Source organism: Armatimonadota bacterium (genome assembly GCA_018268395.1).
GTDB lineage: Bacteria > Armatimonadota > Fimbriimonadia > Fimbriimonadales > Fimbriimonadaceae > JAEURO01.
In genome coordinates, this window is record JAFDWQ010000005.1 from 230141 (window position 1) to 283882 (window position 53742).

The 53742-nt window shown below is 63.8% G+C and carries 51 protein-coding genes, 2 tRNA genes and 1 pseudogene (1 of these 54 running past the window's edge); 30 read left to right on the forward strand and 24 right to left on the reverse strand.

What is annotated here, in order from left to right; translation table 11 throughout:
* Positions 1–801, forward strand: the 3' portion of a protein-coding gene (locus JST30_10750) for a bifunctional (p)ppGpp synthetase/guanosine-3',5'-bis(diphosphate) 3'-pyrophosphohydrolase (GenBank protein MBS1714802.1). Its footprint begins 1407 nt before the window's first position; only the last 801 of its 2208 coding nucleotides appear in the window; its start codon lies beyond the left edge, outside the window; its stop codon occupies positions 799–801.
* Complete coding sequence (locus tag JST30_10755; GenBank protein ID MBS1714803.1) at positions 801–1262, forward strand: D-tyrosyl-tRNA(Tyr) deacylase; 462 nt, start codon at positions 801–803, stop codon at positions 1260–1262. The genes JST30_10750 and JST30_10755 overlap by 1 nt, the downstream gene beginning before the upstream one ends.
* Here the strand turns inward: JST30_10755 and JST30_10760 are convergent.
* A complete protein-coding gene (locus JST30_10760; protein MBS1714804.1) occupies positions 1259–2155 on the reverse strand; it encodes a dihydrodipicolinate synthase family protein in 897 nt (298 codons plus the stop codon). The genes JST30_10755 and JST30_10760 overlap by 4 nt on opposite strands.
* 65 nt (positions 2156–2220) lie before the next feature.
* Between JST30_10760 and JST30_10765 the strand changes: the two genes are divergently transcribed.
* Positions 2221–3570 (forward strand): hypothetical protein, encoded by a 1350-nt coding sequence (locus tag JST30_10765; GenBank protein MBS1714805.1) that lies wholly within the window; start codon positions 2221–2223, stop codon positions 3568–3570.
* An 8-nt stretch (positions 3571–3578) separates the two neighbouring features.
* Here JST30_10765 and JST30_10770 read toward each other — a convergent pair whose 3' ends face one another.
* Positions 3579–4139 (reverse strand): hypothetical protein, encoded by a 561-nt coding sequence (locus tag JST30_10770; protein MBS1714806.1) that lies wholly within the window; start codon positions 4137–4139, stop codon positions 3579–3581.
* Between the two features lie 80 nt (positions 4140–4219).
* Here JST30_10770 and JST30_10775 point away from each other — a divergent pair, with 80 nt between their 5' ends.
* Entirely contained in the window at positions 4220–5293 is a 1074-nt protein-coding gene (locus JST30_10775) for a BMP family ABC transporter substrate-binding protein (protein ID MBS1714807.1), read from the forward strand.
* Between the two features lie 5 nt (positions 5294–5298).
* On the opposite strand, the gene JST30_10780 is transcribed toward JST30_10775, so the two are convergent.
* Positions 5299–5589 carry a zinc ribbon domain-containing protein gene (locus JST30_10780; protein MBS1714808.1) on the reverse strand — a complete coding sequence of 97 codons (291 nt, stop codon included), beginning with the start codon at positions 5587–5589 and terminating at the stop codon, positions 5299–5301.
* 76 nt (positions 5590–5665) lie between these two features.
* Here JST30_10780 and JST30_10785 point away from each other — a divergent pair, with 76 nt between their 5' ends.
* Genes JST30_10785 through JST30_10805 form a run of 5 tightly spaced genes read left to right on the forward strand, consistent with a single transcriptional unit; the run spans position 5666 to position 9635 of the window.
* Positions 5666–6433, forward strand: coding sequence for a tellurium resistance protein TerC (locus tag JST30_10785; GenBank protein MBS1714809.1), 768 nt, complete (start codon positions 5666–5668; stop codon positions 6431–6433).
* A 19-nt stretch (positions 6434–6452) separates the two neighbouring features.
* Positions 6453–7523, forward strand: coding sequence for a Gfo/Idh/MocA family oxidoreductase (locus JST30_10790; protein MBS1714810.1), 1071 nt, complete (start codon positions 6453–6455; stop codon positions 7521–7523).
* A 40-nt stretch (positions 7524–7563) separates the two neighbouring features.
* Positions 7564–8652, forward strand: coding sequence for an alpha/beta fold hydrolase (locus JST30_10795; protein ID MBS1714811.1), 1089 nt, complete (start codon positions 7564–7566; stop codon positions 8650–8652).
* Between the two features lie 60 nt (positions 8653–8712).
* Complete coding sequence (locus JST30_10800) at positions 8713–8991, forward strand: winged helix-turn-helix transcriptional regulator (GenBank protein MBS1714812.1); 279 nt, start codon at positions 8713–8715, stop codon at positions 8989–8991.
* A complete protein-coding gene (locus JST30_10805; GenBank protein MBS1714813.1) occupies positions 8988–9635 on the forward strand; it encodes an SdpI family protein in 648 nt (215 codons plus the stop codon). The genes JST30_10800 and JST30_10805 overlap by 4 nt, the downstream gene beginning before the upstream one ends.
* Here the strand turns inward: JST30_10805 and JST30_10810 are convergent, their stop codons facing one another.
* From JST30_10810 to JST30_10825, 4 genes are all read right to left on the reverse strand, one after another.
* Entirely contained in the window at positions 9636–9938 is a 303-nt protein-coding gene (locus JST30_10810) for a hypothetical protein (GenBank protein MBS1714814.1), read from the reverse strand. It abuts the gene before it with no gap.
* The gene (locus JST30_10815) at positions 9935–10237 is read right to left on the reverse strand and encodes a hypothetical protein (GenBank protein ID MBS1714815.1); all 303 of its coding nucleotides are present in this window, start codon (positions 10235–10237) and stop codon (positions 9935–9937) included. The genes JST30_10810 and JST30_10815 overlap by 4 nt, the downstream gene beginning before the upstream one ends.
* Before the next feature lie 189 nt (positions 10238–10426).
* Positions 10427–11122: a prolipoprotein diacylglyceryl transferase gene (locus JST30_10820; GenBank protein MBS1714816.1), complete on the reverse strand. Its 696-nt coding sequence runs from the start codon at positions 11120–11122 to the stop codon at positions 10427–10429.
* The gene (locus tag JST30_10825) at positions 11119–12666 is read right to left on the reverse strand and encodes a radical SAM protein (protein ID MBS1714817.1); all 1548 of its coding nucleotides are present in this window, start codon (positions 12664–12666) and stop codon (positions 11119–11121) included. Before JST30_10825 ends, JST30_10820 begins: the two co-directional genes overlap by 4 nt.
* A gap of 159 nt (positions 12667–12825) precedes the next feature.
* Between JST30_10825 and JST30_10830 the strand changes: the two genes are divergently transcribed.
* Positions 12826–13563: a L,D-transpeptidase family protein gene (locus JST30_10830; protein ID MBS1714818.1), complete on the forward strand. Its 738-nt coding sequence runs from the start codon at positions 12826–12828 to the stop codon at positions 13561–13563.
* Between the two features lie 47 nt (positions 13564–13610).
* Entirely contained in the window at positions 13611–14066 is a 456-nt protein-coding gene (locus tag JST30_10835) for a hypothetical protein (protein ID MBS1714819.1), read from the forward strand.
* On the opposite strand, the gene JST30_10840 is transcribed toward JST30_10835, so the two are convergent.
* Positions 14038–14904: a hypothetical protein gene (locus JST30_10840; protein MBS1714820.1), complete on the reverse strand. Its 867-nt coding sequence runs from the start codon at positions 14902–14904 to the stop codon at positions 14038–14040. The genes JST30_10835 and JST30_10840 overlap by 29 nt on opposite strands.
* Positions 14901–15515 carry a GNAT family N-acetyltransferase gene (locus JST30_10845; protein MBS1714821.1) on the reverse strand — a complete coding sequence of 205 codons (615 nt, stop codon included), beginning with the start codon at positions 15513–15515 and terminating at the stop codon, positions 14901–14903. Before JST30_10845 ends, JST30_10840 begins: the two co-directional genes overlap by 4 nt.
* Positions 15516–15570: 55 nt before the next feature.
* On the opposite strand from JST30_10845, the gene JST30_10850 reads away from it, so the two are divergent.
* The 4 genes from JST30_10850 to JST30_10865 all read left to right on the forward strand — a co-directional run bounded on the left by JST30_10850 (position 15571) and on the right by JST30_10865 (position 19829).
* A complete protein-coding gene (locus tag JST30_10850) occupies positions 15571–16452 on the forward strand; it encodes a hypothetical protein (protein ID MBS1714822.1) in 882 nt (293 codons plus the stop codon).
* A gap of 48 nt (positions 16453–16500) precedes the next feature.
* On the forward strand, positions 16501–17964 hold the full coding sequence (locus tag JST30_10855; protein ID MBS1714823.1) for a DUF1800 domain-containing protein: 1464 nt from the start codon (positions 16501–16503) through the stop codon (positions 17962–17964).
* Between the two features lie 246 nt (positions 17965–18210).
* Positions 18211–19029 (forward strand): hypothetical protein, encoded by an 819-nt coding sequence (locus JST30_10860; GenBank protein ID MBS1714824.1) that lies wholly within the window; start codon positions 18211–18213, stop codon positions 19027–19029.
* A 47-nt stretch (positions 19030–19076) separates the two neighbouring features.
* Positions 19077–19829, forward strand: coding sequence for a hypothetical protein (locus tag JST30_10865; protein MBS1714825.1), 753 nt, complete (start codon positions 19077–19079; stop codon positions 19827–19829).
* Between the two features lie 80 nt (positions 19830–19909).
* Here JST30_10865 and greA read toward each other — a convergent pair whose 3' ends face one another.
* Entirely contained in the window at positions 19910–20449 is a 540-nt protein-coding gene (gene greA / locus JST30_10870) for a transcription elongation factor GreA (protein MBS1714826.1), read from the reverse strand.
* Between the two features lie 141 nt (positions 20450–20590).
* On the opposite strand from greA, the gene JST30_10875 reads away from it, so the two are divergent.
* The 4 genes from JST30_10875 to JST30_10890 all read left to right on the forward strand — a co-directional run bounded on the left by JST30_10875 (position 20591) and on the right by JST30_10890 (position 24371).
* Complete coding sequence (locus JST30_10875; protein ID MBS1714827.1) at positions 20591–21337, forward strand: hypothetical protein; 747 nt, start codon at positions 20591–20593, stop codon at positions 21335–21337.
* Between the two features lie 5 nt (positions 21338–21342).
* Positions 21343–22422, forward strand: coding sequence for a PilT/PilU family type 4a pilus ATPase (locus JST30_10880; protein MBS1714828.1), 1080 nt, complete (start codon positions 21343–21345; stop codon positions 22420–22422).
* 61 nt (positions 22423–22483) lie between these two features.
* A complete protein-coding gene (locus JST30_10885) occupies positions 22484–23413 on the forward strand; it encodes a sulfite exporter TauE/SafE family protein (protein ID MBS1714829.1) in 930 nt (309 codons plus the stop codon).
* 16 nt (positions 23414–23429) lie between these two features.
* Positions 23430–24371, forward strand: coding sequence for a ribose-phosphate pyrophosphokinase (locus JST30_10890; GenBank protein MBS1714830.1), 942 nt, complete (start codon positions 23430–23432; stop codon positions 24369–24371).
* 647 nt (positions 24372–25018) lie between these two features.
* On the opposite strand, the pseudogene JST30_10895 reads toward JST30_10890, so the two are convergent.
* Together JST30_10895 and JST30_10900 are read right to left on the reverse strand one after the other, a co-directional pair.
* Positions 25019–25186 (reverse strand): annotated as a pseudogene (locus JST30_10895) (prepilin-type N-terminal cleavage/methylation domain-containing protein).
* A 51-nt stretch (positions 25187–25237) separates the two neighbouring features.
* Entirely contained in the window at positions 25238–26212 is a 975-nt protein-coding gene (locus JST30_10900) for a Gfo/Idh/MocA family oxidoreductase (GenBank protein MBS1714831.1), read from the reverse strand.
* 226 nt (positions 26213–26438) lie between these two features.
* Between JST30_10900 and JST30_10905 the strand changes: the two genes are divergently transcribed.
* The 3 genes from JST30_10905 (at position 26439) to JST30_10915 (ending at position 29232) form a co-directional block, all read left to right on the forward strand.
* Positions 26439–26789 carry a hypothetical protein gene (locus JST30_10905; GenBank protein ID MBS1714832.1) on the forward strand — a complete coding sequence of 117 codons (351 nt, stop codon included), beginning with the start codon at positions 26439–26441 and terminating at the stop codon, positions 26787–26789.
* An 87-nt stretch (positions 26790–26876) separates the two neighbouring features.
* Positions 26877–27977, forward strand: a complete 1101-nt coding sequence (locus tag JST30_10910) for a type IV pilus twitching motility protein PilT (GenBank protein MBS1714833.1) — start codon at positions 26877–26879, stop codon at positions 27975–27977.
* A 91-nt stretch (positions 27978–28068) separates the two neighbouring features.
* Positions 28069–29232, forward strand: coding sequence for a type IV pilus twitching motility protein PilT (locus JST30_10915; protein ID MBS1714834.1), 1164 nt, complete (start codon positions 28069–28071; stop codon positions 29230–29232).
* 6 nt (positions 29233–29238) lie between these two features.
* On the opposite strand, the gene JST30_10920 is transcribed toward JST30_10915, so the two are convergent.
* The gene (locus tag JST30_10920; protein ID MBS1714835.1) at positions 29239–29982 is read right to left on the reverse strand and encodes a phosphatidylinositol-specific phospholipase C/glycerophosphodiester phosphodiesterase family protein; all 744 of its coding nucleotides are present in this window, start codon (positions 29980–29982) and stop codon (positions 29239–29241) included.
* Positions 29983–30069: 87 nt separating this feature from the next.
* Between JST30_10920 and JST30_10925 the strand changes: the two genes are divergently transcribed.
* From JST30_10925 to JST30_10940, 4 genes are all read left to right on the forward strand, one after another.
* Positions 30070–30145 (forward strand) — tRNA-Asp (locus tag JST30_10925).
* 6 nt (positions 30146–30151) lie between these two features.
* Positions 30152–30227, forward strand: a tRNA-Phe gene (locus tag JST30_10930).
* 122 nt (positions 30228–30349) lie between these two features.
* Positions 30350–30787 (forward strand): protein-disulfide reductase DsbD N-terminal domain-containing protein, encoded by a 438-nt coding sequence (locus JST30_10935; GenBank protein MBS1714836.1) that lies wholly within the window; start codon positions 30350–30352, stop codon positions 30785–30787.
* Positions 30788–30796: 9 nt separating this feature from the next.
* Positions 30797–32188: a thioredoxin family protein gene (locus JST30_10940; protein ID MBS1714837.1), complete on the forward strand. Its 1392-nt coding sequence runs from the start codon at positions 30797–30799 to the stop codon at positions 32186–32188.
* A gap of 9 nt (positions 32189–32197) precedes the next feature.
* Here the strand turns inward: JST30_10940 and JST30_10945 are convergent, their stop codons facing one another.
* From JST30_10945 to JST30_10985, 9 genes are all read right to left on the reverse strand, one after another.
* Entirely contained in the window at positions 32198–32722 is a 525-nt protein-coding gene (locus tag JST30_10945) for a hypothetical protein (GenBank protein MBS1714838.1), read from the reverse strand.
* Positions 32723–32775: 53 nt separating this feature from the next.
* Positions 32776–33204, reverse strand: a complete 429-nt coding sequence (locus JST30_10950; GenBank protein ID MBS1714839.1) for a MarR family transcriptional regulator — start codon at positions 33202–33204, stop codon at positions 32776–32778.
* Positions 33201–36425 carry an efflux RND transporter permease subunit gene (locus JST30_10955; protein MBS1714840.1) on the reverse strand — a complete coding sequence of 1075 codons (3225 nt, stop codon included), beginning with the start codon at positions 36423–36425 and terminating at the stop codon, positions 33201–33203. The genes JST30_10950 and JST30_10955 overlap by 4 nt, the downstream gene beginning before the upstream one ends.
* Complete coding sequence (locus tag JST30_10960; GenBank protein MBS1714841.1) at positions 36422–37999, reverse strand: efflux RND transporter periplasmic adaptor subunit; 1578 nt, start codon at positions 37997–37999, stop codon at positions 36422–36424. The genes JST30_10955 and JST30_10960 overlap by 4 nt, the downstream gene beginning before the upstream one ends.
* Positions 38000–38312: 313 nt before the next feature.
* Positions 38313–40385 (reverse strand): non-homologous end-joining DNA ligase, encoded by a 2073-nt coding sequence (ligD, locus tag JST30_10965; protein MBS1714842.1) that lies wholly within the window; start codon positions 40383–40385, stop codon positions 38313–38315.
* Positions 40354–40998, reverse strand: a complete 645-nt coding sequence (locus JST30_10970) for a hypothetical protein (GenBank protein MBS1714843.1) — start codon at positions 40996–40998, stop codon at positions 40354–40356. The genes ligD and JST30_10970 overlap by 32 nt, the downstream gene beginning before the upstream one ends.
* Positions 40995–41807, reverse strand: a complete 813-nt coding sequence (locus tag JST30_10975) for a Ku protein (protein MBS1714844.1) — start codon at positions 41805–41807, stop codon at positions 40995–40997. The genes JST30_10970 and JST30_10975 overlap by 4 nt, the downstream gene beginning before the upstream one ends.
* 74 nt (positions 41808–41881) lie before the next feature.
* On the reverse strand, positions 41882–42997 hold the full coding sequence (locus JST30_10980) for a Gfo/Idh/MocA family oxidoreductase (protein MBS1714845.1): 1116 nt from the start codon (positions 42995–42997) through the stop codon (positions 41882–41884).
* On the reverse strand, positions 42994–43824 hold the full coding sequence (locus JST30_10985; GenBank protein MBS1714846.1) for an aldolase: 831 nt from the start codon (positions 43822–43824) through the stop codon (positions 42994–42996). Before JST30_10985 ends, JST30_10980 begins: the two co-directional genes overlap by 4 nt.
* A 75-nt stretch (positions 43825–43899) precedes the next feature.
* Between JST30_10985 and JST30_10990 the strand changes: the two genes are divergently transcribed.
* Positions 43900–45126: a polysaccharide biosynthesis/export family protein gene (locus JST30_10990; protein MBS1714847.1), complete on the forward strand. Its 1227-nt coding sequence runs from the start codon at positions 43900–43902 to the stop codon at positions 45124–45126.
* Entirely contained in the window at positions 45123–45851 is a 729-nt protein-coding gene (locus tag JST30_10995) for a dipeptidase (GenBank protein ID MBS1714848.1), read from the forward strand. The genes JST30_10990 and JST30_10995 overlap by 4 nt, the downstream gene beginning before the upstream one ends.
* On the opposite strand, the gene JST30_11000 is transcribed toward JST30_10995, so the two are convergent.
* Positions 45823–48153: a hypothetical protein gene (locus JST30_11000; GenBank protein MBS1714849.1), complete on the reverse strand. Its 2331-nt coding sequence runs from the start codon at positions 48151–48153 to the stop codon at positions 45823–45825. The two genes, JST30_10995 and JST30_11000, sit on opposite strands and share 29 nt — an antisense overlap.
* A 38-nt stretch (positions 48154–48191) precedes the next feature.
* Between JST30_11000 and tkt the strand changes: the two genes are divergently transcribed.
* A complete protein-coding gene (gene tkt, locus JST30_11005) occupies positions 48192–50174 on the forward strand; it encodes a transketolase (GenBank protein MBS1714850.1) in 1983 nt (660 codons plus the stop codon).
* Here tkt and JST30_11010 read toward each other — a convergent pair.
* Positions 50171–52435 (reverse strand): hypothetical protein, encoded by a 2265-nt coding sequence (locus JST30_11010; GenBank protein ID MBS1714851.1) that lies wholly within the window; start codon positions 52433–52435, stop codon positions 50171–50173. The two genes, tkt and JST30_11010, sit on opposite strands and share 4 nt — an antisense overlap.
* 163 nt (positions 52436–52598) lie before the next feature.
* Between JST30_11010 and pdhA the strand changes: the two genes are divergently transcribed.
* A complete protein-coding gene (gene pdhA / locus JST30_11015; protein MBS1714852.1) occupies positions 52599–53615 on the forward strand; it encodes a pyruvate dehydrogenase (acetyl-transferring) E1 component subunit alpha in 1017 nt (338 codons plus the stop codon).
* The last annotated feature ends 127 nt before the right edge of the window (positions 53616–53742 follow it).

Genomic DNA, 53742 nt, shown 5'->3' on the forward strand with positions numbered 1-53742 from the left:
AGGTCCAACGCCCAACCGAGCCTGGACTGGCTCGAGTTCTTGAAGAGCGCCGACGCCCGGTCCAAGTTGCGGACCTACTTCCGCAAGCGGAACAAGGCCGACAGCACGGCTCGTGGAAAGGAAGCGATGGAGCGGGGCCTCCGGCAGGCGGGGATCGAGCCGAAGCAGATCTTGGGCGACGAGCGGATGAACGAACTGGCGAAAGAGTTCAAGAACTGTGAGAGCGGTCAGGACGTCTTCGCAAGGATCGGCGAGGGCCTTTTGAGCCTTCAAGGCGTCATCGAGAAAGTCAAGACCGTCCTCAAGATCCAGCAGCCCGAAGCGTTGTTCAAAGCGCGGACGCCGGCGAAGGAGGCGACGGTCGTCGAGGGCGGGATCGACAACGTCATGTTCCGCAGGGCGAAGTGCTGCGGCGCGATCCCGGGCGAGGACGTGATCGGTTTCGTCACAAGGGGCAGGGGCATCATCATCCACGGTCGAAGCTGCTCGAACGCGCTCAGGCTCATGGAGACGGAGTCCGAACGGCTCGTCCCCCTCCAATGGCCGTCGGACGGGAAGACGTACGCGGTCGACCTGAAGATCTTGACGTTGAACCGCACGGGGCTCCTCATGGAGGTGTCGACGATCTTGGGCGAGTCCAAGGTCGACATCCTCGGAATGAACGTCCGGACGTTGCCCAACCAGACGGCGGAGATCGACGCCACGGTCGCCGTACGGGACGTCGCCCAACTCCAGTCGGTCATGAACAAGATCGGCAACGTCCACGACGTCATTTCCATCCTGAGGAAGTACGGCGGCTGATGCGGGCGGTCGTGCAAAGAGTGACGTCGGGCCGGGTGACCGTCGACGGCCGGGTCGTCGGTTCGTGCGGACCGGGGTTCGTCCTGCTGGTCGCGGCGGGCCGCGACGACACGGTCGCCGAAGCCAAGAAGCTGGCCGACAGAGTGTGGGGAATGAGGGTCTTCGCCGATGCTGAGGGCAAGATCAACCTGAACCTTCGCGACCGTGAGGCGCTCGTCGGAGCAGACCTGGAACGAGCCAACGTCTTGGCCGTCCCGAACTTCACCGTCTATGGAGACGCGACCCAAAGGCGGCCGAGCTTCGGGGCGTCGGCACCGTTCGAACAAGGCAAGGGCCTGTTCGATGCTTTCGTCACCGGACTGGTGGAGCTTGGCGCGCGCGTGCAGACGGGAGAGTTCGGGGCCGACATGCTCGTGGACATCGTTAACGACGGTCCGGTCACCGTCATCGCCGAGTCTTAGGCAGGTGACAGCCCGAGTTCGCCGGGCCTGACGCCGAGCCGTCGCTCGAGGACCGCCAGGCACTCCGCGGGATCGACCGTCGTCAACGGAAGCCGGGGGGCAGCGTCGTCGATCACACCGAGGGCGGCCAGAACGGCCTTGTTCAAGGCCGGCTGGGGACCAGCCCGCACCACCTGGACGACGGGCGCGACAAGATCGATCAGAGACCCGCGTTGCGTCGCGTCTTCGTCGACGAGCCGGGCGAGCCAACGGGGAACGACGTTCGCCGCGCCGCTGATCGTGCCTGTCCAGCCTGAATCGAGCGCGTCGGGCAGAAGGGTCTCGTCCCCGACGAAGAGGACATGCCGGTCACTGAGGACCGATCGGTACGCGGCCAGGTTGGCGGACTCGCCGCTACTGTCCTTGACGCCGGCCAGGTTCGGGTGCCCGGCGAGACGGGACAACAACCCCGGTGTGAGCGTGATTCCCGTCATCTTGGGATAGTTGTAGGCGATGACCGGGATCGGCGAGGCGTCAAGCAGTCGTTCGAACCAGGCCGCGACGCCGTCCTCGGTCGCTTGTCGGAAATAGCCCGGCGGCATGACGAGCACGGCGTCGGCCCCGTCTTTGTGCGCTTGGACCGACAGCCATTCCGCTTCCGGAAGGCTCGGGGTCGCGATGCCAAGGATCAACCGGAGCCGTCCCTTGGACGTCGCCGCCGTCCGGATCAGATCGCGCTTCTCGTAGTTGGAAAGGGACGGGCCTTCTCCGTTGGTGCCGGCCAGGACGACTCCGCGACAGCCTGCGGCGTCGAAGTATGCCAAGAGCTTGGTCAGAGAAGCGGTATCGACACGGCCTTGCCCGTCGAAGGGCGTGACCGCCGCGGGATAGCAGCCTGCAGGGAGGACCGGCACCCGTCAAGTAAACCCGGAGCACCGTAAGAGTTGCGGCTCCAGAGCCCGCCGCTATACTCAATAGTATGGGGACCGCTTACATTCCCGTCGTCTTGACGGCATTGTCGTGCGTCGCAGGTCCGGTATTCGCGCAATCCGGAACCGGATTCGAGACCTTCACGAAGAAGGAACCGATCGCGGTGTCGCGCGCCAGACTGTCCGGTTCGAACAACGGCCGCTTGCAGTTGAGCTGTGGGCCCAGAAAGCCTTATATCCAAGACATGGTCCATGTCGCGAGGTCGACCGAGATCGCGTTCGACGCTTACGAGTTCCTTTTCGACCCGGTCACGGGAAACATGAAGCCTACGGACGGCCTTTACGGCACAGATTGCGGGAAGGGATCGTCAAGGGCCCTGCACAACGGCGGGCTTCCGGCCGGTTTCACGTACAACGACATGAGGACGGTGCCTGGCCTCGACGGCGGACGGGCCGACAGGGTCGGAGTCTGCTGGTACGAGGGACAGGACTCCGTCAACCTGGCCCTTCTCTTGGTGACGACTGAGAACTGGGTGCAGTTGACCCGGGGAAACCCGAACATCGATCGACAGGACATCGACGGCATCGTGGCGGAATTCGGCCCGATACCTGCGAAGACCGGCTATTACCTTGGGGACATCGATCTGGCTTCAGTCGGTCTTGGGATCGATCTGCCGAGCTCGAGGAACGGCGGCTACATGATCGCGTTCGGCGACTACGATCCGGTGACTCAGACGTTCGCGCTCGGATACGGAAAGCCCTTGAACTGGGGGCGAAAGGCCGGAAACCCTTGCGCACCAGAGCTGAGGCCCTATTGGAGCGACGAAAACCCCGTCGACGGGCAGTTCACGTCCGATGAGTACATTTCGTACAGTACGAACTGTCCGGATCCTCAGGGGCCGATGCTCGCCCTCCTGTACGACCCTGAAAGTCCCCGCGACGAAATCGTGCGACCGACGTCACAGCGCGTCGAATTCGGAAAAGTGACGTCGGGCAGCTTTTCGAGCCTGTTGGAGGTCGACGGTACCATCGAGCGCGTCTGCCGGTTCGTCGTCCCGGCCCGCTCGGGCGTTTTTGCCCGTATCGAGCTCGACTTCCGTCCCGTTTCGACCGACGTCGGACCCATGAAGCTCGTCGCGTATGCCGCGGGAAGCCAAGCGGGGAACTGCTACCTGGCTCTGGAACTGTGGAAACCAGGTGTGGGCTACGTGACCGTCCGCGAGCCGCGCTTCCTTTACACGGACCTACAGGCGGTCTCAGGCGAAGTCGCGGACGGACGTTCCTTCATCGACGGCTCGGGGAACGTGCGGGCAAGGCTCATCGCCTCCCGGTTAGGCAACACGGTCCAGACGCCTTGCGTCAGTTTGGACGGCGTCCTTCTCAGGATCGAAAGGGAGTGACCCTGAGGTCACTTCTTGCTGACTTTCCGCTTGCCGCCCGGGCCGAGTTCGACCGCGACCGCGCCCTCGTCGAACACGGGGCGGAACTTGACGCGCCTCTTGAGCTCGCCGCCAGAAATCGTGCTCCAGTTGACGCGTTCGAGCGTCCAGTGCCAACCGATGTCGGTCGGGGAGAACAGGAATTCGACGCCTTCCTCCAAGATGTCGGCCAGGAGGGTCTTCAAGTCTTCTCGGTCGCCTACGAACTTCGCGCCCGCCAACTGGGACGGTTTAAGGTGGACCTGGAGCGTCACGGCTTCCTCGACTTCGGCCGCCGTCGCCTTTTTGGGCTTTTCGACCGGGCCGCCTTCTTGAAGCTGGGCGACTTCGGCGAACAGCGACTTGGTCAGACCGGCATGGTCCTCGGTCGTCCATTCGTACTCGATCCCGTCGTGACAGGCCTTCGCGAACTTGCCGGACTCGATCAGGGCGGTCGCCACAAGGGCGACGTCCGTCGGCTTTAAGTTCTTGTAGGCCTTTCTAATGGCGTCGAACGTCAGTTCAGGCTTGGTAAGGTTACAGGTGATCAACGTCTGGGATGACCTCAAGGCCGCAGGCCGGGTGCCCGGGCCATAATGCGTTGCATTTTACCGTATCCGGGTTCAGAGTCATGAGACGCACAGCACAATGGGTATTCGCCGCGGCGTTGGCCGCCTTCGTCATCGGTTGCAGCCCCCAACCGGCCGACAGTTCGGGAAGCACGTCCGGGCCCTCCTCTGACGGTCGACCGTCCGACGGATCGAAGCCCGTCAAGGTCGGGATCGTCTTCGACACGGGCGGCCTGGGCGACAAGTCGTTCAACGACAGCGCCTGGAGGGGCATGCAGCAGGCCGAGAAGGAACTCGGGGTCACCGTCATGAAGGTCGAGAGTTCCAAGGTCAGCGACTACACGCAGAACTTGCAGAAGATGGCCGACGAAGGCGCCGGCATCGTCATCGGGGTCGGGATCACGATGCGGACGGCGCTCGAACAGGCCGCGGCCAACAGTCCGCAGACGAAATTCGTCAGCATCGACGGGGAGCCGTTGCCCGGTCTCGAGAACGTCCGGACGATCCAGTTCAAGGAGGAAGAGGGCAGTTTCCTCGTGGGCTACGTCGCCGGCCTTGTCAGCAAGACCGGGAAGTGCGGGTTCGTCGGCGGCATGGAGCTACCTCTCATCAAGAAGTTCCAGTACGGGTACTTGGCGGGCTTCATGACGGCCCGGAAAGACGGCACGGCGCTTCCGGCGAAATACGTCGGCGACTGGGTCAACCAAGACAAGGCCAAAGTCGCGGCGGAACTTCTGTACGGTCAAGGCGCGGACGTCGTCTACCATGCGGCCGGAAAAGCCGGGCTGGGCGTCATCGCCGCCGCCAAGGACAAAAACCTGTGGGCCATCGGTGTCGACAGCGACCAGGACGACGTCGAGCCGGGTCGGGTCCTGACCTCGATGATCAAGCACGTCGACCTTGGCGTTTTCGAGGCTGTCCGTGATTTCAAAGAGGGAAAATTCACGGGCGGCGCCAAAGTCTATGACCTGAAGTCGGGGGGCGTGAGCACGTCCGACTTCAAGAACACCAAGGACGCGGTCGGGGCCGAAAACCTCAAGAAGCTGGACGACATCAAAGCCAAGGTCGCGTCGGGCGAGATTTCGGTCCCTTCCGACGAAGCGTCCTACACCTCGTTCTTGGCGACGCTGAAGTAATCCGGTCAGGGGCCGGACTCAGGGGCGCACGGGCATGACGGGCCGCAAGGTCCGGACGCCGGTGCGTCCTTTTTCGTGTCGTCCGCCTTTTTGGCCTCGGCTTTCGGAGCGGAAGAGCCGGAATAGTCGTTGATATGGAAGCCCGAGCCCCTGAACATGACGGCCGTCGGCTGGATCAGCCTTTTGACGGTGCCTTTGGCGCCGCAGCCGCAGTCTTTCAACGGGTCTTCGGTAATGCGTTGGTCGACCTCGAAGGTCTTGTCACAAGCGGAGCATTCGTACACGTAGGTCGGCATGGTCGCTGTTCTCTAAGGGAATGCTAATAGGACGACCGTCCGCATCGGACGGCCACTGAGCGGCCATTGTGACAGAATGAGCCCAGCCCGGCTCGGACCGCCGGGCGTTTCTGCTTCCATGTACGGCCAGACTTTCGCTTGGGGCGACCTCCCCGTCATCGGTCTCCTTTTCATCTTGGAAGGTTTGCTCTCGGCCGACAACGCGCTCGTGTTGGCGATCATGGTCCGGCACCTGGACGGGTCGAAACAGAAGAAGGCCCTCAATCTCGGTCTGGGGATGTCGTTCGCGTTCCGGGTGATCGCGATCTTGTTGGCGACGTGGGTCATCCGGTTGTGGTGGCTCCAATTGATCGGCGCGGCTTACCTCCTGTTCTTGCCCGTCAAGCACTTTTTGCACAGGGGGCCGGAGGGGAAGGAGCGTCCGCGTTCGAAGGCGGGATTTGCGGCGACGGTCGTGGCTCTAGGCGTGACCGACGTCGCCTTTGCCGTCGACAGCGTCCTCGCCGCGGTCGCGACCGTGCCCCAGCACGACAAGCTCTGGATCGTCATCGTCGGGGCTTTGCTCGGCGTCGTCTCCCTCCGGTTCGCGTCGAAGGCGTTCCTCGTCCTCTTGGCCAAGTATCCTGCCCTCGACCATGTCGCCTATCTGCTCGTCGGATGGGCGGGCGTCAAGCTCTTGTTCCTTTCAGGGCACACCTTCGAGGAAGCGGTCCCTGGCGTGATCCCCTTCGTGATCCCGGAACTGCCCGCGCTCGTCTTTTGGGGCGGCCTTGGTCTGATCGCTGCGGTCGGTGCCCTGGTCGCGTTCAAGAACCCCGAGAAACCCATGGAGTCCCGCGACTAGGGACGGTATCCTCGGCCCGATGTCCAAGCTTAAAGTCGGTGTGATCGGCACCGGCATGATCGGCCGCCTCTGCCACATTCCGGGATACAACTCCCTTCCCGACGACTGCGAGATCGCCTGGCTGTGCGATATCAAGCCCGAGGCCTTGGCGAAGGGCAAAGAACTTGCACCCGGCGCGAAGACGACGGCCGACTACAAGGACCTTCTGAACGATCCGGAGGTCGTCGCGGTGTCGGTCGCGACGCCGAACATCCACCACCGGCGGCACACGATCGACGCCCTGGAAGCCGGAAAGCACGTCATCTGCGAGAAACCGCTGGCGATGAACGCGTCCGAAGCGAAGGACATGTGCCGCGCGGCAAAGGCGAGCGGCAAGATCCTTCAGGTCGCGCTCCAAATGCGTTTCGGTGGCGGCGCGGCGTTCATGAAGCGCTATATCGACAAGGGACACATGGGCGAGGTCTATTACGCCCGCGCCCAGGCCCTTCGACGGCGCGGCGTTCCGCACTGGGGCGTGTTCATCGATAAGGCACAACAGGGCGGAGGCCCCTTGATCGACATCGGCGTCCATATCCTCGACTTGACGCTGTTCCTCATGGGCTATCCCAGGCCGGTAGCTGCGAGCGGAAAGACGTGGAACATGCTCGGTACAGACCCGAAGATCGTCAATCCTTGGGGCGATTACGACCGTTCGAAGTTCACGGTCGAGGACATGGCCGTCGGCCTGATCCGCTTCGAAAACGGGGCCATGGTCACCTTGGAGAGCTCCTTTATGGCGAACATCAAGGACGAGCTGTTCCGGACCGAGCTGTTCGGGACGAAGTCAGGAGCCCTCGTCAAGGGTCTGGGCGACGATCCGATCGAGATCTACACGGAGGTCGACCAGATGCTTTTCGACATGACGCCCAAGAACGTCGCCGACGTGCCCTCGTCGCACGTCGCCGAGGTTCAGGAGTTCGTCCGTACGATCGCGGCAGGCAAACCCTCTGTCGTCCCGGGCGAGCAAGGATTGATCTTGAACGCGGTGTTCGACGCGCTGTACAAATCGAGCGAGACCGGTAAAGAGGAACCTGTCGACCTGTCCTATTAAGGACACAGGCGTCCGGTGGCGCGTACCGACAATGACAAGGATGGCCGTCCGCCCGATCAGCCTGTTCCTCGTCGCCCTCGGACTGACCGTTGGGTGCAAGTCGAAGCTGGCGAACGGAGCCGAGGCCTTGGAACTTCCTGTGACGCCTGACGCGACCGAGCGCGAGATCGAGTTCGAAGGCGCGGGCGGGGTCAAGCTGGTCGGGACCCTGATGGTCCCGGCCGGCGCCCTTGACCGCAGCTACCCGTGCGTCCTGCTGCTCTCCGGCAGCGGGCCGACGGACCGGGACGGCAACCAGCCGATGCTCAAGACGGACACGTTGAGGCAAACGGCCGTCTGCATGGCGGCGGCCGAAATCGCGACCTTCCGGTTCGATAAACGGGCGGTCGCGACCTATGCGTCTCAATGGCCTCACGATGCCTCCAAGTACGGACCGTTCTTCTCGTGGTCCAACCATGTCGCCGACGCCGTTGCGGCCTGGAACGCGATGCGGAAGAACGGCCTTGTCGACAGGGCCCATTGCGGCCTTCTCGGCCATAGCGAAGGAGGCGTGGTCGCTCTCGCGATGGCGGAAAGGGTGAGGCCGCTGGCCATCGTCCTCGCGGCGACTCCTGGACGGCGTCTGGACGAGGTCGTACGCGACCAACTTTTGGAGCGGTTACCCGGCCAGGTCGGGCCAGACCGTGCCAAGGCCCTGCTTGCCGAAAGCGACCGGATCAATGCCCGCATCCAAGCGACGGGAAGAGTGCCTTCCGATGTCCCGCCCGAACTGCGGGGCCTGTACAACGCGAGCGTCGGGACGTATTGGAAGCAACTTTCACGGCTGGACCCCAAGGGGCTCCTCCGGCTCTATCGCGGCCCCGTCTTGATCGTGAACGGCGAGACGGACGTACAGGTCGATCCGGTACGGGACGCCAAAGCCCTCTACACGGCCGCCCAAGACCGGCCCTCCGGAACGAGCGACATCAAAGTCCTTCCTCTCAGCAGCCACAACTTTAAACCCGTCAAGTCGGACAAGGATCCCGGGTTCGAAGGCGAGATCGTGCCCGACTTCGTGGAGTCCGTACAAGAGTTCTTCGTGCAGCGGTTGGGAGGCAAAGTCCCCGACACCCAGACCGAAGTGGACTGACCGTCCGGAAGTCCCGTCCCGCGCGTCGCGTGCCTTATAATTTGATGAACGTCTAATTAGATGGCTGACAAAGTATTCAAGGCCTTGGCCGATCCGACGCGGAGGAAGATCCTCCGGATCTTGAACGAGGGCGACAAGTCGGCGGGCGAGATCTCGGACAGGTTCGAGGTGACCGCCGCGACGATGTCGCACCACTTCAACGTCCTCAAAGACGCGGGTCTCGTCCAGGCCAAGAAGAACGGGACGTCGGTCATCTACAGTCTGGACACGACCGTCATCCAGGACGTGATGTCGGTGTTGTTCGAAGTGTTCGGACAGAAGACGGAGGTTCAAGAATGAGACTGCGGACCCTGTTCCTCGGCGGTACCGGCATCGTCCTGCTGACGGTGCTCTATACGGCCCTAATGTACGCCCGTTTGCCCGAAAGCATCGCCACCCATTGGGACATCCACGGGCGAGCGGACCAGTTTTCGCCACGGTTCTGGGGGGTCGTCTTCGGCCCGATCGTCCAAACGGGGATGCTCCTCCTGTTCCTCGTGCTGCCCTCATTGTCCCCGGAAAGGGCCAGATTGGAGGCGTCCGGTGACGTGTACGGAAAGGTCTGTCTGACAGTCGTCGCGTTCATGGGCTTCGTCCAGGTCCTTATCGTCCAATCGGCGCTCGGCATGACGGACACGGCGAAGTGGATCGTTTGTAGCGTCTTAGTGTTGTTCGGTTACATCGGCAACATCATCACGAAGGCGAGGCGGAACTACTTTATGGGGATCAGGACGCCCTGGACCCTGGAGAGCGAGGACGTTTGGAACAGGACGCACCGCCTTGGGGGAAGGCTCATGGTCGCCGGCTCGATCGTCGGGCTCGTCCTGGTCTTCACCAACGCCCCGCTGTGGTCGGTCTTCGCCGTCATTCTCGTCGCGAGCCTGTGGCCTGTCGTCTATTCGTACCTGATCTATCGTCGGTCGAGCCGTCCTTACGGACTCTGATCACCGTCCCGCAGGCCCGAACCGAGACAGGAGCCGGGCGGGGAGCCCGGGATCGAGGACGAGCCAGAGGGACAGCGTTCCGACGACGGCCCAGAACGCGGCGACCACCAGCGGCGGTCCGAGGACGCAACGAGTCCCTCTTTCGCCTTTGATGGTGGCAAGGACGTAGAAGACGGTCGCGGCAAAGGCCGCCACCGGCAGCGCGAACCTGCCGCAAACGAGAGCGACCGTCGCGCACTTGCAGAAGGTGAACGCGATCCCTTCGTAGACTTGGCCGGGAGTCTTGGTCGGGCCAGTCGTCACTTCTTTCCGGACCTCACGATCATCACGATAAAGAATACGGGAAGGAGGATGCCGAGCAGGCTGAGGACGGTCCAGACCGCATCGGTCCGCGTTGGCGACGTTCCGGCACTGAGGCCGGCCAACAAGAGGAAGCAACCTCCCATCAAACCTGCGGGCAGTCCGACAAGGACGAGCAGGACGACCCACAAGGCGACCAAACCGCCTGTCGTCCGCCCCCAGCCGCAAACGGAGCACGAGGCATTGCCGATCGGGATGGAGTTGCCGCATTTCGGGCAGACGCGGTCGGGCGGGGGGATCATGGCTTCACCTGTCGTCTTTCAACCTGTCGCGAACGAACCGCCATTTTGAACCTTACGACTTTCTGGCCCTGTTCCAGGACCGTCGCCGTACCGAGCGACATGGTCCGAAAAGTACGCCTGGGGTTTCGGCTACAGAAGGGGCATCCGTCCTCCTGAGGGACAAGGGTGCTTCCGCACCGGTGGCAGCGTTCATTCGACCGGCTCAAGGGAACGCCTCCTTCGGACGGTATGGACGATCAAGAACGCAGCGCCGGCCAGCGCCGTCTGAAGGGAGGCGAGCTGCATGGCACCGAACGGTCCGAGGAGGTGGTCGCGATCGCGGAAAAACTCCTGGCCGAAGCGTCCGAGTCCCCAAACGGCCAAGTACACATGAAACGACGCTCCCGGATAGGGCGTCCGGTTACGGACAGCGAGGAGCCCGATCGTCAGGGCCGCCGCGAACGCCGCCGAATACAGCTGGGCGGGATGACGGTCACATCCGCCTTGGTGAACGCTCCAAGGGCCGTCGAACGGGCCTCCCAGGCAACACGGGTTCAGGAAGCATCCGATCCGACCGACCGCCTCGCCAGCCGCCAACGCGGGCGCGACGGCGTCGCCTAACGACGACTTTAAACCAAGCTTCGCCTTGACCGCTTCGAAGCCGATCCAGCCTGCCAAGATCCCTCCGAGAAGGGCACGCCCACCGGCGGAGGGGTCGAGCGCCGTCGGGGCCGCGCCCTGGACGAAAGCCTGGGTGACCTTGGCTCCGACGATGCCGCAGACGAACGTGACCACGGCGAGCAAGACCGTGTGGTCGGCCCGAAGGCCCCGGCGACGGGCAAGGAGCCAGAAGACGATGGCCCCGGTCGCATAGCCCAGTCCCGTGAACACCGCGCCGGCCGTCATGTCACGGTCCTGAGCGGCGTGAGCCCGTCCCGGTCCGGAAAGTCGGTCGATTCCGGGAAGAGCCACCTCCAGCAGAAGGGTGTCCGACGGGGGTCTTCTTCGAACGAACCCGTGTGGACGCAGCACTGCCGGATGCGGGCTTCATGGAACGTGTGCGCGTCCATGAACATCTTGACCGTCATGCGGAACGTTCGCCGAGCGAGATCGGCGATCATCGCTTCGGCTTTTTTGGCCTGTGCCAAGCCGAGGAGTTCGACGACTCCCGGGACACACCCGCACAGGCGGAACAGGTCTCCCGCTAAGGCCAGCGACCCCGTCTTTTGCGATTCGGAGAACACCCGGGCCAAGGCTCCGTCCCGAACGAGCGCTTTGACGGCGTCGGACGCGTCTTCGAAACTGATCGTATTGGCGGCAAGATGGATCCAGCTCTTCAGCTCGTCGCGTCCGATCGTGTCCGGTAAAGACTTCCAAGCCCCCTGTTTGTCCTTCAAGTAGTAGGCGATATCGCAACAGTCGCGATGCGAACAGGGAAGCGGGACGAAATCGACCGCCTTGACGGCCCCTTCGGTCTGGCGTTCCAGTCGTTTGAGGACGCCCGTCGGCGTCGCTCGGTCCATGGGGTCGATCTCGTCACTGCGACCAGACCCGAAAACCGGCTGGAAGGCAAGGCCGACACAGGACGGCGTCGACATCGCCAGACGGGCGACTTCGCCCACCTCGTCTTCGTTCACGCCCCGTTTGACCGTCATGACCAAGGTCGTCGGGACGCCGGTTTCGCTCAGCCGCGCCAGGGCCGCGAGCTTTTCGGAAGCCAAGTCCTGACCTCGGAGCGCCAGATAGGTGGAGGGCCGCAGGCCGTCGAACTGCAGATAGGCTTCGACCCGGTCTTTGAACCGGGCGAGCTGGACGGCGAAGCCATCGTCTCGGGCGATCCTGCGGCCGTTGGTGTTGAGAAGGATCCGGGTCACGGGCTTTGAGGCGGTCGATTCGAGGATTTCTCCTAGGTCGCGCCGGACGGTGGGCTCTCCACCGCTCAACATGAGGACGCCCAGCCGTCCGGCCTCTCGGTCGGTCACGGTATCGATCGTCCGGCAGATCTCGTCGATCGACGGCGTCTCGATCGGTGGCGCCGCCGATCCAGGGGGCAGGGCCGAGGCGTAGCACGTCGGGCAATTCAGGTTGCAGTGTTCCGTGACGTTGAGCAAGAGGATGCACGTGTGCTGGCCGTGTCCGGAGGGAAGTCCGTCCTGGTAGCCCTCGGGAAAGGCTCGGTCGTTTCCCGGTCGGTCGGGAACGACCGTCGACGTCGGGGCCGACCAACCGTGACGGGCCTTCCAGAGTGCCGAGTCCTCCTCGTACAGGCTTTCGGTCTCTCCGTGCTCGCTGCAAAAGCGACGCATCCACACGGAGCCGTCTCGGCTGACCAACATCCCGTCCTTCCATGTCCTCGGGTCGTCGGGACGCAGGATCCTGGCGGCTGCGCACGCCGGGCACACGGTCTTCGTGTACTCTTCGATCACGTACGGGCGGAGGGGAAGGGGCATGTCGGTTCGGTCGCCGTGCGTCTTAACGGATCAACGCCGTCCGGTCGTCCAGACCGGGACCGGTCCGATGCTTCGGGTCGGTCCCCTCCGGAGCGCCACGCATTATGGACAGGCCTTCCCCCTGAAAAACGACAGAAATCCGCCTATAATTGCCCCATCATGCAACGTTTCAGGTCGCTTCTGGTGTTCGTCGGCGCTTTCGCCGCGACGGCCGCGTGGTCCCAGAACATCGAGGGCGTCACGTTCGCCAACAAGCCCGGCCAGGTCTTCGCCCCGTTACGACAGACGTGCCAGAGCCTCGGCCTCGTCGTCGAGTGGGACGATACGACGAGCGAAGTCGTCGTCGGGGAAAAGCGCTTCAAAGAGCGCGATTTCCGGACGTTGTTCGATGGGACGAAGCTGGTGCCGTTACGCGACCTCGAGAAGTTCGGCGTCACCGTCCACTATGACGACGGCTCCGATTCGGCCGTCTTGTCCTACCAGGACAAAGAAACGACCGTCAGTTTGGGCCAGAAGCGGGTCGAGATCAGCATCGACGATCAGACCCTGCGGGCGTGGCAAGGCCAGATCTTGGTCATGGAGACGAACGTCAGCACCGGCCGACGAGGGCACACGACGCCGAAGGGCAGCTTTAAAGCCGGTCCTGTCAAGACGCGCATGCACTATTCGCGCCTCTACGACAACGCTCCGATGCCGTACAGCGTCCAGGTCAACGGCGACGTCTTCATCCATGGCTATCACAGCGTGCCGAAATATCCGGCTTCGCACGGATGCATCCGGATGCCGCTGTACGGTCGGAACGCCGCCCGGTACTTCTTCGACTGGGTCGACAAAGGAACCCCGGTCGATATCCTGGGGGACTTTGCCGAGGTCTCGGCCAAGTCCGGTAACCACTGATAGGCCCGAGGCCCGTACGGCACCAAGTTGGCCCATAATGGGGGGTCATGCTGTGGAGCAGGCTCCGATGGCCTTTGTTGCCCGTCGCGGTATGGGCGTGCGGGTGTGACACCGGCCCAGAAGCGGTCAAGCCCGAACAGGCCCGCGCCTATATCCAAAGCAAAGACCGTCCTGCGTTTCCGGTGCCCAAGACCACCGCTGACGCCGAGAAGATCGGCATCCCAGTCTATCCGGGCTCCGTATTGGGCGAAGGCGAGAACTCGAGGGTCGACGACCGCTCGTTCCACCGCACGTACTTCGTCAAGATGTACGCCCCGGCCGTTCCTTCCGAAGTCGCCTCGTTCTACTTCAAGGGCCTCAAGCAGTCTAAGAAACTCGGGGGGTCCGAAGAGCAGCAGATCGTCGGGCGGAGCGCGGGCGGGGACGAGATCGACGTCCGGATCGGGCCGGCTGCCGACAAGACCAAGTCCCTCGTCATGGTCTGGATGTCTCAGAGCAAGTAGCCGGACGCACGCTCCAGTCCCCACGGTCCCTGTCGTGCCAGTTCCGGACGTCGCCGGACTCCCGTGAGGCTAGAAGCACTTCGAAATCTAAATCGGCGACCGTCACCGCCTCGACGCCGTGAGGCGTCTCGGCCAAGACGGCGTCGTCCGGGAAGGGCCCGACGGGAGGCGTCAGGACGGCGGAAGATCCGACCGCGCTCACGACCGGTTCACGGCCGAGCGATCCGACCAACGACGCATGGACGACGAACACCTGGTTTTCGACGGCTCGTGCCCGGCAGGACGTCCGGACGCGTCGGAACCCGTGAGCCGTTTCCGTGTAGGCCGGAACGGCTTGGACGAGGACGCCGGATTCGGCCAAAGCCCTTCCCGAGGCAGGGAACTCAGAGTCATAACAGACCGTGACGCCGAGCCTGGGGTCCGGCAACGTGCGGAGGCCGCGACCAGGCACCAGGCCCCAATCGTCGTCTTCGAACCGGGTCAGGACGACCTTCGGCAGGTCCCAAGTGACCGACCCGTCCGGGAAGGCCACGATCGCGCGGTTTTCGATGCCTTCTGGTGTCCTCACGAACAGCGTCCCTCCGACGATGGTGCAGTGTCGGTCGGCTGCAAGGGCACCGAAGAACCGGACCGTCTCAGGCGCGAAGTCGGCGAGGTATCCAGCGATGTCCTTCTGCTCCAAGTCCGGCCGGCCGCCCAGCAGTTCGAGACAGGGTAGTTCCGGCAGGACGATCAGGTCGGCACCGGCGCACCGGTCGACCAGGCGTTCGGCATGGGCATGGAACTTGGCCAAGTCGCCGGTCGGCTCGACGCTCCAAGTGACGGCCGCGACCCTCACGGCCGCCACTCCAGCACGGCCGCCGCGTCCCCGGACTCCTCGTCGTCCATGTGCCCCTCGACGACCTTGACGAACGACAGCCCGTACCGTAGGAGCGGCGTCATCGTGCGGTCCTTCGTCCGCCCTTTGGCCACGGCCCGGGCGTACAGGACCTTGTCGCTGTTCTTGTTCGCCACCGACCACTCCCGCCAGTCCGGTAATCGGCACGCGGTCCCGAACCGGGTCAACCCCAGCCGTCGCACGAGGTCGAACCGGGCTTCGTACAAGGCCCGGCCGATGCCTCGCGCCCGAAAGTCCGGATGGACGCTGATGTCCGCCCCGAACAGGGTCGATCCCGCAGGGTCGTGGGCTGTGAACAGCCGCCCGCCGGTCGTCGACTCCCAATCGCCGTGCCGCTGCCAGGCCTCCTCTAGGACGATCAGGCTGCTCGCGCTCCCGACCACTCGACCGTCTTCCAAGGCTACGAACTGGCCCTCTGGGAACACCTCCAGGTGCCGTCCGATGTCTTCAGCCGTCCACAGAAGCGAGGCGGGGAAGGGGTGCGGAAAGCACGATCGCTGTAGGCCGACCACCCCGCCCACGTCGCCCGTCTCCAAGGTGCGGACTTCCACGGCCTGAATTCTGACTGGAACCTGCAGGCGCCTTTGTGACGTACACTGGATCACGATGCCCTCCGCAGTCGTCGAACTCCTGAAAGGCCACAACGCCCCCGTCCGGCTCGTCCGGCCAGGCCCCCAAGGCTTGACCGTCACCGGCGACACCGAAATGGGACTTTGCCTCTGGCAGGGCCGGGAACTCGTTGATCGACGCGACTTGCGGTCCATCGATCCCAGGCGTAGGCCGATCGACCGCATCCGGTCCGCCGCCTTCTCGCACGACGGGCGCCACCTTTACCTCGCCTGTGGTTCCCGCCTCGTCGCGACCAAGACCGCTACCGGCGAGGAACTCTGGGACTACAAAGCGCCGGAGTTCATCCCCTTCCAGCTGTCCTCGCCGATGGACGTCGTCGTCGAACCGTCCGGAACCCTCGTCGTCCCCTTCGACAACGGCACGTTCGAGCGCATCTCGCCCGAAGGAAAAAGACTCTTGCGTAAGCGCGACAACGACAGTCCGAACTGGATCGCCTCGATGGGGACGGACGCCATGATCGGCTGCGACGGCTATCACGTCTGCCGATGGCGACTCCAGGACGGCGTCAAGATCGCAAAGTCGCGCCCGTTCGACCACGCCTTCGACTTCGCTTACTCGGACTCTTCCGGAGCCGCTATCGTCCGTGACGCCAGCGAGGTCGTCCTCTTCGAGCCCGACGGCCCCAGCCTGCCTTACAGGATCGGCGTCCGACCTGGGGCGCCCCACGTCGCCGCGTCGCCGGACACGCCACGGCTTGCGTTCGTCGACGGCAACGAAGCCGTCGTCGTCTCGACCCGGGACGAGGCCACGGCTCGGGTCGCCGCCGACGAACCGCCGCTCGTCAGCTTGGCTTTCGGCAGCCGAGGAGACTTTTACACGGGCCACGCCGACGGCGGCGTCCGAGTCTGGGAAGTGTAAAACCTCCACGGCCGGCGCGCCGTAGAACCGGACTAGACTGGAGACGGCATGACAGAACGGGACAAAGTCGCCCATCTGCTCCGAAGGTTCGGGCTCGGCGCGGGCCGTTACGAACTGCGGAACACCGAAGCGCTCGGCACCGAAGGCACGCTCGACCGTCTGCTCGATTTCGAGAAGACCGACGAGAAGTTCCCCTATAGCCCGTGGTCGTTCGCCGTGCAGGCCGACGGGAAGCTCTACACCGACGCCTACCAGATCGCAGCCTGGTGGGGGCTGCGGTTGCTGATGACGCGCCGCCCGCTCCAAGAGCGGCTCGCCCTTTTCTGGCACGACCACTTCGCCGTCAGCGGCGACAAGGTCTTCGAAGGGCCTACGATGCTGGCTTACCTCGAAATCTTGCGGCAGAAGGGCGCTGGGAGGTTCGACGACCTTCTCCGCGCCGTCTCCAAGCACGGCGCCCTCGTCACGTATCTCGACGCGGGCACGAGCACCCGCCACCGTCCGAACGAGAACTACGCCCGCGAGATGTTCGAACTCTTCACGATGGGCATCGGCACCTACACCGAGGCCGACGTCCGGGAAGCGGCCCGCGCGTTCACGGGCTGGTCGGTCCACTACAGCGGCATCGGCGACGAGACGCCGTACGAAAAACTGGCCGAACGAGCCGCCCGCCAGGGCATGGCGATGTTCAACTTCTGCGACGTCCCCGCCCACCACGACTCCGGCCCGAAGACCATCCTCGGTCGCAAAGGTGATTTTGGCGGCGATGACGTCCTCGACATGCTCGCCGCCCGACCCGAGACCGCCCGCCACCTTTGCGGCAAGCTCTGGCGCTTCTTCGCCGGCACCGAGCCCGACGCGAAAACGCTCGACGGCCTCGCCACCGTGTGGGCCGCTTCCCAAGGCGACGTCAAGGCCGTCCTCCGAGCCATCGCGAGGGCCCCCGCCTTCTGGAGCGGCGAGGTCGTCCGTCAGATGCCGAAGAGTCCCGTCGACTGGACCGTTTCGCTCTTCCGTGCGTTCGGGCTGTCCGACACCTTCCTGCTCCTCGGCGGCGTACCGACCGACCCCTATGCGCCCGTCAAGGAGGACCTCCGCAAGATCGGCGCGGGCGTGTTCTATCTGATGGCCCAGCAAGGATTGACCCTCTTGTTCCCGCCGAGCGTCGGCGGTTGGGAGTGGGGCCCGGCATGGATCACGGCGAACAACACCGTCTCGCGCGTCAACCACGCTCAGCTCCTTTTCGTCGGCGACGACCCGAACCGCTATCTCTCCGTGACCCTCGCGGCGAAGTTCAAGACGGAGGACAAGGTTTCGACGTCGGAGCAGATCGTCGACGCGTTGGCCGACGTCCTCGACGTCCCGCTCGGGCCCGAAGACCGCACCGTCCTGTCCGAAGCCTGCACGAAGGCGGGCGGGGTCAAGGCGCTCGACGACAAGGAATCGGCGTCGCTGCTCTTCGCACAGTTGGGCCGGCTCCTCTTCGCGTTGCCTAAAGCGCAGTTGTGCTAGGTCGGTCTTCCGTGTCCGGGCGGTTCCAGGCGCCGTCTTCGGGGGACCTGTGTTAAGTCGGTGTTCACCGACCCGTTGTCCGTGTTAGAAAGACACACGCACTCGCTTTGGGGGCTCGCGCACAGAGTGTCGAGCCGCAAAGCCCGCTTTAGCGGTTCGCCATCGCGGCTAAGAGTGCGTGGCTTCTTTCAAAGATAATGTCTAACGTCGTCAGGGCCATGAACCCGACGACGTTCGAGGGTGAATATGGCTGACAATCCAATTTTCGTCGACGGGCCGTTCAATATGGTCAAATGGTATTACAGGGCGCCGATCTCGGAGCTCAGGCACTTCCTTTGTGGTCCAGAGCACTGGATCGTGTCGAAGATCATGCCGAAGTCTCCTAAGTGCACGGCGGGTGTCGACCGTCCTCGGATCACGTTTAGGGCCCAGCCGGACACGTGGAACGAGATCACGATTTCGGGCACCTGTGGTCTCCCGGCGATCGACATTATGGGCCGGAAGTCCACAGATTCTGGTCTTCCCGTCTATGACGCTGCGACGGCGGCAGAGTTCTGGAGGGACTTCGAGGACGTCCTGGCGTTCGTCTCGCCGAAAGGTGAGATCAACATCGACTTCATAGAGGGAGAAGCGGCCGATATACACATGCAGGTCGGATCGGACAAGGCGATCCATGCGGGCCTGATGTTCGCGGTCGCCGTGGACCAGAAGGGCTTTATCGACTGGCTCTTAAGGCCCAAGAAGCTCCTGGTGAAGCGGTCGGCCAGATACTTCAGGCCCGCTGAAAGGTTTGTGGACGTGGCCTGGCAGAACATCGAGATCGTTCCGAAAGTGTCTTCGAGGGCAGGGGTCGACGAGCTCTCGATGACTTACGACCATAAAACGTCCGGCGGGTGCACCTATCCTTGCGTCGAGGTCGCTTGTAACGGTTTCAAAGCAGGATTCACTGTCACTGGCACAGGAACGGAAGCCGACCCGTTCAAGTTCCGTTGTGAGCTGTTATCGATGTTGGGCAAGCCCTATTGCGTCAATCCGGTCAATCCTCAAGTGGAGTGCCCTGCCTAGAACACGTCACAAGACTTCAGAACAAAGAGCAAAGAGCAAAGAGAACCATGCCGAACAACGTTTTTAAAGTGACACTACACCCGGACGAGACCGTTTGGGGCGCGACGATCAGCCTGGAAGAGCTGGGGCCATTCTTGGCCGACCCGAAGAGGTGGCTCGGAACGGTCATCTCCGAGCGGGCGGGCCGAGACGCTCCTCTCTTGGTCCACACGACCGGAGCCGACGACAGCGACGAGATCAAATTGTCGGGCATGGAGGAGACGTCGAACGTGTGCCTGAAAATCGGGGGCCGGGCCCTCGCGGTGGGAGGAACCGGGTTCCTCGAAGACCTGCGCACCACGTCTTCGACGAGCGCTTTGGACGAGGAGATCGCGCGGGCCAGCGACAAGGCGTCCGTCGTCACGTATGCCATCCCTAGCTACGGCGAAGTCTGCGTCATGGTCCCTCTGGGGCCTGATTCGTTCCTGACGTTCCAACTCGTCGAGACGCTCCGGCGCGAAGCGGTCCTTGTCCAATGGTTTAACGAGACCGCCTTGCCGAAGTCGTCGCTCCTGGTCGCGGACGACGGCTCGCGACACGAGACCGCACCGGATTCGGTCAAGCTTGTTTCCAGTGAAGGTCAGTCGTCCGCAGTTGACCTTCCCGCCAGAGTCGAACCCTTGACCGACGACCATAGGCTAGCCGGGTTCGATCAGACGGTCCTCACGGTCCAGGCGACGATCGTGGGGAAGGACGACGGCTCAGGCGCCGTCCTGTGCCAGCCCTATGCCTTGAACCTCGAACCGGCCCAATCGTCATAGGCCGTTCGTCCGCACCCCGCGTGCCTGCAGAGTCGTGAACTGCGCAAGGGGAACGTGGGGTGCGGTTCGAGAACGAAAAATCAGCGGCCGATCTTGGCGACCTGGTACTTGAGCCTTCCGGCGGGGGCGTCGAACTCGGCGGTGTCACCGGGTTTCTTGCCCATCAGCGCCTGCCCCATCGGCGATTCCTCGCTGATGTAGTCGTTGTCGGGGTCGGCTTCGACGCTCGCGACCATTCTCACTTCGAACTCGATGCCGCGCTCGGAGTCTTTGACCGTCACCCGCGACCCGAGCCCGACCTGGTCGGTGGGGATCTGGTCGTTCTGGATGACGTCCGCGCTGGCGAGGACCATTTTGAGCTGGTTGATCCGGTCCTCGACGATGGCCTGTTCCATTTTGACTTCGTCGAGTTCGTTGTTGTCTTCCGAGAACTCGCCGTGGTCCTTGCTCTCGCGGATGCGCTCGGCGATCTCGGCGCGCTTGACGTGCGTCAGGTGCGCCAACTCGTCCTGGAGCCGCTTGTGGCCCTCAGGGGTGAGCAGCATAGGCTGCGAAGATTCGAGTTCGAGTTCTTCCATAGGATCGAGCGAGGGAGCGATTCTAGCACGCTGAAGGGCCATATTCCATATTCCCGGTGGGATTGAGACGGACTTTCGCCAGGAAAGGTTCCTGTGCCGCTTCGTTACTACAACGCCTTAACCCGCCCGAGCGTTTTCACGTAGGACCTGGAACCGCACCCAGACCAGGGATAATGTCCCGTAGTGAGCCTGCGCTGGCCTGGTCTTTGTTTCGCTTTCGCGGTCCTTCCGGCCTTGGGACAGGCCGACTCCACGTTCGATCCCGAAAGGGTGCCCCCCCAGATCGTCGTGATGGTGCACAAGCACCGTCTCGGTCCGGACATGGTCGAAGTCACAGCGGCTTCGGCGACCTATCCCAAGGCGTTGCTCGAGTCCCAGGCGGCGGCCATCGCCCGGTTATCGGGCTCCGAGGCCCGCGGGTTGACCACGTTCGTCCAGGGCACGGACCCCAAGTTCAAGTTCGTCAAGGCGACGTTCGCGATGGACGGGATGATCGACAGGGAAGGGGGCCGGATCCGGCTCGACCCCCTCGTGAAAGCGTTCCTCGGCGCCCCCGCGCCTCACACCGTTACGGGCCTCCTCGTGACCTTCGAAGGAGAAAAGCCGGTCGATAAGCAGACGCTCAAGGAGTATTCCGAGCCGGAGAAAGACCCGGTCGTCGCCCTCAAGGCGCGCGTCGCGACGCAACCGGACGCGATCGAATACCGCATCGCCGTCCGCACGCAAGACCCCGCGGCGTTCACGGTCCCGGACCGTTACGTCGAACGAACCGGCCCGGCGGAAACGTCTAAAGCGGTCCGTCCATCGGGGCTGCCGACGGGAGCCATCGCGCTCGTCGCCGTCGCCGCTTTGGCGGGCGGGGCGTTGGTATACTTCCTGCTCGCCGGACGGTCCTCCAGCGCCCGAGGCCGGACAGCTCCAAGGACTTAAGTTTCATGCGTGACGCGACATCCCTCAAGATTCGGGACCTGATCGAAGCCGGCTATGCCGTGACCGCTTCGGACGTGATGATCAAGGTCGGGCACATGCCCATGATGAAGCAATTCAGCGCGATCAAGCCGTTGCCGGGCGATTGGCCGGTCTTGGACGAAGAAGACATCATGCGGCTGCTGGGCGAAGTCATGAACGCCCGGATGAAGGAGAAGTTCGAGGAAACGAACGAGATGGACCTCGCCTTCGAGATCAAAGGAAAGGCCCGCATCCGTACGAACGTCTACCGGCAGCGAGGCGGCCCCGCCGCCGTCATGCGGATCATCCCGGCCCGCATCCGGACGCTTGAGGAACTCGGGCTGCCGTCCGTCCTCGCCGAGCAGACGAAGCACCGCCAGGGCCTCATCCTCTGTACGGGGCCGACGGGTTCCGGTAAGACGACGACCCTCGCCGCCCTGCTCGACATCATCAACGAGCAGCGCCCGGTCCACATCGTCACGGTCGAGGACCCGCTCGAAATCGTCCACGAAGACAAGACCGCCTACTTCAGCCAGCGTGAGATCGGCATCGACACCGAGGACTTCATGCCCGCACTCCGCGCGGTCGTCCGCGAAGCCCCGGACGTCATCCTCATCGGTGAAATGCGCGACGTCATCACGATGCACACCGCGCTCCAGGCCGGTGAAACGGGCCACTTGGTGTTCTCGACGGTCCACACCGCGTCCGCCTACGAGACGCTCGACCGAATCATCAACATGTTCCCGCCGCACGAAAAGGTGCACCTCTGCCAGCGCTTGGCCAACTCGCTCCGTGCGATCATCGCGCAGAAGCTCGTCCCGCGCGCCGACGGTCAGGGCCGCGTCGTGGTCCCCGAAATCCTCATTTGCACGCCGACGGTCTCGAAAGCTATCGAAGACGGGCACTTCGGAGACATCTATCACCTGATGAACGAAGGCGGCTTCTGGGGCATGCAGACCATGAACCAGGGCCTCGCGCGGTACGTCAAGGCGGGCATCATCTCGGAAGAGGTCGCGATCAACTACGCGGGCATCGTGTCCGAGTTGAAGCAGATGCTACGCCGCTAATCTCATCCGGCTCCCTCTCTGGCCCGTCCGAGCACGTCTCGGACGGGCTTAAATGTCCGTTATGCTCTGGATTCTTGGGCTTGCAGCCGCTGGGGGAGGCGTCATCGCCGCGATCAGCGGCTTCGGAATCGGGAGCGTCCTGACCCCGACCCTTGGTCTCGCAGTGCCGGCCAAGCTCGCCGTCGCAGCCGTTTCCGTCCCTCATTTCGTCGCTACGGCCTACCGACTCTGGCTCGTCCGCGAACACGTCGATCGCAAAATCCTCTTCTCGTTCGGAGTGACGAGTGCTACCGGGGGACTCCTTGGGGCCGTGGTCAACCTCATCGCGGCCTCCCGATCCCTGGAAATCGTGCTGGCCGCCCTGCTCTTGTTCGTCGGTATCGGGGGCTTGACCGGATGGACGAAGCGATTGCGCTTCGAAGGACCGTGGGCTTGGGCCGCGGGTGCCGTTTCGGGGTTTCTAGGAGGGCTGGTCGGAAACCAAGGCGGCCTTCGGGCAGGGGCCATGATCGGCCTAGGGGTCAACCGTGACGCCTTCGTGGCGACGAGCACGGCGACAGGTCTTATCGTCGACTGTGCGCGGATGCCGGTCTACGTCGCGACGCAAGGCCCTGCCCTGTGGAAGCTGCTTCCAGAGATGACGGTGATGACGGTAGGCGTACTTGTCGGGACGGTACTGGGCGTCAAGGTCGTGCGACGTCTCCCAGAAGCCCTGTTCTCACAAGTGGTCTCCACCTTGTTGATACTGCTCGCCGCGTGGCTTCTGGCCAAGCCCGGAGGGTCGTTCACGTATGGCACTCCTGTCGTCGCGCACTTGCGCGACCCCGGTCGCACCGACGTCGTCCGGTCGCTGAGCGAACGACGAGCGAACGACGAGCGAACGACGAAAGGTGGGCCAAGGGCGTCGGACCGGCGTCCGGACCGGTCCACGACCGGACGTCCGATCCAAGAGCCGAGTGATCCAAGTTCCAGCGTCGCGCCCTCGCCTTAGTCTAAGCTGAAGCCGCATGGACGGCATCGCGGTCTTTTCTGGTCAAGGACACCCGTCGCTCGCCCGGGACATCGCCCGGGACATGGGCGTCCCGTTGCGCGAGACCCTGTTCCGGAGGTTCTCGAACGACTGCCAGTACGTGCAACTGCTCGAGAGTTGCCGGGAGAAGGACGTCTTCATCATCCAGCCTCTGTGCCCGCCGGTCCAGGAGAACCTCATGGAGCTCCTGCTGATGCTGGACGCGGCGCGCGGGGCTTCGGCCAAGCGCCGGACGGCCGTCATCCCGCACTACGCCTATGCGAGGTCGGACAAGAAGGATTCTCCTCGCATTTCGATCGCGGCGAGGCTCATCGCCGACGTGCTCGCTACGGCCGGCGCGGACCGCGTTCTCACGGTCACGCTCCATTCCGATCAGATCCACGGCTTTTTCAGCGTGCCGGTCGACCATCTGAACGCTCTAGGCGTCCTCGCCGCACACTATAAGGACCTGGAACTGCGGGACACGGTCGTCGTCTCGCCGGACCTGGGTAACGCGCGGTCGGCCTCGCGGTTCGCCAGGATGCTGGGCTTGCCCGTGGCCGCCGGCCGCAAACAGCGGATGGCGGACGACCGGGTCGTCATCGATACGGTGGTCGGCGAGGTCGAAGGTTTGGACTGTCTCGTGATGGACGACGAGATCGCGACGGGGGGCAGCATCATCGAACTCCTCCAGAAGCTGCGGAGCTTGGGCGCCCGCTCGTTCCGGATCGCCTGCACCCATGGGCTCCTGACCGGGCCCGCCGTCGAGCGGTTGTCGGCCCCGGACGACGTCCTCGAGATCGTGGTGACCGACACGGTGCCGATCCCGGAAGAGAAGCGCGGCCCGAAACTGAAGGTGCTGTCGGTCGCCCCGATGTTGGCCGATGCGATCGCGCGCATCCACCACGGCGAGTCGGTCAGTACGCTGTTCGAGCCCTGAGGTCGGGGTCAGAACTCCGTGCGGTTGGTCAGGAAGTATTCGATCCACTGACCGCAAGTCCGGCCTCCGCCACCGTCGGCGTCGAGGCTCCAACAGAGCTGTTCCATCTCTTTCCGGCCTTTGGGCATGATCAGGTGCCGATAGGCGGGCGTCTGGTAGCGGCCCATGAAAACGGTCTTGGCGTGTCCGTCGACGAAAACGCGCACCCATCGTCCGTCGTTACGGGCGACGGCGTCCGAATAGTGGATGCCGGGAGAACCGGTCAGGTTCTGCCAGTTGAACGCGGTGGTGTACATCGGTTCGTCCTGTGTGGTCTGGAACATGACCATGTCGCCCGGTTGCGGATAGAAGGTCATCGGGCGGCCGTACATGATGTCGATGTCCGGCGGGACGTTGGTGATCCGGGAGAACATTCCGGACTCGTTCCCGATGCCGTAGATGCCGATGTTGACGCCGTAGCCCATGCAACGTGCGCTTTCTTCCGCCTTCCAGTCGTTCTTGTACTGCTTGCACTGGTTCTTACGCAACGGGTCGTACATGATCCCCCAGTTCTTGACGTAAGGTTGGAACATGATCTGGTACTCGTCTGTACGGAACGGGCGACCGATCCAGGCATGGTGCGGAAAGGTGTCGTCGTTGTCGGCCGTGTACATCAGCGCGGCGTTGCCGAGCTGCCGGATGTTGCTGATGTTCTGGGTGTGGAGCGCGGCGGCTTTGGCCCGGGCGAACACGGGGAACAGGATGGCGGCGAGGATCGCGATGATCGCGATGACCACCAGAAGTTCGATCAGCGTAAAGGCCCGGCGCACGGTCATGACACCGATTGTACTGTCCTCGGGTCTCGTGCCGTTAGCGGGATCGTGGCTTCAGACCGAAAATTCGTAGCCGCAAGCGGCGCGCAGGCGGTCGAGGCACCGCATGTTCGCCAGGGTGTCTTCCCAAGACACGTAAGGGCACTCGCGCCTGTCGAGGAACTCGGCGACGGCGTCGGCTTCGTAGGCGTAGAGTTCGGTGCCGGTGCACCCGAACTCGAAGACCTCGGGATCTTTGCCGTCCCTCAGCAGAGTCATGTGCGATCCAGGGAAGCTCTTCCACGGCTCGTCGACCACGAGCATCCCCTCTTCACCATAGACGACGGCGTCGTTCCGCATCGTCAAGTGGATGCCGCATGCGATGGAAGCCAGGGCGCCGCCAGGGAAGACGAGCGTCCCTGCCCCAAAGGAGTCGTAGCCCCGTGACAGGTCTGCGGTGTACGTCACCTCGACGGGCTCTTCGCCGACCGCCATCCGGGCGAAAGACGTGCAGTAGCTCCCGACGTCGAGCAACCCGCCTCCGCCGACCCGTCCGTCCGTCCTGAAATTCTGCCAGTCCGGTTTGGACTTGAAGCAGAAGGTCGCGGCGACGGCTTTGACCTTGCCGATCGCACCGTCTTTGAGAAGGCGTTCGACCGCCCGGGTCTGTGGCGAACACCGGTACATGAACGCCTCCATGAAGAACACGCCGCTTTCGCGCACGGATCCGAGGGCCGATTCCGCTTCGGGAGCGGTCAGCGTGAACGGCTTTTCACAGAGGACGGCCTTACCTTCCCGGGCGGCGCGGACCGTCCACTCGGCATGGAGGTGGTGGGGCGTCGCGACATAGACCGCGTCGACGTCGGGGTCGCAGACGACCTCTTCGTAGCTTCCATAGGCGCTGGCGCCGTACGGTCGGGCCAGAGTGCGGGCCCGATCAAGGTCGCGCGCACCGACCGCCCGGACTTCGCCGGTTTTGGACGCCGAGACGCCTTCGGCGAACTTATGGGCGATGTTGCCCGCCGTCAGGATGCCCCACTTCAGCGCCATCTTCCGGTCATACCGGAGCCGGGACCTTCCGTGCCGGCCCGACCTGCACATATGGGGTCCGGTGCGAAGGTAGGGCGACCGCCGGCCGGGTCTCGGACCGGAACATCCTGGAGTTGAAGGACGTAGTAACGGAAAGCCGGGCCCCTCTCGGGTCTGGTAGAAACTGGCCGGACCCTATGAACACTCTTTCTGACAAGGCCCTGAATCTCGGTTCGGAGGACGCCCGATGAGCGCCAACATGGAAAAGTGGCGCCATATCGATGGTTCTGACGCGCTCGTCGACAAGCCGTACATGCGCATCGAGTTCCAGCGCGGCGACCCTCGCACGGCCGGTGCGAACGGTTGCAGCCTCGAGGACGTGATCGAAGTCTTGATCCAAAAACTCCTGGACTTCCAGGGCCGCGACTTGGCGTGCCGCGAGAACGCGGTCGCGCTCTGGCACTTGGCCGAAGCGCAAGAGGCGCTCGTGGCCCGGGCCAACGCACGGGAGAAACAGGGCGTCCGGGGATCAAAGGAGCCGCACGTGAGCGTCGACCTTGAGCCGCGGCCTGCACCCGTCGAAACACTCGTCCTTTAGTCGAAGGCCGTCGAAGGACGGTTCCCGTCAGCGGAGCGCCCGAGAGGGTGCGGCCCGGTCGGACCTTGGGATAAAATCGGAGCGCGCATGACCAATTTGACGCGCCTCCTTCACAAGGTTGTCGAAGTCGATGCCAGCGACCTGCACCTGAAAGCGGACAACCCGCCGATCATGCGCATACATGGCGACTTGGTCCGGCTCGACGAACCGGCGCTGTCCGAGGAAGAGCACCAGAAGATGCTCCTCGAGATCCTCAACGACGAACGTCGCGAGAGGCTCATGAGCTTTAAGGAGTGCGACCTGTCGTACGCCATCCCCGGCCTGGCCCGGTTCCGGGTCAACATGTTCTGGCAGCGCGGGAAGATCGGCGCGGTCTTCCGCTTGATCCCCTACAAGATCCGGACGATCGACGACCTGAAGATTCCCCAGGTCTGCAAAAAGGTCGCGCTCTTGCCGCGCGGGCTGGTGATCGTGACGGGCCCGACGGGTTCTGGCAAGTCGACGTCGCTCGCCGCGATCATCGACCACATCAACATCAGCGAGCGCCGGCACATCATGACGATCGAAGACCCGATCGAATACGTGCACGAAGACAAAAAGGCGATCATCAACCAGCGCGAGCTCGGGACGGACACCCATTCGTTCGCGGACGCTCTCCGGCACGTGATGCGTCAGAACCCGGACGTGATCCTCGTCGGCGAAATGCGCGACCTCGAGACGATCCAACTCGCGATCACGGCGGCCGAGACGGGGCACCTCGTCTTTTCGACCCTTCACACCGTGGACGCGGCCCAGACGATCGACCGCATCGTCGACGTCTTCGACCCTGAGCAGCAGGAACAGATCCGCACCCAGCTCGGCGTCACGTTGCAGGCCGTCGTTTCACAGTCGCTGTTGCCGCTCAAGAACGGGACGGGGCGCGTGGCCGCGTTCGAGGTCATGGTCGCGACGCCGTCGATCCGCACGATGGTCCGGGAGGGGAAGACCCACGCCCTGTACCACGACATCCAAACAGGCATCGAACACGGGATGCAAACGCTCGACGGGAGCCTGTTGGGCCTCGTGAAGGACGGCCTCATCGACTACGAAATGGCGCTGTCCAAGAGCTCCTTGCCTGCCGAGTTCTCGCGGCGAGCGGTCAACATGGGCCTCGTCAGCGCAGACATGGCCCATGCGCCGATGTCGTAAACGGGCCGTTACCCGGGCGCATCGGAAGCAGGAGTTGGGCTAGAATCAACCCGTGCTTGCCGTCGAGGGCCTTCTGCGCCGCTGCGTCGAAATGCAGGGTTCCGACCTGCACGTCAAGTCCGATACCGGAAAGGTCTACGTCCGCGTCCACGGGGACTTGATCCCGCTCGACGACGTCCCCCATTTCACGGACCAAGAGTTCCGCGACGCGATGGGCCGGTTGCTCCGCCAAGAGCAGATCGACAAGTTCGACCGCGACATGGAGCTCGACTTCGCGCTCGAAGTCGTCGGGGTCAGCCGCTTCCGCGGGAACATGTACATCCAGCGCGAGCACGCCCAAGCCGCGTTCCGGGTGATCCCTTACGACATCCAGAACATGGAAGACCTGAACCTGCCGAAGGTCTGCTACGAGTTCATCGAGCGGCCCCGCGGATTGGTCTTGGTCACCGGCCCGGCGGGATCCGGCAAGTCGACGACGCTCGCCGCCATGGTCGACCGCGTCAATTCGACTCAGAAAGTCCATATCGTCACGGTCGAAGACCCGATCGAGTTCGTCCACGAAGACCGGACGGCCCTGATCAACCAGCGCGAACTCGACGTCGACACCCATTCGTTCGCCAACGCTTTGAAATACGTGCTGCGTCAAGACCCGGACGTGATCCTTGTCGGCGAGATGCGCGACCTGGACACGATCCACTTGGCGATCACGGCGGCGGAGACGGGCCACTTGGTCTTCGCGACCTTGCACACCGTCGACGCGGTCCAGACGGTCGACCGTATCGTCGACGTCTTCCCGAACCACCAGCAGCAGCAGATCCGGATGCAGTTGTCCGTCAACCTGCTCGGGGTCGTGTCCCAGACCCTTGTCAAACGCAAGGACGGGCGGGGGAGGGTCGCGGCCTTCGAAGTCCTGAACGCCACCGGGGCCATCCGGAACCAGATCCGGGAGAACAAGACGTACCAGATCGGATCGATCATTCAAACCGGAGCCCGTCAGGGGATGCAGACTCTCGACCAGTCGTTGGCCAAGTTGACTTTGGCAGGACTTGTGACGCAACCCGACGCGATGAGCAAGGCCAAAGATCCTGGGGAGTACCTCCGGTTGATCTCGACGGGCGCTCCTGGCGACCATGGTCCGGGCGCCGCGTCCGCGACCGCTCCCCCGCCTCCGGGCCAAGCACCGGGTGCGCCCGCGCCGCCACCCGGGGGCGTCCGAGGGCAACCGAACCGGCCGGGCTACAACCGCGGCGACTGAGCGGGGTTACTTTCGGGTCAGGAACGTTCTGAGTTCCTTCAACTTGTCGGTGTTGATCAAGTCGACTCCGGCCGCCTGGAGGAGCGTCCAACCAGGCTCGTCGTCCGGGGCTGCCCAAAACCGTACGCGACGTCCTTGTGCGTGGGCGCGCCGGACGATGTCGGCCAACTTGGTGCGTCGGTCGTCCGAGAGGTCAGCCCGAGGGGTCGCAAACGTGTCCGTGTAGGACGCGCTGACCAAGGGGATCAAGAGCGGAGACGGGTCCGAATCCAGGTCGGGGAGCCTTCCGTCGATGAAAGCCTCCCGTGAGTCCAAACGGCTCAACGTCGCGATCGGGCGGTCGCCGGACAGCACGACGGAAACGGCCCCTTTGACCAACTTCCTGCGTTCGACGCGTTGGAGCATCGGTCGGTACGGCTTCAGGTCCCTTTCGAGCCGCGCCCAGACGGCTTCACCGTCGGCCTTGATGTCCACGAGCAGCGTGAACGGCGTCTTCTGGGCATAAACGGACTTCCACTTCTTCCAGCGCTCGTAAAGCGGCTTTAGGTACAGGGCGTCGAGCGTCCGCCCAGGCCTGAGCCCTTGACGGTCGTGACCGACCCTGAGTTCGCCCTCTACAAGGAACACGTCGGCCTCGACACTGACGAACCCCTGCTCCAAGGCATCGAACAAAGGCCGGGCGTGTCCGTAGTCGTTATGGGCGTGCGCGTTCGTCAAGACGGAGACCTGCAGGGCCAGTGCCAGGAGCATGGGTCTAGTATCGCCCGGTCGTTTGCCGTAGGGCCATCCGCCCTTGCCCCGGATCAAGGCTCGGTGCTAAAATGTCCGTCCCAGCGCGGGGGTGTAGCTCAGTGGTTAGAGCGCCGGCCTGTCACGCCGGAGGTCGCGGGTTCAAGTCCCGTCATCCTCGCCATTTCGTGCCGCGGTAGCTCAGTTGGTAGAGCAATGCACTGAAAATGCATGGGTCGCCGGTTCAAGTCCGGCCTGCGGCACCATCCTGTTTTTCGCCCGTTCGAACAGGCCCGAGCGTCCCGGTTTCGTTCCGTAGGGGAACCCAAAACAGGCGTTCAAGCGTTACAATCCTAGACACCGCCGGAAGACCGGAGGCCAGACCGTCATGATGAAACCCCTCGCCCTGATCGGCCTCAGCGCCGTCCTCGCCGTCGCCGCATCCGCTCAGAAGGTCACCGTCAGCGCCTCCGCCGGAGCCGCTAAGTCGGGCAAGGTGCCCGTGACGGTCACGATCAAGATCCCGGAGGGATATCACATCTACAGCAGCAAGGCTCACGATACGGGCATCCCGACTTCGGTCAAGTCCAAGACGGCGACGTTCAAGGTCGCCTCGGCGAGTTACCCACCGACCAAGCCGTTCACGACCCTGGGCGAAACGGTCCAAGTCTACGAAGGCAAGACCGTGATCAAGCTCATGCTGGCGCCCACCAAGAAGCTGTCGGGCAAACAGACAGTGCAACTCGCCGTGACCAGCCAAGCCTGCAACGACCGCACGTGCATGCCGCCGGACACCCAGGTCGTCTCCGTTTCGTTCAAGCTGTAAGGTCGGCCGATGCGTAGGCTGACGTTCGTCGCGATCGCACTCGCGCTCGGCGCCATGGCCGTAGCCCAGCAGGCTACGGTCGAGCAGGCGCAGTCCAAGGGCATGCTCGCCTATCTGGCGTTCTGCTTTACGGGCGGTCTTGTCTCGCTTTTGACTCCGTGCGTCTTCCCGATGGTGCCCGTCACCGTCAGCTATTTTTCCAAGCGAGAAAAGGGAAGGGCCTTGCCGGAAGCTCTCGCCTATAGCTTCGGCATCGTCAGTACGTTCGCCATCCTCGGCGTCGCCGCGTCGGCGATCTTCGGAGCGACGGGCATCACCGCCTTCTCGGCGAACCCGTGGGTGAACCTCGTCCTTGGCGTCGTCTTCATCGTGCTCGCCCTCAACCTGTTCGGGCTCTTCGAGATCCAAGTGCCGTCCTTCCTGACCCGAAAGACGAACGAGCAGCGCTCTCGAGGCGGCTTGGTCGGTCCGTATTTTATGGGGATCACGTTCTCGCTGACCAGCTTCACGTGTACGGCTCCGATCGCGGGCTCGCTTCTGGCTGCAGCGGCCAAGGGTGGAGACCTCGTCGCGCCGACCGTCGGGATGGCCACGTACGGAATCGCTTTCGCAGCCCCGTTTTTCTTCTTGGCCTTGTCTCCGTCGTCGCTGAGCAAGCTACCGAAGAGCGGCGAGTGGATGAACACCGTCAAGCCCGCCTTGGCCTTCATCGAACTGGCCGCCGCCGTCAAGTTCCTTTCGAACGCGGACCTCGGGTTCGAACTGGCCCTGATCACACGGCCTGTCTTCCTCGTCCTGTGGACAGCGATCTTCGTCGGGCTCGCGCTCTACCTGATCGGCGTCCCGAAAGCCCTCAAGAGCACGGGTCTGGCGCGCAAGGCCTTCGGGGTCGCGTCCTTCGCCTTCGCGGTGTTCCTCGCTTTCGGGATTTCAAAGCCGTCTTTAGGCGTCGTCGAATCGTTCCCGCCACCCGACCCCTATCCTGCGAAGACCAACGCGTCGGGCCATGAGGGACAGGTCGCGACGAAGAAAGACGTCAAAGGACGGATCGAGGCCGCCAACTACGACGAGGCGTTGAAGCTGGCAAAAGAGACAGGTCGACCGGTGTTCATCGACTTCACGGGGGTCGCGTGCGTGAACTGTCGGCTCATGGAAAAGCACGTCTTCCCCAAGGAGGTCGTTTCCTCGGAGTTGGACAAAATGGTGACCGTCCAGCTGTACACCGACCGTCCCAAGCCCGAGGACCAGGCCAATCAAAAGCTTCAGCAGGAGTTGGCCCAGAACGTCGCCTTGCCGACTTACGTGCTTCTCACGCCAGAGGGCAAGGTGATCGGAAAGTTCGAGGGTCTGGCCCAAAGCCCGGAAGAGTTCGCTGGGTTCCTGAAGAAGGGCGGCGCCTGAACCCGGCCCCTATTTCGGCAGGTGCAGGAGGCCGTACAAGACGGCGACGAGAGTCAGGGCCGTGAACACGGCCATGATCATCAATCCGACCAAGTCGAACCGGGGGGGTTGCGTCTTACCTTTCCGGCTGAGTTTCGAAGCGGCTTTCGAGCGACGGGCGAGATCGTCCAGCAACGGGGACAAGGATTGACCCTTCGGCATCCGAAAATGTTGGGCGAGCGGGTCGGGCTCGGCGTGGCCGGGTCGTTCGACACGGTGCAAAGGCTCTTCCAACTCCCGAAGCGCCAGGCTGAGCCGTCGTTCGGCGTCTTCGGCCCGAAGCCGTTCCAAGGCATCCAGAACTTCGGACTTTGACCGGCCGGTCGCCTCTGCCACCGCCTCTACGGTCACCGAATCGTCTGAAGGGCCGGTCGAGGCGTGAAGATCGTCGCAGAAAGAACCGTCAAAGACGTTCAGGAGCCATTGAAGCTCGTCGGGGTTGATCTGACCAATCGGCGCCTTGTTTTCGGTCGTTTCCTCGAATTCGTGCGCCATGGACGGGCCCCCACGATTATGCCGCGTCCTGGAACGCCAGGGACCTCCCTCGCTCAGTCTTGTCCCGGGGCGACGACACGCTCGAGGGCTTCGACGAGGGACCGCCGGACAGCGGGGTCCATGGTGCCCAAAACGCGGGCGGCGCGGTCGGACCTTGATCGACGCCGTGCCGACATCTGCTCCCGTCCTTCAGCAGACAAACCCACGGTCTTACACCTCTTGTCCGAGGACGAGCATGTCCGTTCGACCAGACCCGAAGCCTCGAGTTTGGTGACGAGCTGGGTCACGGCAGGCAAGCTGACGCCGAGTTCAGTGGAGAGCTCCGTCGACGACCTGGGACGGGCGAAAAGCAGGCGCATCACCCGCATTTGGGAGAGGGGAATGTCGCCAAGGGGTTCGTCCTCGACGCCAGGAAACAGGGCCCGAAGGGCGAGAGGAAGAAGTTCTTCGAGGCGCTCGGCTTCTTTGAGGACGTCGCTCACGGCCGGGCCTCCGGTGCCTCCGTTTCGGCGGCGAGGCCCGCAACGCTGGGCTGGACGAGGTCGGCCCGGGTGAGGTCTCGGTCGGTCTTCCGCCACTTTCGGATCAGGTCGTCGAACAACGTGTAGACGACAGGGACGACGAGGAGCGTCAAGATGGTCGACGTCGTCAGGCCACCGATAACGGCCGTCGCGAGAGGCGCTTGGGTCTCCGATCCCCGGCCAAGAGCGAGGGCCAAGGGGATCATGCCCATGACGGCGGCGCAGGTCGTCATCAAGATCGGCCTTAGACGGGTCGGGCCCGCCGTCAAGATGGCTTCGTCCCGAGGGACGCCCCTTCGGCGCAGTTGGTCCGTGTAATCGACCAACAGGATGCCGTTCTTGACGACGATGCCGACCAGCATCAAGAGTCCGATGAAGGCGGTCAGACCCATCGCCCGGCCTGTCAGAAAGAGGGCCAGGAACACGCCGATCGAGCAAAGGGGGACTGACGTCAAAACGACGAGCGGCATGACGAACGATTCGAACTGCGACGCGAGGAGCATGTAGATCAGGGACACCGCGAGCACGACGGCGAGCCCCATGCCTGAGAACTCTTCGGCTCGGCGCTTTTGGTTCCGGCCGAAGTCCCACCTCGTCCCCTCCGGCATGTCCGATTTGCCCATGGCCGTGGCGATGTCGGCTTGAACGTCGCTTTCCGGTCGGCCGGAGACGCGGCCCGTGATCGCGACGTACCGTTGCCGGTCGATGCGGGTGATCTCGTTCGGGCCGAGCGCGACGGTCGCAGAAGCGATGTCGCCCAGTCGGACGGTGGGCTGGACGCCTCCTGTCCGGAGGCTGGCTTGAACGGGAAGAGCCTTGAGCTGATCGATCGTCTTTCGGTCGGACTCGGGCACCTGGACGTTGATCGGGAACTGGAAGCCGTTCTCGTGGTAATAGCCGGACTGGCGGCCGGTCGTGGCGGCGTCGAGCACGGCGGCGACGTCGGAGAAGCTGATCCCGAGTTGCTCGGCCTTCGTCCGGTCGACGGTCCACTGGATCTCGGGTGCCGAATCCTGGACGCTGACGTCGACGCTTTCCAGTCCGGGTATCGACCGCATCGTCTCGGCCACGGTCTTTGCCGTCGCCGAAATCTGTTTGAGGTCCGAACCGAAAACGTCGACCTCCATGTTCGTGTTGCCTCCCGAAATGATGTTGGTCACGAGGTCGTACGGCGTGACCAAGATCCGGGCTCCGCTGATCTGACCGAGCTTTCCTTGAACCGCCTTGATGACGTCTTGCGTCTTGCGTTTCCGTGACGACTTGAGCCGGACGGTCGCGGACCCTTGGTTCGCAATGGCCGAAGACGTCGTCCCGCGGAGGCTCAGTGTCGTGCCGGAAGCCGAGAACACGGTCTCGACGTCCGGGTCGGCCATGAGGATCCGTTCGACCTCACGGACCTTCTCGTCGGTGACGGCCAGGGCGGTCCCGACGGGCATTCGGACGTTGACCGTGAAGTCGCCGCTATCGGTCTGGGGCAGCGTCTCCGACCCGACGAGCGGTATGAGGAAGACGCTGAGTCCGGTCGTCCCGGCGGCAATGCCCAAGACCGTCCAGCGGTGTTTCAGCGCCCACCGGAGCGATCCTCGGTAGCCCTCGTCCAGGGCATGGAACTTCTGGCCGAGCCAATCGAAGAGGCGGTCCAACCAACCCGCCTTGAGGCCCCGTTCGGCGCGGAGCTCCGGGTGGGCCTCGATCAGGACTTCCTCCTCCTTGATGAGCCGCGACGCCAACATCGGCACGACCGTCATCGCGTCGAGGAGGGAGACGGCGATCGAGAAGATGACGACGAGCGCGAACTGGGTGAACGTCTGTCCGGCCTGGCCCTGGATGAGGAGCAGGGGCATGAAGACGATCATGATCGTCAGGGTCGATGCGACGACGGCGGAGAGGATCTCCGTCGTGCCGGTCACGGCCGCTTCCGCGGGCTTGAGTTTGTCGCGCTCGATATGACGGAAGATGTTCTCAAGCACGACGACGGCGTCGTCGACGATCAGTCCGGTCGCCAAAGCGAGCCCACTGAGGCTGATCGTGTTCAACGTGAACCCCCCGAAGTACAGCAAGGCGAAGGTCGAGACGATCGAGAAGGGGATGCTCAGCCCGACGACCATCGTGCTCCTCACGTTGCGCAAGAACATCATGAGGATGCCGACGGCGAGGACGCCGCCGATGAGCGCCGTAGCCTTCAAGTCTTCGATCGAGTGCTCGATGAAGCCAGACTGGTCGTACGCGATATTGAACTTGAGGTCGGGATATTGTTCGAGTGCGGCTTCGACTTTCCGGTCGAGGCTCGCGGCCGTACTGACGGTGTTCGCGCCGCTCTGCTTCGAGACGATGACGCCGACGGCGGGCTGACCGTTGAGCCGAGTGTAGAGACGGGTCTCAGGATGGGTGTCGCGGACCGTGGCGACGTCGGCGAGCGAGACGATTTGGCCGTTCAGGCTTGTCAAAGGGACTTGCAGAGCGTCTTCCGGTTTGGCGAAGTTGCCGACACTTCGAATGACGAATTCGGTCTGACCCTGCCTAGCGATCCCGCCGGGAACGTTTAGGTTCTCTTCCGTCAACCTGTCGCTGACTTGTTTGAGCGACAGGTTGTAGGCTTGGAGGCGTTTGGGGTCGACGTCGACGATGACCGCTCTCGTGTCGCCGCCCGTCACGGTCGCGGCAGCGACCCCGTCGGCCGATTCGATCATCGGAGCAACCTCGGTGTCCAAGAGGGTGCGCAACTTGACCGGGTCGTCGATCCCACTGACACCATAAATGCGGATCGGCAGGGTCGACGGGTCGAATTTGAAGACGACGGGATCGCTCAATGCGTCGTCGTTGGGAAGCGACCGTTTCGCCCTTTGGACGAGCTGAAGGACGTCGACCGCGGCTTGCCCGATGTCCGTCCCCCAGTTGAATTGGATGCGGACGCTCGATTGTCCCTGGGACGTCGACGAACTGACCTGATTGACGTTCGGCGCCGAAGACACCGCCTGCTCGATAGGGCGGGTCACCTGGGTTTCCATTTCTTCCGGTGCCACGTTCGCCCAGCTCGTACTGACGACGACGGTCGGGATCGTGACCTTGGGAAGGAGGTCGATCGGTAGCCGGACGAGGCAGATGGCGCCGAGGAGCACCAGGGCCGCGATGCGCATGGTGACGGCGACGGGTCGTGTGACCGAAAACCGGGCGATGTTCACTTCTTGGCCCCGGCCTCGGCCGCCTTGGCCTTCTGGCCGTCGCGCAGCGGCGCATAGCTCAAGCGGACGACCTCTTCACCGGGCTCGAGGCCCTTCGTCACTTGGACGACGTCGGCGTCTTCGGAGCCGGTCTGCACGGTCCTCCGTTCGACCGTCCCGTCTTTCTTGAGGACGAACAGCGCTCCGTCTTTGATGGCTTCGCGGGGAACGACGACCGCGGCCCTGACTCTTTGCGTCGTCACGCCGACCTGAGCGAACATTCCCGGCCTGAACCGACGGGCGGGGTTGTCGATGCGGATCCGGAACGTGAACTGACGGGTCACCGGATCAGCGGCAGGGTTGATCTTCTCGACAGGAGCCTTCAACGTCTCGCCGGGAACGGCGTCGAAGCGGACGTCGACGGTTTGGCCGACCTTCAAGGAACCGGCGAGACCGATCGGTGCGGACACCGTCACGTACAGCCACCGGAGGTATTGGACCGTCACCACGGGCTGTCCGGGTCCGGCGACGTCCCCGAGATCGGAGCTACGGGCCGTCACCGTGCCATCGATCGGTGAGCGGAGCACAAGGTCGGCCCGGCGGGACTCGACTTGACGCAACTCGGCTTCCGCGCTCCCGACCGCGGCGCGGAGGGCGGCGATGTTCTCGCGGTACGCCTTCGTCTGGCCACGGTTCGCCCTGGCCGCTTCCCATGTCGCCTGGTTCTGGGCGTTCCTTGCCTCTGCCGCCGTCAATTCGGCGCCTAAGCGCTTCTTGTTGACGATGGCCGTCTGCTTCGCCGCGTCGAGTTGGGCCTTCGCCGAGTCTACGGAAGCCTCCGCTTGATTGACGCCTTCTTCTGCGAGACGGACCAAGTTCTCCTGGACCGTCACTTCCGTACGTGCATCGTCCAGTTCTTGCTTTGACACGTAGCCCTTGGATTCGAGGGTCGAGAGCCTGTCCGACTTCGACTTGGCGTTGGACCAGTTCGCCTTGGCCGAGGCGAGTCCGGCGCGCGACGACTTGAGGGCGGCCTCCGTGACCCTCAGTTTGGCGTTCGCGTCGCTGATCTGGTTCTGGTCGGTCTGGATCTTGGCGCCCATCGTTTGGCGCGTCTGCTCCAGGTCGGCCCGAGAACTGGTCACGCCTGCGCCTTGGACGCGGATCGAGCTCTCGATGCCCACGTTGTTCGAAGCTTCGGCGACCAGGGCCTGAGCCAGTCGCGAGCGCGCTTCGGCGACGGCCGAACGCTGTTGGAGGACAAGGGCGTCGAGTTGGGCCGGATCGAGCCGCACAAGGGCTTGGCCGACGGTGACGTCGTCCCCTTCCCGGACGGCGACGTCCGTGATCTTGCCGGTTTCCCGGGGCGAGAGTTTGGCCACGAAGGGCGACTCGACCGTCCCGACCAGGTCGACGCTTTGGACGACGTCACGGGGGCCGGCGACGGTCGTCGAGACTTGGGCCGGAGCGCCCTTTCGGGACTGTTGTTGGGCAGAGAGCGCCCGAGCCTCCGCCGCCTTCGTCGAAAGCCGCCAGGCGACCGATCCGACCACCACGGCGCCCACGACACTTGCCACCACCCACGTCCGCTTCATGTCCGCTCTCAAGATACTTAAGCTTACTTATCCTTTTCAGGACTCGTCACCGCAAAGTGGCCGTTCTTTTGTTGTTTCAGTCGGAACGTGGCCGAGGGCCCGGGCGGCTTAGGGCCAATGACATCAAATTTCCGAGAATTTTGATCCTTAGCGAACGTCGGCCGCCCTCAGAGCGTCGTTTCTTGACGAGCGGTCGCATCCACATTGTCTTCGGGCACGTGGCGAGTGACCGTCGCAGACGGGCGGCGACGCCCGCATGAGCCAGAAAATCATGATCGCAATCTTCCCGTCCTCGATATGAGGACGGGTTTTTTCATTCCCGCCCCTTTCCGCTCCTCAAAACTTCCGAGAGGACCTCGCGCAAGTCCTGCCTGGCAGCGAAGAGGCCGGACCAAGCGTCACCCCTGGTCGCGACGCGTTTCATGACCGTCCGTATGTCGAACGTCTCGGGGCCGGTGCGGCCAAGCCGCGACCATTCGACGGGGCAGGACACCGGCGCACCCGGCAGCGCACGCGGTGAATACACCGATGCCAAGGTCTTGCCCCGCGCGTTCATGTTGTAGTCGAAGAAGACCTTGCCCGGCCTCTTTTTGACCGCCCACTCCACAGTGACGCGTCCAGGGTCTGCCGCGACCAGTTCCCGGCCGATCATGGCTGCCAGCTCGCGACATTCTTCGAACGGTACGTCCCGCACTATCGGCAGAAACGCATGAAGCCCCGTCTTGCCCGAGGTCTTGAGGAACACGTCGAGCCCGAGCCGGTCCGTGAGCCGTTTGAGCTGACGGGCGACACGGACCGTCGCTTGGAACGCCTCGGGGCTCGGTTCCGGTTCCTCCCCCGGCGCCTCCTTCCCCGAGTAGACGTACGGGTCGAGGTCGAAGACGATGACGTCCGGGTAGTTCAAGGCCGAGGCGTCAAGGGCCGCTTCACTCTGTGCGAACGTCGTCGGCCGACGGTCGGCACCATCGTCGGCGGTCGTCCTTGAAAACCAGGGATGGATCTCGACCGTCCCCATCTGCCCGAGCCAGATCAACGTCCAGAGGTCGTTGCAGAGAACGTAAGATCCGGAAGAGTGCCGCGACTCCGACCAGACGTCGACGGTCTGGACGAACGCGGGCATTTTGTACGGAACGTGTTTCTGAAGGATGCGCTCGCCGGACAAGCCGTCCGGCATCCGGATCAGAGTCAAGGGCCGGTCTGCCAGGTGGGGCAAGAGCGCGGGGGCGACCGTCGCGTAGTACAAGATCAAGTCCCGCTTGGTCAGTTCGGCCCTACCGCCGTGGGCGGGCCAGAGGACCTTGTCGAGGTTCGTCAAGCGCAGCTCTCCGCCGGGCGCATCGACCTCGACGTTCTCATCGCCCGATCTCAGAGCTTCGAACACCTCGTCGACGGCTCGGTTCCGCGACGTCACTGGGGAAGCATGGGTCTTGTCCTTGTCCGGACGCATCCGGACGAAGGACGGCATTCTGAGTTTGTTTCCGGCCGTCTTTTTCATGAACTTGACCTCGACCCAGTGGACGGGTTCGACCCAGTGGACCCGGTCTGTCGGGCCGCTTCCATGGAGAGGACTGGTCTCCCTTTCGTCCGCTGCGATCCGTCCAAGGACGTCACGGGCGGTCTTGAAGTCGAACCCGGTTCCGACGTTGCCGGCATGGACGAGCCGGCCGTCCTCCGTCTGGGCCAGGACGAGCGATCCGAACGTCGTCGACCGGGCGCCCGCTCCGTCCGTCCATCCGGCGATCACGAAGTCCTCGGTCTGGACGCGTTTGACCTTAAGCCAATCGGCCGACCGTTTGCCCGGACGGTAAGTCCCTGACGTCCGTTTGGCGACGATGCCTTCGAAACCGAGCTCAAGCGACCGCCGGAGGACGTCGTCGCCATCGCCGGAGAACGAGTCCACTGTCCGGACGTGGGGGCCGCGGGGTAGGGACCGGTCTAACAGGCGCCTACGATCGTCAGCCCGGCAACCAAGGAGGTCCCAACCTCCGCTCGCTAAGAGGTCGAACACCACGTATTCGGCAGGCAGCGAACGGGACAAGGCGCCAATGTCAGGGCGCTGGGCTTGGAACCGCTCCATCGCCCTTTCGAACGAGGGGGCTCCGTCACTTCCAGCGACCACGATTTCGCCGTCCAAGACAAGGCCCGTCAGTTCGAGTCTTCGGAGCCCGTCACGGACCTCGGGAAAGAGATCCGTCACGTCAACGCCGTTACGGGACGTCAGGGTGACCTCTTGCCCTTCGACCGATGCGAGCGTCCGTAGTCCGTCCAACTTCACTTCGAACGTCCAGTCGTCACCTCGCGGCGGCTTCGGGCGCGCGGTGGCCAGCATCGGGGCCGGAACCGTCAGTCCCTTGTTACGGACCGCTCCTGGGAAAGGGCGCGCCATGGGCGGCGTCCCCCTTCCGACCTCTTTTGAGGTCAGAGGCCTTCAACCCGGATCTGACCGATTCCGTCTTTTCTGTGACGTCCGTGCGGTCGTCAGCGAACCCGTCCTGGTGCTTGATCAAGAGCCAGTTCTTCACCTCCCGCGTGCGCACCAACGTCCAAGACCCGTGCAGCTTCTTGCCGAAAAGCGTGAACGACAGTTTGCCGACTTCCAACCCTTTGGTCATGGCAGCCCGAGCTTTACGGCGATCCTCGATGGGTTCCCGGTCTTCGGTCTCCGGCACATATTCGCCTTCGTCCCAAAGGACGACTTCGCCGGCACCGTATTGACCTTCGGGAATGACGCCCTCGAACCCTCCATAGGAGACGGGATGGTCTTCGACCTGGACCGCCAGACGCTTGACCTTGGGGTCCAAGGAGGGGCCCTTTGGAACGGCCCAAGAAAGGAGGACGCCGTCGTGCTCCAGGCGGAAGTCGTAGTGGAGCCTTGTGGCGTCGTGCATCTGGACGACGAAGGACGAGCGCGCCGACCTCGACTTTTTCGGGCGGTCCGGGGGAGGTTCGGGCGTTTTCTTAAAGTCCCGCTTGGCCTTGTACTCTCGCAACACGGTCAGCCGGTCCTCCGCTTCTTCGCTTTCGGTTTGGCGGCGCCTGCGCCCTTCGCGGATTCGAGGCTGGCCCGCAGGGCGTCCATGAGGTCATAGACCTTGGTTCCGCTGGGGGCCTCGGGCGCTTCGGCCACTTCGCCGCCCTCTCGTTTGGCTTCGATCATGGCCAATAGGGCTTCGCGGTACTCGTCGCGGTGTTCCTCGGGATCGAACCGGGCCGTCATGAGGTCGATCAGGTTCTCGGCCAGGGCCAGTTGCTTCTTGTCGACCTCTCGCTTGTCGAACCCGCTCGCGGCCGGTACCCGGATCTCGTCCGGATAGTAGAGGGTCTCGAGGACGACCGTCCCGTTCCCTGGACGCAACAGGCACAAGTTCTCCTTGTTCCGCAGAGCGACCTTGCCGACCGCAGAGACGTTCTTCGACGACAAGGCCTTGAAGAACAAGGCGAACGGCTTGACGCCCGCTTCTGAAGGTTCCAGATAGTAGCTCGCGTCGTAGTACAGAGGGTCGACGTCGTCTTCGTCGACGAACGACGTGATCTCGATCGTGTGCTTGGAAGAGACGGGCAGCTTGTCCAAGTCCGCGTCCGTAACGGTCACGTACTGGCCCTTCGAGACCTCGAACCCACGGACGATGTCCTCAGGTTCGAGCGCCACGTCGTCGACCGGGCACCACTTTTTCAGCTTGATCCGAGAACCGCACGTCTTGTGCAGTTGGTGGAACCGGACGTCTTTCTCGCTCGTCGCCGGATAGAGACCGACCGGAATGCTGACCATCCCGAACGTGACCACACCGTTCCAGACCGCTCTCGCCATGAATGCTCCTCTCACCGTTCATGACGCCGGGCCGTGCGGCGTTCGACGGGACGTCCGCCAAGGACGCGGTCGGATCAGAAGTCCACGGCTCGGTGGGAAGAGTGCGAAGACAAGGCCGCCGCCCAAAGACGGTGGCTCATGACGGCTTCGTCGACCGTCGCGCAGCCGAAGCGTCCGTCAAGACGCCCTTCGCGTTCGGCCAGGTACGCGGCGAGCATCTGCAGCAGCGCGTCCGGAAAACCGAACTCGAAGATCCCTCCCGTCACGACGGGATAGGACGGCTTGTGACCCACGTCTTGCCGGATCCAGCCTTGGGAACCTCCGTCGCGATAGCTCCAAAGGGTTTTGGGCTCCTTCGTCGAAAACCGTACGCCGCACCGTGAGCCGAGGACTTCGACGCGCCAGGTGTTCGTTTCCCCCGGGGCCAACCTCTTGGTCTCCAGCCGCATGGGTGCGCCGTTTGCAAGCGTGGTGTGGAGCGTGGCGTTGTCCCACGTGTCGCAATCCGCGGTCCCGCCTCTTCCGTCCGGGCGGGTCGTCACGACGTTCTGTAACTGCGCATAGACGGAAACCGGATGAAACCCGAGTCGGAAGGGAAGGTGGACGACGTGAAGTCCAAGGTCGTTCATGACGCCCGCCTGACCGCACGTGGCCGCTTTCCGCTTCCAGTTGACCGGCTTCTTCAGGTCGAGGTCCGACGAGTGGAGGAACACACTCTGGACTTCAAGGAGGTCGCCGATGTCGTCCCGACGTAGGTGCTCGAACACGGCTTGGGCACCGGGGAAGAACGGGAACTCGGAACTGACCCGCACGAACCGTCCTGACGACCGGACGGAATCAGAAATCCTCTGTGCCGCAGCGAGGTCGATCCCGAACGGCTTTTCGGCGAGCAGGTCCTTTCCTGCAGCCACGGTCGCCGTGTAGACCTCTTCATGAAGGTCGTGCGGCACGGCCGCGTAGACGACGTCGACGTCCGGCGATGCCAGCAGTTCGCGGTAGTCAGCGGTCAAGAGGCTGACGCCCGGTACCTGTCGGAACCAGTCCAGGGCGCCAGGGTCCGTGTCGGCGACGGCGGTCAGACTGACGTCGACGGGCCGGTCAAGGAGGACGAACCACCGGGCCAAGGCGCTCGCGGTTTCGCGTCCCATGAGTCCGCCGCCGATGACGCCGATCTTGACGATGGGCTTCATGTCGCGAGGTGCCTGGCCGCCTCTGAGGCCGTCGCGCCCTCGTGGACGATGGCCATCAAGGCCCGGGTCATTCCCGACGGATCGGGGTGCTGGACGATGTTCCGGCCATAGACGATCCCTTGGACGCCTTGGCCCATCAGTGCTTCCGTCCTGGCGAGGATCTCGCCGTCCGGAGCGCGGCCGCCGCCACGGACGAGGACGGGGACCCGGGCGGTTTCCACGACACGGCGGTAGTCCGACACGTCGTCGGTCGGGTCGGCTTTGATCACGTCCGCTCCGAGTTCGACCGCTTGACGGACGAGGGGCACGATCTTGGCAGGGTCGCCGTCGACCATGTACCCACCGGACACGGAGTTCGGCCGGAACACAAGGGGCTCGACCATCAAGGGCATCCCCCAACGTTCGCACTCCGGTTTGATCTTGAGCACGTTTTGGACGCACTGGTCCGTGACGTCCGGTCGTCCAGGGATCTGGAACAGGTTGACGACGACGCAGACCGCATCGAGGCGCAAGGCTTGGCCGACCGGATCCTCGATCATCCTGCTGAACAGCGTGGTCGGCAGCTCCTTTCCGTAGACGTTGGCGACGTCCGTGCGCAGGACGAGTGAGGGCTTCTGCTTGCCAGGGATCGACTGGAGGACCGGTGCCTGGCCGACCGTCAGCTGGACCGCGTCCGGCCCGGCTGCGACGACGGTGGCCACCGTCGCTGTGATGTCCTCGATCCCGGTCAAGAACGACGCTTCGTTGAAGAAGCCGTGATCGACGGCGACGTCGAGGCAACGGCCGGAGCGGCCGTCGAAAAGTCTGCGGAGCCGAAATGACGTCATCGGTCGGGAAGAAGATACCAGTGCGTCCGGACAGCGACGCGAACGGCGTGCCTCTTCCGTCTGGAACCGATAGACATGCGCAGAGTCTTTGTGTCCGTCCTCCTCCTGGCCGTTGCCGTCGGAGCCGCCTTCGCGCAGCAGGCCGCTCCCCGGAAGATCGCTCCGAAAGACGTGCTCAAGCTCACGTGCGCCGAGGAAGAACTGCTGAACAAGGAGTACAAGGTCACCAAGGACGGCGTGATCCTCATGGACTTCTTGGGAGCGGTCGAAGTTTCCGGACTGACCGACACGGAAGCGGCCGAGCTCGTCAGCAAGAAGCTGACGCAAGAGCGCATCGTCCGGACCGCGACGGTCAAGGTCGAGTTCAAGAACGCGGCCCCGGCCGAAGGTGTTCCGACCAAGTCGCCCGAGAACAAGCCGACCGAGCCGGACAAGAAGCCTGCCGAAACGGAGAAGAAGCCGGCGGACGACGGGAAGGCCCAAGATCCGCCCCAGACCGTCCTCCCTTCGGCCGAACGGCCGATCCGACTGAGCGGCGAATTCAAAACGTGCGGCGAGCGGCCGTATCAGAGCGGGACGACGGTTTCGGCGCTCGTGAACGAAGTCGGAGCGAACGAGGGCGCCGACGTCTCCAAAATCGTCGTGAAATCGACGGACGGCTCGACCCGGTTCGTCGACGCGACGAAACCGGAACCGGGCATCGCTCTCAAACCGGGCGACGAGATCATCCTCGTGTCGACGAACGGCCCGGCCAAGGAGGTCTATGTTCTCGGAAGCGTCGCGAAGCCGGGGACGGTCAAACACCGCCCTGGCATGACGGCCAAAGCCGCGATCGAGGCTGCGGGCGGGTTCGCGGGAGCAGGCGAGAAGAAACGCGTCTCGATCGAGAGGAACGGACAGATCGTGCAGACCCTTGACGAGACCAAGGCCAACGCCGACCTCGTGATCCAGCCGGAAGACCGTGTGCTCGTCGAAACCGGCGAAAGCCGCGCGTACATCAAGGTGGACGGGGCGGTCAAGAGCCCGGGCTATTTCGTCGCCACACCGGGCATGAAGCTGAGCGAGGCCGTCGCTGCGGCCGGCGGGTTTGCCGCGAAGGCGAAGACCAAAAAGGTCCAGGTCACGTCGAACGGTGGCAAGGCGCGCACGATCGACTTCGATGAAATCGAGCAGGGTTACATGGGCGACGTGCTCCTTCAGCCTGGGGACCAAGTGGTCGTCCCTGGACAGAAGCGGAAGGACGACACGCTTCTGAAACTGGGAGGCGGCTTGGCCGCGTTCTGGCTCCTCTTCGGGCGATGAAGTGGGACCGGTCGAAGGGCCGTCCAGAGCCGATCAAGGCCCTGAACAGGATCCTCGAACGGGAGAACGGCGAGCCGCTTGTTGACATGCGGCTCGCCGCTCCGTCTTTGGTCGCGATGAGGCCGGTCGTCATACCGTGGTGCCGCGAAAGCGTCGCAACGATGGCCGAGGCCGCTGCGCGTTCGTTGCCGTCCGGAACCAAGTTAGGCTATGTCGAGGCATGGCGCCCTTGGATCCGTCAAAAGCGCATTTTCGATTGGATGTGGGCGTGTCTGGAAGAGGCCCGGCCAGGTTTGCCTTATGCGACGATGAGAAGGACCGTCTGCCGGTGGGTGGCGCCCGTCGACCAGAAGGCGCCGCCGGGGCATTGTACGGGAGCGGCACTCGACGTGTACCTGCTCGGTCCCGAAGGGAAGGAGTTGGACGTCACGTCGCCGTTCGACCGGTTCCGATCGACGCCGACCTATACGTTCGGACTCTCGGACGAAGCGTCCCGAAACCGGACGCTCTTGGTCGAGACGATGACCGGGGCCGGATTTTCGAACTGCCGTGACGAGTATTGGCACTACTCCTACGGCGACGCCGGATGGGCCGTCCGTACCGGTCGCGGCGAGTGCTTTTACGGACTCGTCGAGTTGCCCGAATCGGAGTGGTATCAGAACCAGATCGAGTGGGAAGCCAAGCTTGAAGACCGGATCAACCCTTTCCTTTCTCCGGCCCCTTAGGCACCACGATCGACTTCAACCAGTCTAACGGCATGCGCGGTCCTTGCGGGCGGAAACCAGGCAAGGCGACATGGACGACGTCGAGCGCGATCCCGGCCCGTTGCACCATCGGGCATTCGAACCGGAAATTGGTCACGCCCTTGGGAAGTTCGATGTCTCCGAACTTGTACCAGCCAAACCCGTCGCCGTAATAGCTGAGCGGCTTCTCAGGCGGGCCGAGGACCTTGTCGCCGACGGCCATACGGACCTGGCTCCTTAATGCCGCCGGGATCCGGGCCGCGATCCAGACTTCGTACTGGCCAGGAAGTCGCGGGGCGAGAGGATATTCCGCAAAGAGCGGGACGCCGAACGATGGGAGCCGGGCCGAAGTCGCCAAGACGGTGTCGCTTGCGGCACCGGGAACGGGCCCCGTTTCGCCGAAATTGTGCCTCGGGGAACGCGTGGCCGCGATCCAGAGGTAAGGGGCGGCACGCGGCGCGATGCGCTCCAGTTGGGCCCGCAGCGTCAAGAAGCTGGCACCGGGCGTCCGGTCGAAGGCCTTGACGGCGTCGAGGAACTGGAACCGTTCTCGTCCGGTGGGGTTGACCAGGTTCTCGTTCGCGTCGAGCAGCTTTGTGATCTCGCCGGACGTCTCGGCGAACGCGACGGTCGGGACCGGGAGCTCGCTCGATCCCCGGAAGACGAGCGGCGTTGTCGGGACTTCGAGCTCGATCTCGTTCTTCTTTTTCCGGAACGGGACGGCGGTGCCTTGCACGTCTTCGACGGTCACTGTCTTCACGTCCGAAACCCGGACGGAGACCTTGCGGGGGACCGTCGTCGACCAGAGGACATAGACGTTCTGTCCGGCCGCGGACTCATAGCCTTCGAAGTCGGACCCGTACAGGACGCGGCGTCCTTGCCCCGGGGACGGGAGCCAGAGGAGACCGCCCGTCAATCGGGAGGGGAAGGCCGGGTCTTGGGCCGCTTCTGGATAGAACAGGGCCTTGGGCCGCCACTCGGCCGAAGAGACATCGGTCGCCCGTGTCGCGGCGAGCCGGCCGACCGCCTGACGCTGACCGTCGTCTTGGGCTTCGAAGAACCAGGCGCGAACACCGAGCGATTCGAGGTCCATGACCGTGTCTTCGACGCTTTGTCCGGCGTTGAGCCCTGTCGCGGCGACAAGTCCTGGTTTCTCGCGTCGCAACACGCTGGAGACGGGCCTCGCGCTCGTGTCCCAGAGCGACATCGCGGACTCGCCCGATGGCCGAAACGCGACGCCGTCGATCGTCGAGTCCCGGGTGCTGTACGGGCCGTCCCATCCCGACCAGGTCGAGAGGACGGGTGCGTCGATCTGGAGTCGGATGTTGTCCAGCAGTGTCTGGAGACGTCTCCGGGCGACGTTGGCGACGACCGTCCGGACGTCCCTCCATGCGAGGGACGACTGACGGTCGACCGGGTAGAGCCTGTCCGTATCGGCGTCCCAGAGGTCGGCCACGCCGCGCGTTTCCGACCAGAGCGGGACCAGCCGGGCAAGCTTGTCGAATCGGTCGAGGTCGTTCGCCGAGAGGCCCCAGGCCTTCGTGGCCGTCGAGACGCTCGTGTACTTGGTCTCGAGGAACGCCACCATCTCCGTCAGGAAAAGCCTGGATTTCGGGACGACGGACGCGTCAGCACCGGGGAACGCCAGTTCCGACCCGAGCGGATCGACGAGCCCCCGGAACCCAGGGCCAGGCGGCGCGGTCTTGAGGAACCCGAGCAAGCGGTCGCGCTGAGCGTCGAGCCCCTCGTAGAAGTCGGTCGCCTCGACGGTCTTCCCGACGGGATAGACCAGTAGCGTGTGAGGAAGTTCGACCAGTGGATCGATCGATGTTCGGAGGCGGCCGTCGACGGTCTTTTCACGACGCGACCACCGGACGCTTCCGTCCCTCTGGACGGCCATGACGAGGAGCGCTTCGTCGGTCTCGGGCATCGGGACGTCGACGAACGTCTTCTTCGTGACGTCCGAAATCCGGAACCCGCCGGGTTCGACGGTCACGCCGGAACCGACGGGGGCGGCCGTCATGATCCGGGCCATGTAGGTCATGCCCGCTTCGTCGAGTTCTTTACAGGCTTCGGACCAGGATTTGGGGTCGTCGAGGGTGAAATCGAGAAGGACGTCGCGCACTCCGGCCGCCTTGGCCTGTCGCACGGCGCTCACGTTCGCAGGGATCTCAAGACCGACGGGCAGATACGGTCTCCCGCCCCAGATCAAGGCATTGTTCTCGTTGATGGACCAGGCCGACGGACGGCCCAGGACGAGGGCCATGATCAGGGGCGCCGTCATGGGAGCAAGCCTACCTGAGGGGGTATCGTCAGCCCGTGATCCCGACGGTGACGGACATCGATCAAACGTGCCTCAAGGTCGTTCGCGGACTGGCGATCGACGCCGTTCAGAAAGCGAACTCCGGGCATCCGGGAATGCCGATGGGCGCGGCCGCGATGGCCCACGCGCTGTGGACCCGTCACCTTAAACACGATCCGTCCGACCCGAAGTGGCCGGACAGGGACCGCTTCGTCCTGTCTGCTGGGCATGGTTCGATGCTCCTCTACGCCCTGTTGTTCTTGACGGGCTATGAGTTGACGCTCGAGGACATCAAGAGGTTCAGACAGTGGGGAAGCGCGACACCGGGGCATCCAGAGAACTTCGTGACTCCCGGAGTCGAAATGGCGACCGGCCCCTTGGGCCAGGGGATCTCGACCGCCGTCGGCATGGCGATCGCCGAGCGGTATCTGGCCGCCCGCTACAACCGGGACGACCATCACATCGTCGACCACCGCACGTACGTGATCGCCAGCGACGGCGACCTGATGGAGGGCGTGGCCAACGAAGCCTGTTCGCTTGCCGGACATCTGGGCTTGAACAAGCTGACGGTCCTTTACGACGACAACCGGATCACGATCGACGGACGGACCGATCTCGCCTACTCCGAGAACGTCCCGGCCAAGTTCGAGGCGATCGGATGGTCGGTGCTCTCTTGCGACGGCATGGACGTCGAAGCCGTCGACGCCTGCATCAGGGCGGCGCGCGAAAGCGCGGACAAGCCGACGCTCATCGTCTGCAAGACCACGATCGGTTACGGGTCGCCCAACAAAGCAGGCACCGCCGGAGTCCACGGTTCGCCGCTCGGTGTGGACGAAGCCGCCTTGACCAAGCGTGCGCTCGGCATCCCTGACGACCAAGAGTTCTGGATCGACGACGATGCGATCCGCTTCTACCGTTCGGCCCTCACGCGGGGCCGTGAGGCGCACGGGGCTTGGAACGACGCCATGGCCCGTTATGCCGAGGCTTTTCCCGACGAAGCCGACGCTTACCGGAAGTCGCTGACCTGCGAACCGGGGACCGATTGGACGGCGGACCTGCCCGTGTTCGACGCCGACGAGGCGACCCGCGACTCCAGCGGCAAAGTCTTGAACGCGGTCGCGGGTTCTTTCCCGGACCTCTTGTCCGGCTCTGCAGACCTGACCGACAATGTCAAGACCCGGATCAAGGGCTCGCCCGAGTTCTCGAAGGTCGAGCCGACGGGACGGAACCTGGCCTTGGGCGTCCGGGAACACGCGATGGCGGCCGCTTTTAACGGGATCACGCTCCACGGAGGCACAAGGGCCTGTGGCGGGAGCTTCCTCATCTTCAGCGACTATTGCCGGCCCTCGATCCGCCTGGCCGCCTTGATGGAGTGTCCGACCGTCTTCGTGTTCTCGCACGATTCGATCGGCTTGGGCGAAGACGGCCCGACCCATCAGCCGATCGAGCAGATCGCGAGCCTGCGCGCGGTCCCGAACCTCAACGTGATGCGTCCTGCCGACGGGAACGAGACGTCCGCCTGTTGGAAGGTCGCTCTGGAAGCCAAGAAGACGCCGAGCATGATCGTGCTCACGCGGCAAAAGGTCAAGCTCTTGACGCCGGGCATGGTCACGAGGCACCCTGCCGAAAAGGGCGCCTACGTCGTGCGGGAAGCCTCGGGCGGGGCCCCGGCGATGATCCTGATCGGGACGGGTTCGGAACTCGGCTTGGCCGTCGCTGCCGGTGAGGCGCTCGAAGCACAAGGCGTCGCGACGCGGGTCGTGTCGATGCCGTCGTGGTTCTTGTTCGAGAAGCAATCGGACAGCTATCGCGGGTCCGTCCTTCCCAAGGGCGTGCCGACCGTTTCGGTCGAAGCCGCGTCCACGTTCGGCTGGGCCAAGTACGCCCAGGCACACGTCGGCATCGACCACTTCGGCGCATCGGCGCCCGCCGACGTCCTCTTCCGTGAGTTCGGCTTCACGGTCGAGAACGTCGTCGCGACGGCCCAATCGTTGCTCGGCTAAAGCGGCGGCTTTTTCGGTCCGCGGCCGCCGATCGCGATGCCTTCACGCATTTGGGCTTTCGAAGCAGCGACGGCTTCTCGGAACTTCTGTGGCAGGTCGTTGAATGCCCCGCTCTTCGTGTTCTCAGGAAGGAGGACGTCGCTGAAGTCGCCCCGGTGGACCGATTTGTTGCCGAACGTCAGGTGGGATTCGACGAGGGTCGTGAGAGAAGGCCGGAACTGGTCGAACTTCAGCATCTTCGACTGGAGGTCGGGGATGCGGTCGTTCTCGCTCAGCGCTTCCATTTGAGCCAGCCCTTCGGCCGTCATGAAGCGTCCTCCCCGTGTGCCCTTGATCGACGCGTAAACGCTGTCCATCGGCGTGAACTTCAACCGGAACTCGCCCATCGCGGGCAAGCCTTGGGGGTAGGCCTCTGTCGGTTCGTTGTGCAACCCGTCGGCGGGCGGCTCTTGCGGGCGGTCGCCCTCCCCGGTGGAGATGCCGATGCCGATGAAGTCTCCTTCGCCGAAGATCGAACCGCCTGTCGACTGCCCGTACACGGTGCGTTCGAGCATCGCGATCTGGGCTTGGCTCATCGTGCCGATGCGGAAGACGGTCTCCGGTTTCGGATTGTCGAAGACCTGCCGGTCCAACGTCCCCAAGAGTTGGTAAAGGCCTGGATTCTGGTCCATCGGGAACTGAAGGTCTTCGGCCACGAACGGCTCGATCGCTCGAAGCGTGACGATCCCGAAGTTCGTCGAATCCGGAACAGTGCCGAGGCTGGCGGCGAAGCGGGAGAGCTCCTGAAGGCGGGCATAGCCCTTCGAGACGACCGCACCGTAAAGGGTCTTGGCACTCGCCCGGCGCATCTGCGACGTACGGGACACAAGCCAGTCGTCCGCCGTCAAGACGGCCCAATCCCCTTCGTGCGTCATCGACGCCTTGCCCGTGTTCAAGGCGGGGAAAAGGTCGGCGACCTTGCCGCCTTTGGCCAGCGCCTTGGCGATCGGCATGATGACCGTGTCCGGCAGTGCGGCGACGATGTCGAGGCCGCTTTGTTTCGAAAGCGCGGACAAAGCTTCGGAGACGAAGGTGCCTTGAGGATCGGTGCGGACCGGATCGGCCAAGGCGGCCAGGGCCTCCCGCGAGAGGACGGGGGTCGCGGTGGGGCTGTCCGAAGCGATCCGGAACACGGCGCCGCCGCTTCCGCTGGTGGAGATCGCGAACGAGCTCTGGTTGCCGCCGTCGTCGCCGGACGTCGTGACGAAGTTCACGGCGAGTTCCTTGCCCAGCGCGGACAGGTCGATCGTGCCGTCGGGCTTCAAACCACTGTCCGCAGCGGTCTTGGCTTCAGTCTTCGGCGCGATCCAGGCGCTCGCCGTACCGACGTACGTACCGCTGCCGTCTGCGATCTTGAGCTCGACGTTGACCCCTTCGAAGTTCCCGCGCCGGGTCAGGACCAGAAGGACTTCTTGGACGCTGCCTTGCAGCGGTTTGGCCGAGAGGTCGAGCCCGCCTCGGACCGAGACGTTGGGAGGATCGACGTTCGGGCCGGACAGGGCGCGGACGAGCGTCTCGTGCGAGCGGACGAACGTGTCGATGAGATTGTTGGCCGAGAACGGCAACCGTTTCTGCACGTTCGTCGGCGTCGTCGCATAGACCAAGCGCTGGCCAGGCCCGACCGAGGCGAGCACGGAAGCGGGCAGCTTGCGCAGGGCCTCGAGCAGGGCGGGCGTCGCCGGCGTGACCGTGGACGACGAGCCCTTCATGATGTTGATCGTGCCGTTGCCGATGTCCGGGTTGTTCGCCCGCACGTTCGCGAGGATGTCGTTGCGTTCTTTACGCTCCTTCTCGATCAGTTTGGCGACGTGCTCCGACGTCCACTTGCCGTCGTCGGCACGCTTGTCCAAGAACGTCTTGACCGCCTCTTCGTAGCCATGGACGCGCCGTTGGGCTTGGGCCAGTTCCATCGCCCGGACATCGTCCTTGTCCCTTTCCAGGCGTTTGCCGTTCCGGGTGTCCGTCCATTTGCCGTGAAGGACGGTGGCGATGCGGTCGAGGAGGTCTTTGACGGTGACGTCGGTGACGCTCAGGTAGAGCGGCTCGTCGACGAAGTCGCTCGCGGCGTCGAGTTCGAGACCGGCGACCTTGGAGAGTTCGGCAAGGGCCTTCTTCGGCTCCATGGCAGGGGCCGAGAAACTGACCGTCTTGTCGAGTTGGGCATGAGAGACCACGGCCAGGGCAGCAAGGCCCAACGTGCCGCAAAACGATGGCAACTTCACGTCACACATATACCGGTTCCAGGTTGGCGAAGGTTCCGCAGCGGCCCCCTTGCCAGGGGCCGCATTACCCTCCGAGACCCGGCACCGGGTGGTATAAAACCATGGGCACCTCAACGTCGCGGGCCCGAGCACGATCCTCCCCATTCCACCTGCAGGGACTTTCATGGCCAAAGCCAAGCTCGAATCTCAGACCGAATCGCCCGCATTGCTCGAGGACTTCTACCGACAGATGCTCCTCATCCGGCACTTCGAAGAGAAGTGCAACTTCGCCTATCGCCAAGGCAAGGTCGGAGGCTACATGCACGTCTACATCGGCATGGAAGCCACCGCGATCGGCTTCAACGCCGCCCTCAAGCAGGGTTGGGACTACGTCATGGCCGCCTACCGCGACCATCCCCAGCCGCTCCTCATGGGCAGCGACCCCGTCGCGGTCATGGCGGAGATCATGGGGCGCAAGGGCGGGCTGAGCAAGGGCAAGGGCGGTTCGATGCACCTATACGACATCGAGCGGGGCTTCTTCGGCGGCTGGGGCATCGTCGGCGGGCACAACGCGCTGGCGACCGGTCTCGCGTTCGCGGCCAAGTACCGCGGCGAAGACCGGGTCACGGTGTGCTATCTCGGCGACGGCGCCGCCAACGCGGGCGTGTTCTTCGAGGTGCTCAACATGGCCTCGCTGTGGGACCTGCCGATCGTCTACGTCATCGAGAACAACGAGTTCGCGATGGGGACGCGGCTCGAATACCACGCGAGCGACCCCGAGCTTTGGAAGCGCGGCCTGCCTTTCGCGATGGAGTGCGAGCGCATCGACGGCATGGACGTCCTCCAGGTCTACAAGGACGCCCGGCGCATCGTCGACCGGACGCGGAAGACCTCGCGGCCCTGCGTGATCGAGGTCATGAACTACCGCTTCGCCGGCCATGGCGCGGCCGATAACGACCGTCAGCTTTACAGGACGAAGGAAGAGGAAGAGAAGGCGGCCCACCGCGACCCGCTCCCTCGGCTGGAGAAGATCCTCATCGAGCGCAACGTCATGACGCGCGAAAAGATGGAAGCGATCGACGAGGAGATCCGCGCCGAGGTCGACAAGATCTACGAAGCGGCCGACGCGGTCCCGTTCCCCGATCCGAGCGAGGTGTACGACGACGTCTACACCGACATGGAGCCCGAGAAGGGGCACTGAGGCGCGCCCGAGGATCTAGGCGGACCGGCCCGTCGCCGTCCCGTCGACCCGGTGCTTCGTGCCGCGAACCCTCGTGTCGACGCGGAAAAGCCGATGCTTCTCCCCATGAACACGAGGGTTTACGCCA

What these genes read in the sequence shown, in the direction of transcription:
- JST30_10755 (MBS1714803.1), top strand. Translation starts at nt 801, where the DNA reads ATGCGGGCGGTCGTGCAAAGAGTGACGTCGGGCCGGGTGACCGTCGAC.
- JST30_10765 (MBS1714805.1), top strand. Translation starts at nt 2,221, where the DNA reads ATGGGGACCGCTTACATTCCCGTCGTCTTGACGGCATTGTCGTGCGTC.
- JST30_10775 (MBS1714807.1), top strand. Translation starts at nt 4,220, where the DNA reads ATGAGACGCACAGCACAATGGGTATTCGCCGCGGCGTTGGCCGCCTTC.
- JST30_10780 (MBS1714808.1), bottom strand. Translation starts at nt 5,589, where the DNA reads ATGCCGACCTACGTGTACGAATGCTCCGCTTGTGACAAGACCTTCGAG.
- JST30_10785 (MBS1714809.1), top strand. Translation starts at nt 5,666, where the DNA reads ATGAGCCCAGCCCGGCTCGGACCGCCGGGCGTTTCTGCTTCCATGTAC.
- JST30_10790 (MBS1714810.1), top strand. Translation starts at nt 6,453, where the DNA reads ATGTCCAAGCTTAAAGTCGGTGTGATCGGCACCGGCATGATCGGCCGC.
- JST30_10795 (MBS1714811.1), top strand. Translation starts at nt 7,564, where the DNA reads ATGGCCGTCCGCCCGATCAGCCTGTTCCTCGTCGCCCTCGGACTGACC.
- JST30_10800 (MBS1714812.1), top strand. Translation starts at nt 8,713, where the DNA reads ATGGCTGACAAAGTATTCAAGGCCTTGGCCGATCCGACGCGGAGGAAG.
- JST30_10805 (MBS1714813.1), top strand. Translation starts at nt 8,988, where the DNA reads ATGAGACTGCGGACCCTGTTCCTCGGCGGTACCGGCATCGTCCTGCTG.
- JST30_10815 (MBS1714815.1), bottom strand. Translation starts at nt 10,237, where the DNA reads ATGATCCCCCCGCCCGACCGCGTCTGCCCGAAATGCGGCAACTCCATC.
- JST30_10820 (MBS1714816.1), bottom strand. Translation starts at nt 11,122, where the DNA reads ATGACGGCCGGCGCGGTGTTCACGGGACTGGGCTATGCGACCGGGGCC.
- JST30_10825 (MBS1714817.1), bottom strand. Translation starts at nt 12,666, where the DNA reads ATGCCCCTTCCCCTCCGCCCGTACGTGATCGAAGAGTACACGAAGACC.
- JST30_10830 (MBS1714818.1), top strand. Translation starts at nt 12,826, where the DNA reads ATGCAACGTTTCAGGTCGCTTCTGGTGTTCGTCGGCGCTTTCGCCGCG.
- JST30_10835 (MBS1714819.1), top strand. Translation starts at nt 13,611, where the DNA reads ATGCTGTGGAGCAGGCTCCGATGGCCTTTGTTGCCCGTCGCGGTATGG.
- JST30_10850 (MBS1714822.1), top strand. Translation starts at nt 15,571, where the DNA reads ATGCCCTCCGCAGTCGTCGAACTCCTGAAAGGCCACAACGCCCCCGTC.
- JST30_10855 (MBS1714823.1), top strand. Translation starts at nt 16,501, where the DNA reads ATGACAGAACGGGACAAAGTCGCCCATCTGCTCCGAAGGTTCGGGCTC.
- JST30_10860 (MBS1714824.1), top strand. Translation starts at nt 18,211, where the DNA reads ATGGCTGACAATCCAATTTTCGTCGACGGGCCGTTCAATATGGTCAAA.
- JST30_10865 (MBS1714825.1), top strand. Translation starts at nt 19,077, where the DNA reads ATGCCGAACAACGTTTTTAAAGTGACACTACACCCGGACGAGACCGTT.
- greA (MBS1714826.1), bottom strand. Translation starts at nt 20,449, where the DNA reads ATGGCCCTTCAGCGTGCTAGAATCGCTCCCTCGCTCGATCCTATGGAA.
- JST30_10880 (MBS1714828.1), top strand. Translation starts at nt 21,343, where the DNA reads ATGCGTGACGCGACATCCCTCAAGATTCGGGACCTGATCGAAGCCGGC.
- JST30_10885 (MBS1714829.1), top strand. Translation starts at nt 22,484, where the DNA reads ATGCTCTGGATTCTTGGGCTTGCAGCCGCTGGGGGAGGCGTCATCGCC.
- JST30_10890 (MBS1714830.1), top strand. Translation starts at nt 23,430, where the DNA reads ATGGACGGCATCGCGGTCTTTTCTGGTCAAGGACACCCGTCGCTCGCC.
- JST30_10900 (MBS1714831.1), bottom strand. Translation starts at nt 26,212, where the DNA reads ATGGCGCTGAAGTGGGGCATCCTGACGGCGGGCAACATCGCCCATAAG.
- JST30_10905 (MBS1714832.1), top strand. Translation starts at nt 26,439, where the DNA reads ATGAGCGCCAACATGGAAAAGTGGCGCCATATCGATGGTTCTGACGCG.
- JST30_10910 (MBS1714833.1), top strand. Translation starts at nt 26,877, where the DNA reads ATGACCAATTTGACGCGCCTCCTTCACAAGGTTGTCGAAGTCGATGCC.
- JST30_10915 (MBS1714834.1), top strand. Translation starts at nt 28,069, where the DNA reads ATGCAGGGTTCCGACCTGCACGTCAAGTCCGATACCGGAAAGGTCTAC.
- JST30_10920 (MBS1714835.1), bottom strand. Translation starts at nt 29,982, where the DNA reads ATGCTCCTGGCACTGGCCCTGCAGGTCTCCGTCTTGACGAACGCGCAC.
- JST30_10935 (MBS1714836.1), top strand. Translation starts at nt 30,350, where the DNA reads ATGATGAAACCCCTCGCCCTGATCGGCCTCAGCGCCGTCCTCGCCGTC.
- JST30_10940 (MBS1714837.1), top strand. Translation starts at nt 30,797, where the DNA reads ATGCGTAGGCTGACGTTCGTCGCGATCGCACTCGCGCTCGGCGCCATG.
- JST30_10945 (MBS1714838.1), bottom strand. Translation starts at nt 32,722, where the DNA reads ATGGCGCACGAATTCGAGGAAACGACCGAAAACAAGGCGCCGATTGGT.
- JST30_10960 (MBS1714841.1), bottom strand. Translation starts at nt 37,999, where the DNA reads ATGAAGCGGACGTGGGTGGTGGCAAGTGTCGTGGGCGCCGTGGTGGTC.
- ligD (MBS1714842.1), bottom strand. Translation starts at nt 40,385, where the DNA reads ATGGCGCGCCCTTTCCCAGGAGCGGTCCGTAACAAGGGACTGACGGTT.
- JST30_10975 (MBS1714844.1), bottom strand. Translation starts at nt 41,807, where the DNA reads ATGGCGAGAGCGGTCTGGAACGGTGTGGTCACGTTCGGGATGGTCAGC.
- JST30_10980 (MBS1714845.1), bottom strand. Translation starts at nt 42,997, where the DNA reads ATGAAGCCCATCGTCAAGATCGGCGTCATCGGCGGCGGACTCATGGGA.
- JST30_10985 (MBS1714846.1), bottom strand. Translation starts at nt 43,824, where the DNA reads ATGACGTCATTTCGGCTCCGCAGACTTTTCGACGGCCGCTCCGGCCGT.
- JST30_10990 (MBS1714847.1), top strand. Translation starts at nt 43,900, where the DNA reads ATGCGCAGAGTCTTTGTGTCCGTCCTCCTCCTGGCCGTTGCCGTCGGA.
- JST30_10995 (MBS1714848.1), top strand. Translation starts at nt 45,123, where the DNA reads ATGAAGTGGGACCGGTCGAAGGGCCGTCCAGAGCCGATCAAGGCCCTG.
- JST30_11000 (MBS1714849.1), bottom strand. Translation starts at nt 48,153, where the DNA reads ATGACGGCGCCCCTGATCATGGCCCTCGTCCTGGGCCGTCCGTCGGCC.
- pdhA (MBS1714852.1), top strand. Translation starts at nt 52,599, where the DNA reads ATGGCCAAAGCCAAGCTCGAATCTCAGACCGAATCGCCCGCATTGCTC.